54 protein-coding genes and 1 pseudogene (2 of these 55 only partly in view) are annotated in these 57671 nt (G+C 46.2%); 40 read left to right on the top strand and 15 right to left on the bottom strand.

Annotation, left to right across the window (positions count from 1 at the left end):
* A protein-coding gene (locus AC4G46_RS18465; RefSeq protein ID WP_491124009.1) for a putative amidoligase domain-containing protein crosses the window boundary here: on the top strand, positions 1 to 273 show its end. 1305 nt of this gene lie to the left of the window's left edge; 273 of the gene's 1578 nt are visible here — the last part of the coding sequence; its start codon lies off the left edge, out of view; its stop codon occupies positions 271 to 273.
* Positions 274 to 441: 168 nt separating this feature from the next.
* Here the strand turns inward: AC4G46_RS18465 and AC4G46_RS18460 are convergent, their stop codons facing one another.
* Positions 442 to 1251: a GNAT family N-acetyltransferase gene (locus AC4G46_RS18460; protein ID WP_491124008.1), complete on the bottom strand. Its 810-nt coding sequence runs from the start codon at positions 1249 to 1251 to the stop codon at positions 442 to 444.
* A 204-nt stretch (positions 1252 to 1455) separates the two neighbouring features.
* Between AC4G46_RS18460 and mutS the strand changes: the two genes are divergently transcribed.
* The 11 genes from mutS to AC4G46_RS18405 all read left to right on the top strand — a co-directional run bounded on the left by mutS (position 1456) and on the right by AC4G46_RS18405 (position 17235).
* The gene (gene mutS / locus AC4G46_RS18455; RefSeq protein WP_491124007.1) at positions 1456 to 4293 is read left to right on the top strand and encodes a DNA mismatch repair protein MutS; all 2838 of its coding nucleotides are present in this window, start codon (positions 1456 to 1458) and stop codon (positions 4291 to 4293) included.
* A 312-nt stretch (positions 4294 to 4605) separates the two neighbouring features.
* Positions 4606 to 6705, top strand: coding sequence for a DNA mismatch repair endonuclease MutL (gene mutL, locus AC4G46_RS18450; RefSeq protein WP_491124006.1), 2100 nt, complete (start codon positions 4606 to 4608; stop codon positions 6703 to 6705).
* A 37-nt stretch (positions 6706 to 6742) separates the two neighbouring features.
* Positions 6743 to 7522 (top strand): class I SAM-dependent methyltransferase, encoded by a 780-nt coding sequence (locus AC4G46_RS18445; RefSeq protein WP_491124005.1) that lies wholly within the window; start codon positions 6743 to 6745, stop codon positions 7520 to 7522.
* Positions 7512 to 8462, top strand: a complete 951-nt coding sequence (gene miaA / locus AC4G46_RS18440; RefSeq protein WP_491124004.1) for a tRNA (adenosine(37)-N6)-dimethylallyltransferase MiaA — start codon at positions 7512 to 7514, stop codon at positions 8460 to 8462. The genes AC4G46_RS18445 and miaA overlap by 11 nt, the downstream gene beginning before the upstream one ends.
* Before the next feature lie 396 nt (positions 8463 to 8858).
* Positions 8859 to 9098 carry an RNA chaperone Hfq gene (gene hfq / locus AC4G46_RS18435; protein ID WP_068724967.1) on the top strand — a complete coding sequence of 80 codons (240 nt, stop codon included), beginning with the start codon at positions 8859 to 8861 and terminating at the stop codon, positions 9096 to 9098.
* Positions 9099 to 9235: 137 nt separating this feature from the next.
* Positions 9236 to 11884 (top strand): transglycosylase domain-containing protein, encoded by a 2649-nt coding sequence (locus AC4G46_RS18430; RefSeq protein WP_491124003.1) that lies wholly within the window; start codon positions 9236 to 9238, stop codon positions 11882 to 11884.
* A 298-nt stretch (positions 11885 to 12182) separates the two neighbouring features.
* Positions 12183 to 12737 (top strand): ribonuclease FAU-1 family protein, encoded by a 555-nt coding sequence (locus AC4G46_RS18425; RefSeq protein WP_068724970.1) that lies wholly within the window; start codon positions 12183 to 12185, stop codon positions 12735 to 12737.
* A gap of 2 nt (positions 12738 to 12739) precedes the next feature.
* The gene (locus AC4G46_RS18420) at positions 12740 to 13396 is read left to right on the top strand and encodes a YdcF family protein (RefSeq protein ID WP_491124002.1); all 657 of its coding nucleotides are present in this window, start codon (positions 12740 to 12742) and stop codon (positions 13394 to 13396) included.
* A gap of 103 nt (positions 13397 to 13499) precedes the next feature.
* The gene (locus tag AC4G46_RS18415; RefSeq protein ID WP_491124001.1) at positions 13500 to 14459 is read left to right on the top strand and encodes an AAA family ATPase; all 960 of its coding nucleotides are present in this window, start codon (positions 13500 to 13502) and stop codon (positions 14457 to 14459) included.
* An 80-nt stretch (positions 14460 to 14539) separates the two neighbouring features.
* Positions 14540 to 15829, top strand: coding sequence for a GTPase HflX (gene hflX / locus AC4G46_RS18410; protein ID WP_491124000.1), 1290 nt, complete (start codon positions 14540 to 14542; stop codon positions 15827 to 15829).
* 152 nt (positions 15830 to 15981) lie between these two features.
* A complete protein-coding gene (locus AC4G46_RS18405) occupies positions 15982 to 17235 on the top strand; it encodes a methionine gamma-lyase family protein (protein ID WP_491123999.1) in 1254 nt (417 codons plus the stop codon).
* 170 nt (positions 17236 to 17405) lie between these two features.
* Here AC4G46_RS18405 and AC4G46_RS18400 read toward each other — a convergent pair whose 3' ends face one another.
* Positions 17406 to 17882 (bottom strand): NUDIX domain-containing protein, encoded by a 477-nt coding sequence (locus tag AC4G46_RS18400; protein WP_491123998.1) that lies wholly within the window; start codon positions 17880 to 17882, stop codon positions 17406 to 17408.
* 436 nt (positions 17883 to 18318) lie between these two features.
* Between AC4G46_RS18400 and AC4G46_RS18395 the strand changes: the two genes are divergently transcribed.
* Both AC4G46_RS18395 and glnA read left to right on the top strand, forming a co-directional pair.
* Positions 18319 to 18729: a MerR family transcriptional regulator gene (locus AC4G46_RS18395; RefSeq protein ID WP_019910684.1), complete on the top strand. Its 411-nt coding sequence runs from the start codon at positions 18319 to 18321 to the stop codon at positions 18727 to 18729.
* A 32-nt stretch (positions 18730 to 18761) separates the two neighbouring features.
* Positions 18762 to 20090 carry a type I glutamate--ammonia ligase gene (glnA, locus tag AC4G46_RS18390; RefSeq protein WP_068724978.1) on the top strand — a complete coding sequence of 443 codons (1329 nt, stop codon included), beginning with the start codon at positions 18762 to 18764 and terminating at the stop codon, positions 20088 to 20090.
* A gap of 875 nt (positions 20091 to 20965) precedes the next feature.
* On the opposite strand, the gene AC4G46_RS18385 is transcribed toward glnA, so the two are convergent.
* On the bottom strand, positions 20966 to 21211 hold the full coding sequence (locus AC4G46_RS18385) for a DNA-directed RNA polymerase subunit alpha C-terminal domain-containing protein (RefSeq protein WP_491128924.1): 246 nt from the start codon (positions 21209 to 21211) through the stop codon (positions 20966 to 20968).
* A 278-nt stretch (positions 21212 to 21489) separates the two neighbouring features.
* On the opposite strand from AC4G46_RS18385, the gene AC4G46_RS18380 reads away from it, so the two are divergent.
* The 8 genes and pseudogenes from AC4G46_RS18380 to AC4G46_RS18345 all read left to right on the top strand — a co-directional run bounded on the left by AC4G46_RS18380 (position 21490) and on the right by AC4G46_RS18345 (position 29526).
* On the top strand, positions 21490 to 21843 hold the full coding sequence (locus tag AC4G46_RS18380; protein ID WP_491123997.1) for a hypothetical protein: 354 nt from the start codon (positions 21490 to 21492) through the stop codon (positions 21841 to 21843).
* Positions 21844 to 22319: 476 nt separating this feature from the next.
* Positions 22320 to 23012 carry a DUF8580 domain-containing lipoprotein gene (locus AC4G46_RS18375; protein ID WP_491123996.1) on the top strand — a complete coding sequence of 231 codons (693 nt, stop codon included), beginning with the start codon at positions 22320 to 22322 and terminating at the stop codon, positions 23010 to 23012.
* A 238-nt stretch (positions 23013 to 23250) separates the two neighbouring features.
* On the top strand, positions 23251 to 23448 hold the full coding sequence (locus AC4G46_RS18370) for a hypothetical protein (RefSeq protein WP_491123995.1): 198 nt from the start codon (positions 23251 to 23253) through the stop codon (positions 23446 to 23448).
* Positions 23441 to 23557, top strand: a pseudogene (locus tag AC4G46_RS18365) (Y-family DNA polymerase); the annotation flags it as partial. The gene AC4G46_RS18370 and the pseudogene AC4G46_RS18365, both read left to right, overlap by 8 nt.
* 138 nt (positions 23558 to 23695) lie before the next feature.
* On the top strand, positions 23696 to 24862 hold the full coding sequence (locus AC4G46_RS18360; protein WP_491123994.1) for a tyrosine-type recombinase/integrase: 1167 nt from the start codon (positions 23696 to 23698) through the stop codon (positions 24860 to 24862).
* A complete protein-coding gene (locus AC4G46_RS18355) occupies positions 24849 to 26927 on the top strand; it encodes a tyrosine-type recombinase/integrase (protein WP_491123993.1) in 2079 nt (692 codons plus the stop codon). Before AC4G46_RS18360 ends, AC4G46_RS18355 begins: the two co-directional genes overlap by 14 nt.
* Positions 26928 to 27126: 199 nt before the next feature.
* The gene (locus tag AC4G46_RS18350; protein ID WP_491123992.1) at positions 27127 to 29133 is read left to right on the top strand and encodes a tyrosine-type recombinase/integrase; all 2007 of its coding nucleotides are present in this window, start codon (positions 27127 to 27129) and stop codon (positions 29131 to 29133) included.
* A gap of 9 nt (positions 29134 to 29142) precedes the next feature.
* Positions 29143 to 29526, top strand: a complete 384-nt coding sequence (locus AC4G46_RS18345; RefSeq protein ID WP_491123991.1) for a DUF6262 family protein — start codon at positions 29143 to 29145, stop codon at positions 29524 to 29526.
* An 89-nt stretch (positions 29527 to 29615) separates the two neighbouring features.
* Here AC4G46_RS18345 and AC4G46_RS18340 read toward each other — a convergent pair whose 3' ends face one another.
* Entirely contained in the window at positions 29616 to 29966 is a 351-nt protein-coding gene (locus AC4G46_RS18340; RefSeq protein WP_491123990.1) for a helix-turn-helix domain-containing protein, read from the bottom strand.
* A gap of 142 nt (positions 29967 to 30108) precedes the next feature.
* On the opposite strand from AC4G46_RS18340, the gene AC4G46_RS18335 reads away from it, so the two are divergent.
* From AC4G46_RS18335 to AC4G46_RS18325, 3 genes are all read left to right on the top strand, one after another.
* On the top strand, positions 30109 to 31101 hold the full coding sequence (locus AC4G46_RS18335) for a DGQHR domain-containing protein (RefSeq protein ID WP_491123989.1): 993 nt from the start codon (positions 30109 to 30111) through the stop codon (positions 31099 to 31101).
* Between the two features lie 130 nt (positions 31102 to 31231).
* Positions 31232 to 31498, top strand: a complete 267-nt coding sequence (locus AC4G46_RS18330) for a helix-turn-helix domain-containing protein (RefSeq protein WP_491128923.1) — start codon at positions 31232 to 31234, stop codon at positions 31496 to 31498.
* 904 nt (positions 31499 to 32402) lie between these two features.
* Positions 32403 to 33074 (top strand): hypothetical protein, encoded by a 672-nt coding sequence (locus AC4G46_RS18325; protein WP_491123988.1) that lies wholly within the window; start codon positions 32403 to 32405, stop codon positions 33072 to 33074.
* A 75-nt stretch (positions 33075 to 33149) separates the two neighbouring features.
* Here the strand turns inward: AC4G46_RS18325 and AC4G46_RS18320 are convergent, their stop codons facing one another.
* Positions 33150 to 36695, bottom strand: coding sequence for a tetratricopeptide repeat protein (locus AC4G46_RS18320; protein ID WP_491123987.1), 3546 nt, complete (start codon positions 36693 to 36695; stop codon positions 33150 to 33152).
* Between the two features lie 683 nt (positions 36696 to 37378).
* Between AC4G46_RS18320 and AC4G46_RS18315 the strand changes: the two genes are divergently transcribed.
* A complete protein-coding gene (locus tag AC4G46_RS18315) occupies positions 37379 to 38392 on the top strand; it encodes a restriction endonuclease (protein WP_491123986.1) in 1014 nt (337 codons plus the stop codon).
* A 180-nt stretch (positions 38393 to 38572) separates the two neighbouring features.
* Here the strand turns inward: AC4G46_RS18315 and AC4G46_RS18310 are convergent, their stop codons facing one another.
* From AC4G46_RS18310 to AC4G46_RS18290, 5 genes are all read right to left on the bottom strand, one after another.
* Positions 38573 to 39721, bottom strand: coding sequence for an SAVED domain-containing protein (locus AC4G46_RS18310; RefSeq protein WP_491123985.1), 1149 nt, complete (start codon positions 39719 to 39721; stop codon positions 38573 to 38575).
* The gene (locus AC4G46_RS18305; protein WP_491123984.1) at positions 39714 to 40391 is read right to left on the bottom strand and encodes an SEC-C domain-containing protein; all 678 of its coding nucleotides are present in this window, start codon (positions 40389 to 40391) and stop codon (positions 39714 to 39716) included. Before AC4G46_RS18305 ends, AC4G46_RS18310 begins: the two co-directional genes overlap by 8 nt.
* Complete coding sequence (locus AC4G46_RS18300) at positions 40391 to 41626, bottom strand: nucleotidyltransferase domain-containing protein (protein WP_491123983.1); 1236 nt, start codon at positions 41624 to 41626, stop codon at positions 40391 to 40393. The genes AC4G46_RS18305 and AC4G46_RS18300 overlap by 1 nt, the downstream gene beginning before the upstream one ends.
* 490 nt (positions 41627 to 42116) lie before the next feature.
* On the bottom strand, positions 42117 to 42584 hold the full coding sequence (locus AC4G46_RS18295; RefSeq protein WP_491123982.1) for a YhjD family protein: 468 nt from the start codon (positions 42582 to 42584) through the stop codon (positions 42117 to 42119).
* Entirely contained in the window at positions 42581 to 43834 is a 1254-nt protein-coding gene (locus AC4G46_RS18290; RefSeq protein ID WP_491123981.1) for a DNA polymerase IV, read from the bottom strand. The genes AC4G46_RS18295 and AC4G46_RS18290 overlap by 4 nt, the downstream gene beginning before the upstream one ends.
* A 316-nt stretch (positions 43835 to 44150) precedes the next feature.
* Between AC4G46_RS18290 and AC4G46_RS18285 the strand changes: the two genes are divergently transcribed.
* The gene (locus AC4G46_RS18285; RefSeq protein ID WP_491123980.1) at positions 44151 to 45269 is read left to right on the top strand and encodes a hypothetical protein; all 1119 of its coding nucleotides are present in this window, start codon (positions 44151 to 44153) and stop codon (positions 45267 to 45269) included.
* 210 nt (positions 45270 to 45479) lie between these two features.
* Here AC4G46_RS18285 and AC4G46_RS18280 read toward each other — a convergent pair whose 3' ends face one another.
* Positions 45480 to 45767: a hypothetical protein gene (locus tag AC4G46_RS18280; RefSeq protein ID WP_491123979.1), complete on the bottom strand. Its 288-nt coding sequence runs from the start codon at positions 45765 to 45767 to the stop codon at positions 45480 to 45482.
* A 5-nt stretch (positions 45768 to 45772) separates the two neighbouring features.
* Positions 45773 to 46354, bottom strand: coding sequence for a hypothetical protein (locus AC4G46_RS18275; RefSeq protein ID WP_491123978.1), 582 nt, complete (start codon positions 46352 to 46354; stop codon positions 45773 to 45775).
* Positions 46355 to 46545: 191 nt separating this feature from the next.
* On the opposite strand from AC4G46_RS18275, the gene AC4G46_RS18270 reads away from it, so the two are divergent.
* The 6 genes from AC4G46_RS18270 (at position 46546) to AC4G46_RS18245 (ending at position 50048) form a co-directional block, all read left to right on the top strand.
* Positions 46546 to 47688: a DNA polymerase IV gene (locus tag AC4G46_RS18270; protein WP_491123977.1), complete on the top strand. Its 1143-nt coding sequence runs from the start codon at positions 46546 to 46548 to the stop codon at positions 47686 to 47688.
* Positions 47685 to 48164 (top strand): YhjD family protein, encoded by a 480-nt coding sequence (locus AC4G46_RS18265; RefSeq protein WP_068724990.1) that lies wholly within the window; start codon positions 47685 to 47687, stop codon positions 48162 to 48164. The genes AC4G46_RS18270 and AC4G46_RS18265 overlap by 4 nt, the downstream gene beginning before the upstream one ends.
* A gap of 284 nt (positions 48165 to 48448) precedes the next feature.
* Complete coding sequence (locus tag AC4G46_RS18260; RefSeq protein WP_491123976.1) at positions 48449 to 48835, top strand: hypothetical protein; 387 nt, start codon at positions 48449 to 48451, stop codon at positions 48833 to 48835.
* Between the two features lie 232 nt (positions 48836 to 49067).
* Entirely contained in the window at positions 49068 to 49259 is a 192-nt protein-coding gene (locus AC4G46_RS18255) for a sporulation protein Cse60 (RefSeq protein ID WP_068724993.1), read from the top strand.
* A gap of 273 nt (positions 49260 to 49532) precedes the next feature.
* Complete coding sequence (locus AC4G46_RS18250) at positions 49533 to 49754, top strand: hypothetical protein (protein ID WP_491123975.1); 222 nt, start codon at positions 49533 to 49535, stop codon at positions 49752 to 49754.
* 75 nt (positions 49755 to 49829) lie between these two features.
* Positions 49830 to 50048: a hypothetical protein gene (locus tag AC4G46_RS18245; RefSeq protein ID WP_090712150.1), complete on the top strand. Its 219-nt coding sequence runs from the start codon at positions 49830 to 49832 to the stop codon at positions 50046 to 50048.
* A 92-nt stretch (positions 50049 to 50140) separates the two neighbouring features.
* Here AC4G46_RS18245 and AC4G46_RS18240 read toward each other — a convergent pair whose 3' ends face one another.
* Together AC4G46_RS18240 and lexA are read right to left on the bottom strand one after the other, a co-directional pair.
* Positions 50141 to 50479 (bottom strand): L,D-transpeptidase, encoded by a 339-nt coding sequence (locus AC4G46_RS18240; RefSeq protein WP_491128922.1) that lies wholly within the window; start codon positions 50477 to 50479, stop codon positions 50141 to 50143.
* Positions 50480 to 50599: 120 nt separating this feature from the next.
* On the bottom strand, positions 50600 to 51226 hold the full coding sequence (gene lexA, locus AC4G46_RS18235; RefSeq protein WP_039873792.1) for a transcriptional repressor LexA: 627 nt from the start codon (positions 51224 to 51226) through the stop codon (positions 50600 to 50602).
* 230 nt (positions 51227 to 51456) lie between these two features.
* On the opposite strand from lexA, the gene AC4G46_RS18230 reads away from it, so the two are divergent.
* The 5 genes from AC4G46_RS18230 to AC4G46_RS18210 all read left to right on the top strand — a co-directional run bounded on the left by AC4G46_RS18230 (position 51457) and on the right by AC4G46_RS18210 (position 53948).
* Positions 51457 to 51870, top strand: a complete 414-nt coding sequence (locus AC4G46_RS18230; RefSeq protein ID WP_491123974.1) for a LysM peptidoglycan-binding domain-containing protein — start codon at positions 51457 to 51459, stop codon at positions 51868 to 51870.
* A gap of 119 nt (positions 51871 to 51989) precedes the next feature.
* On the top strand, positions 51990 to 52193 hold the full coding sequence (locus AC4G46_RS18225) for a DUF896 domain-containing protein (RefSeq protein ID WP_491123973.1): 204 nt from the start codon (positions 51990 to 51992) through the stop codon (positions 52191 to 52193).
* A gap of 48 nt (positions 52194 to 52241) precedes the next feature.
* On the top strand, positions 52242 to 52769 hold the full coding sequence (locus AC4G46_RS18220) for a hypothetical protein (RefSeq protein WP_491123972.1): 528 nt from the start codon (positions 52242 to 52244) through the stop codon (positions 52767 to 52769).
* 40 nt (positions 52770 to 52809) lie between these two features.
* Positions 52810 to 53595 carry an HAD family hydrolase gene (locus AC4G46_RS18215; protein WP_491123971.1) on the top strand — a complete coding sequence of 262 codons (786 nt, stop codon included), beginning with the start codon at positions 52810 to 52812 and terminating at the stop codon, positions 53593 to 53595.
* A 149-nt stretch (positions 53596 to 53744) separates the two neighbouring features.
* On the top strand, positions 53745 to 53948 hold the full coding sequence (locus tag AC4G46_RS18210) for a hypothetical protein (protein WP_491123970.1): 204 nt from the start codon (positions 53745 to 53747) through the stop codon (positions 53946 to 53948).
* Positions 53949 to 54181: 233 nt separating this feature from the next.
* Here the strand turns inward: AC4G46_RS18210 and AC4G46_RS18205 are convergent, their stop codons facing one another.
* Positions 54182 to 54403 (bottom strand): hypothetical protein, encoded by a 222-nt coding sequence (locus AC4G46_RS18205; RefSeq protein WP_491123969.1) that lies wholly within the window; start codon positions 54401 to 54403, stop codon positions 54182 to 54184.
* A gap of 216 nt (positions 54404 to 54619) precedes the next feature.
* On the opposite strand from AC4G46_RS18205, the gene AC4G46_RS18200 reads away from it, so the two are divergent.
* Entirely contained in the window at positions 54620 to 55042 is a 423-nt protein-coding gene (locus AC4G46_RS18200) for a FixH family protein (protein ID WP_491123968.1), read from the top strand.
* Positions 55043 to 55219: 177 nt separating this feature from the next.
* Positions 55220 to 57671, top strand: partial view of a methionine synthase gene (gene metH, locus AC4G46_RS18195; RefSeq protein ID WP_491128921.1) — the 5' portion only. The gene runs 926 nt beyond the window's last position; only the first 2452 of its 3378 coding nucleotides appear in the window; it begins with the start codon at positions 55220 to 55222; the stop codon falls past the right edge of the window.

Raw genomic sequence — 57671 nt, 5'->3', positions numbered from 1 at the left:
ATCGTGAGCCGCTACGAAGACCTTACGCTGCGCCCGCTCGACCGGGAGGACCTGCATGCCGCCTATTACAGCGGCCACAAAACCCCGCTGCGCGCAGCCTTCATCCCGCTGCAGGCGCAGCTGCGGGGACTGTCCGGCTATGCGCAGGCAGCCGCTTACATCGAGCCGCTCCTGGGCTATATAGCCCGGGAGCGGGCCTGGGACGAGTCGCGCGACATCCGCGGACTGTGGCTGAGCAAAGAAGAAGGCAGGATAAAGTCAGGCTCAACCTGAAAAAGGTTCAGGTTGAGCCTGGTAGTGGCATTGTATTAAATTCACTGGTTACACTGATCCTTGCCCTGATCGCGAGCGGCTCTCTGAGAGCTGATTCAGGATTGCCCCGGCGCTGCAACAGCCGGCAAACGTTCAGCTGCTGCCGGTCCTGGGCACAGGGAACCGCAACTAACGCTGCTTTTCCAGATACATCATCGCCCAGGTACCGATGTCCGTGAAGCCCAGCTTTTTGTAAATCTGGCCGGCTTGCGGATTGTTATAGAACAGGCACAGGGATTTCCCCTCGGCCAGCAGATCGGCGCACAGCTCAGCGGTAATACGGGTAGCCAGCCCCTGGCCTCTATGCTGGGGATGGGTGGCGACGCCGACAATCATGGCCGACAGCGAATTTTCGGCAGTGGTTGAGGCTGAGGCGATGACTTTGCCGTCCTGCTCGGCGAAAAACGTGCGTCCGGTCTTGCTTTCCAGCGCTTTGCGCAGGCTTTTGCGCGAATCTGCGGTGCTGGCGGCGAATTCTTCGATCTGATCGGTGAGCGTACAGATGGCCTCAACATCATGGGCCGTTGCTTTGCGGATGGCAAGCGGGACAGCCGCTGCGGAGCGGAGCTGCCCGTTCATTTCCTTCAGCTCAGCGAACAGCATCTGCTTGTCCTCACGGGCAGCAATCTTCCCTCTGAAAGCCTCCACAACCCCGGCATCCCCGGATATCATCTCGGCACCGGCATCTTTACGAATCAGCTCCGCAAAACCCTCGGTATCAAACGCTCCTTCCGCATAAGTTAGATAACTGCTGTAAAAACGCAGCATGACTGCCTTCAGAGGCCCGTCCGGCGTATCCGCTTCCCCCCACAGCTCCATGAATTCCTGCTCGAATCCGAAGTTCTCCACATCCCCGATTATAAACAGATTGATAGACGGCTTACGGCCTGTCAGCTCCATCAGCCGTTCCCGGTCAGTCTCGTACAGTCTGCGTATCATAATAGTCCCCCTAGAGTGTATAATTTACGTTTGTTCCCAATCTTACATCATACCAGGGTGATATTGCAGCTGTATTTTATATCAGAAGGAGCTGTACGCATTTGGTGAGAACGCCTGTTTCTTCCTGCACGCAAGGGGAATAACTTTGCTCTTCGAGTTTCTGCTATAATAGAGAGTACTAGAGAAATGGCATGGAGGTTAACAATGGCTAAATATACGCCGATGATGGAGCAGTACCTGAAGGTAAAGGAAGGGGCGAAGGATGCTTTCCTTTTTTTCAGGCTGGGTGATTTCTATGAAATGTTCTTTGACGATGCGATCCTCGCCTCGAAGGAGCTTGAGATAACGTTAACCGGCCGGCAGGGCGGGGGCGATGAGAAAATTCCGATGTGCGGAGTGCCCTATCATGCGGCCGAAGGTTACATACAGCGTCTGATTGAAAAAGGCTACAAGGTCGCAATCTGCGAGCAGCTCGATGATCCGGCTGTGACCAAAGGCATGGTGCGGCGCGATATCGTCCGTGTGGTTACACCGGGTACCGTCATGGACGGCAAGATTATTTCGGACAAAAGCAATAACTATCTCGTCTGCGTTACGGAAGACGACGGGATGACCGCGCTCTCAGCCTGTGACCTTACGACAGGTGAGCTATATGTCACCTCTGTGCTGTCCAGTGCGGAGTGGCTGCGCGATGAAATCGGCATTTATGAGCCGGCGGAAATTATCGGGGATGCAAAGCTATTGGAACAGCTGCGCAGCGAGGCTTCGCTGCTGGCCAAGCCGGTTGTGTATACCCCTTGGGATAAAAGAGATGAGGAATCGGCCCGCCGCCAGTTCGGCGAAGCAGCCTGGGTACGGCTGGAGAAGGAACGGGGCAGCTGTCTTGCGCTCCTGATCTCTTATTTAAGTGAAACGCAGCGCCGTTCACTTGGACAGCTGAGCCAGATTTCACCTTATGAGCCGGGTAACTACATGATTCTCGACCCGTTCACCCGCCGCAATCTGGAGCTGACGGAGACCGTGCGCGAACGCTCGAAGAAAGGCTCGCTGCTCTGGCTGCTCGACCGTACCGAAACCTCGATGGGCGGCCGGCTGCTGCGCCGCAGAATCGACAAGCCGCTGCTGCAGCGCGCTCCGATTGAGCGGCGGCTTGAGGCGGTTGACTACTTGTACAACCAGTTCATTGTCCGCGAGGATCTGCGCGGTGCGCTCAAAGAAATTTATGATCTGGAGCGGCTGGTCGGACGGATTGCCTTCGGCAGCGCCAACGGCCGTGACATGAACGCCCTGAAGCTGTCCCTGCAGCAGATTCCGGCGCTGAAGGAGATGTGTCTTACGTCCGGCTCCACAACACTGCGGGAAATTGCCGGTTCTATGGATGTATGCGCTGAGCTGTGCGACGATATTGATCAGGCCATTGTGGATGATCCGCCGGTATCCGTGCGCGACGGCAACATTATCCGCATCGGCTACCATGAACGGCTGGATGAGCTGCGCGTGGCGAGTACCAACGGCAAGCAGTGGCTGGCGGAGCTTGAAGCGAAGGAACGTGCTGCCACAGGCGTCAAGTCGCTGAAGATCGGCTTCAACAAAGTATTCGGCTATTATATAGAAGTTACCCGTTCCAATTTGTCTGCTCTGCCGGAAGGCCGGTATGAACGCAAGCAGACGCTGGCGAATGCCGAGCGTTTTGTTACGCCGGAGCTGAAGGAGAAGGAAGCCCTGATTCTGGAAGCCGAGGACAAAATGACGGATATCGAGTACACCCTCTTTATCGAGCTGCGCGACCGGATTGCCGCCCAGATTCCCCGCCTGCAGGCGCTTGCCGAGAAGGTGGCGGAAATCGATGTATACCAGTGCCTTGCTGCAGTCAGCGCCGAGCACCGGTTCGTCAAGCCTAAGCTGTCGGACGGCTATGATCTGCGGCTAGAAGGGGGACGCCATCCTGTCGTAGAGGCGGTGCTGAAGGATGCTGCCTTCATGGCTAACGGCAGTACGCTTACCAGGGATGACGGAAATATTTTGCTTATTACAGGACCGAACATGGCGGGTAAAAGCACCTATATGCGTCAGGTGGCCCTGATCTGTATCCTGGCGCAGATCGGCTGCTTTGTCCCTGCATCGAGCGCAGAAGTTCCGCTGATTGACCGGATCTTCACGCGGATCGGTGCGGCGGATGACCTGATTGGAGGCCAGAGCACCTTTATGGTGGAAATGGCCGATATTCAGGTCATGACCGAAAAAGCCACTGCCCGCAGCCTGATTATCATCGACGAGCTGGGCCGGGGAACCTCGACCAGCGAAGGGATGGCCATCGCCCAGGCGGTTATTGAGTATGTACATGATACGATCGCCTGCAAGGCGCTGGTCTCGACGCATTTTCATGAGCTGGCCCACCTGGAGCAGAGCCTGAAGGGGCTTCGCAATTATTCTATGGCTGTCCAGGAGAGCGGCGACAAAGTCAATTTCTTGCGCAAGCTGGTGCCGGGAGCGGCAGACAGCAGCTACGGTATTTATTGCGCCCGGCTTGCCGGCCTGCCGGAAGGGATCATCGACCGTGCCTACGGTTTGCTTCAGAGCATAGAGCAGGCCGCGCCTCCGGGAACTGCAGCGCTGAATTACGGCACCGGCGGTGAAGGCAGCGGCTCCGGCAGTGAGCTCAGAGAGAACACGCAGCCAGCCGGCCAGCCGGACAGCGGACAAGCTGTGCGTGCGCAGCAGCCTCAGTCTCCAGGCTTTTCGCATCCGGCGGCGGTTTCCGTCCTGTCCGGCGGGACTGCCTATGCCGAGTCTGCGGTCTCGCTGGCTTCTTCTGAAGAACATGCTGACCAGGAAGTGGTCCAGCTGTCGATCTTCGGCGAAGAAGAGCCGCGCAAAGGCCGCAAGGGTGCTGCAGAAACGGCAGCCGCACCGGCAGTGAAGGAGAATCCAGTCCTGAAGGAGCTGGTTGCCGCCGTACAGGGCGCGGACCTGATGAATATGACGCCGCTGCAGGCGATGAGCCTGCTGAACGAGCTGAAACAGAAGGCAAAGGGACTATAATATTAGTTTATATAGACTACCAACGGGAACGTTTCGCCCCGACTATGCTGATTCTCTATACCAGAAAATAGTCCTGCAGCGCAGGGCAAACCAAAGTAAGTGGAATTTCGTCACTTATTTCCGGCTCAACCACCGATTAAGCGAAGCTTAGTGGAAAAACGTCACCTGATTCTGCGGTTTTAACGTCTGAACGGGGTTAATGGCTAAATTAGCTGTTGATTTTCCACCTAATGCAGATAATTGTTGGGAAGTAATAGAATTAGATAGCATAAATCCAATTAAATTAATATATTACCGCGAGGTGAATGAATCATGGCCAAAATTCATGTGCTGGACGAGCATATTGCCAACCAGATTGCTGCCGGGGAAGTAGTGGAGCGGCCGGCTTCCGTCGTAAAGGAGCTGGTGGAGAATGCCATTGATGCCGGCAGCACCCGCATTGAGGTTACCGTGGAAGAGGGCGGCCTGCAGAGCATCCGCGTCAAGGACAACGGCTCGGGCATTGAAGCGGAGGATTGCGAGACGGCGTTCTACCGCCATGCAACCAGCAAGATTGCCAGCGGCCGCGACCTGTTCCAGATTACAAGCCTCGGCTTCCGGGGCGAGGCACTGCCCAGTATCGCGGCGGTGTCGAAGGTTACACTGCTTACAGCCAGCGGAGATGACGGCAAGGGCCGGCAGATCGCGATCGAAGGCGGGCGGCTGATTGCCAATGAAGATCAGCCTGCCGGCAAAGGCAGTGATATGGCTGTGCGTGAATTGTTTTACAATACTCCGGCAAGGCTGAAGTATATGAAGAGCATTCAGACCGAGCTCGGGCATATATCGGATGCGATGTACCGGATGGCGCTTGCGCACCCTGATATTTCTTTTACGCTGCACCATAACGGCAACCAGCTGCTGCATACACTCGGCAGCGGTGATCTGCTTCAGGTCATCGCAGCCGTCTACGGCACATCAGCAGCCAAGGCGATGCTGCCGGTCAGCGCGGAAGATCCCGATTATAAGATCACCGGCTACATCAGCCGTCCGGAATGGACCCGCTCCAACCGGAACGCGGTAACAACCATCGTCGGCGGACGTTATATCCGCAGCAACGGGCTGAATGCGGCAATCCTGCGCGCGTACCACACGCTGCTGCCGATTAACCGCTATCCGCTGCTGGTGCTCAAGCTGGAGATGCATCCTTCGCTCGTCGATGTCAACGTACATCCGGCGAAGCTGGAGGTGCGCTTCAGCAAGGAGACGGAGCTGTACGCCTTTGTAGAGCAGGAGCTGCGCAAGGTGCTGCTCGGCCAGAACCTGATTCCCCGCCCCGGCAGAGAAACGGTCGGCGGGAAGGGCAGCAGCTCCTTCATTCAGGAGCAGTTCGCCTTTTCCAAGGGCACTGCACCGGCGGCGCAGGCAGAAACTACTGCTGCAGCTAACCTGCCTGCGGCAGGCGGTGCAGCAGCCGTTCAGCCTTCCGGCTTGTCCGGCGGGAACTACACACCTCCAGCCGCCCCGGGCAGCGAGGGCAGCGCGCCGCTGTTCAGCGGAAGCCCCGCCAATCCCGTCCGGCAATCCGGCGGCACTGAAGGCCGCCCGCCTGTTTCCGGCGGCAGCGCTGATCTGCTGGCCGCGCAGCCCGGCCAGTCTCCGGCCTTCCAGCCGCAGGCCAGGGAGAGTGCCGCTGTCTACAGCGGCAGCTTCCCGCAGGCGCCGGCGCGGCCCCGGAGTGACGGAGGCGGGAGCTTCCGCCAGCCGCCGGCAGCGGTGCCGGCACGCGGCAGCCTGCCTAGTGCCGGGGAGCTGTACGCCCCGAGCGGGAATGCCGATCCGGGTCTCCCGCAGTTTCCCGAGCTGAATTACATCGGTCAGCATCACGGCACTTATATTATTGCCCAGAACGACAGCGGGCTCTATCTGATTGACCAGCACGCTGCACATGAGCGGATTAACTACGAATATTATTATGAGAAGTTCGGGCGTCCGGAGGATGCCTCGCAGGAGCTGCTTCTGCCGATTACACTGGAATTCACGCCGTCAGAGAGCCGCCAGCTCAGCGAGCGGCTGCACTGGTTTGAGAAGGCCGGGGTATACCTGGAGCATTTCGGGGGCCAGACATTTCTGGTCCGCTCCCTGCCTTACTGGTTCCCGGAAGGGGAGGAGAAGGCGCTGGTGGAGGAAATGGCCGAGTGGGTGCTCAGCGAGCGGTCCATTGACCTGGCCAAGCTGCGCGAGAAATCCTCGATCCTCTGCTCCTGCAAGGCCTCGATTAAGGCCAACCAGAAGCTGACGGAGCCGGAGGTGGATGCGCTGCTGTCACGGCTGGCGGCCTGCAAGCAGCCTTATACCTGCCCGCACGGCCGGCCGATTGTCGTGTCCTTCTCTGCTTATGATCTGGAGAAGCTGTTCAAGCGGGTAATGTAACCTAACGATAGAAGCGAGTACCGGAAATGGAGGCAACATGATTATAACGACGGGCTTTGACCCGATACCGGAAATTGTTCAGCGGGCCAGGGCGCTGGCGGAGCATACCGGAACGAAATTTATACCCCGCGGGAAGTTGTCTGTGAGGCGGCTGGTTGAGCGCTACGGGGACGAAGATATTCTGGTTATCCTCCAGGAGGCGGTCCGGCTGATTACGCCGGGCACGCCGCCGATGGAATTCCATCCGAGCATGGGCTTTGTCCGGGCCAAGCGGATTCTCAAGGGCGAACCGGATGCTATGCTGGAAGCGGCCCGGATGGAACCGGGTGACAGCGTGCTGGACTGTACGGCCGGCCTCGGCAGCGATTCCCTTCTGTTTGCCGTGCTGGGCGGAGAGGGCTCTACTGTTACAGCGCTGGAGAGCTCGCTGCCGCTGTATGCTCTGCTCTCTGAAGGCATGAAGCACTATACTTCAGGGCAGGCGAAGGTCAATGAAGCACTGCGCCGCATCCGGGTGGTTCACAGCGAGCATCTGGAATATTTGCGCGGGCTGCCGGACAAGAGCGTGGACATCGTTTATTTTGACCCGATGTTCCGGGTGCCGCTGATGGATTCGTCAGCCATCTCGCCGCTGCGCCAGTTCGCCAACACCGCAGCGCTTTCAGAGGAGACGGTCGCTGAAGCGCGCCGCGTTGCCCGTAAAACCGTCCTCCTCAAGGAAAAGGCGCTGAGCGGCGAATTTAACCGGCTCGGCTTCACGGAGCTGCTGCGCGGGAGCGCCAAAATATCGTACGGGGTGATTCACATTGACAACTGAGACGAAACATAAAGTGCTCGTGCTGCTGGGCCCGACAGCCGTCGGCAAAACCCGGCTGAGCCTGGAACTGGCTGAGGCCTACAATGCTGAGATCATCTCCGGCGACTCCATGCAGGTGTACCGCGGCATGGATATCGGCACAGCCAAGATCAGCACGGCCGAAATGAACGGAATCCCCCATCATCTGATTGATATTCATGATCCGGAGGAGGCATATTCGGTTGCCGAATTCCAGGAGCAGGGCAAGCGGCTGATTGCAGAGATCAGCGGCCGGGGCAGGCTGCCGTTTATTGTCGGCGGCACAGGGCTATACATTGAGTCGTTGTGCTACGGCTTCCGCTTCTCCGAGGCGGTGGCCGATGAAGCGTTCCGCGCCGAACAGGATGCTTACGCGGAAACGCACGGGGCCGAGGCGCTGCATGCCCGGCTTGCCGCCGTGGACCCGGCCAGTGCGGAGCGGCTTCATCCGAATGACCGCCGCCGGATTATCCGGGCGCTGGAAATTCATCATCAGATGGGTACCACCCTGTCCGCCAACAAAGCGGAGCAGACCCGGGAATCCCCCTATGAGCTGTGTCTGATCGGCCTGACCATGGACCGGAAGATCCTCTACAAGCGGATTGAGGACCGGATCGACCAGATGCTGGAGCAGGGGCTGATTGCCGAGGTGCAGGGGCTGCTGGATAAGGGCTATCACCGCAGCATGGTAGCCATGCAGGGGCTTGGCTACAAGGAGATTGCCGCTTATCTGGGGGGGGAACTGACCTATGAAGAAGCAGTGACCCTGCTGAAGCGCGACACCCGGCGGTTTGCCAAGCGCCAGCTGTCCTGGTTCCGCCACATGAAGGAAATCGAATGGATTGAAGATTTTAACGAACAGAACTATCCCGGTAATCTTGCAAAGATACGTGAGATTATCTCCCGTAAGCTTGATAGATAAGATGAACACGGCACTTGCTTCGATTCTTTTATGCATCGTGAATAGTCCCGAGAGTATGTTTCATACATGCTCCGGGGCTTTTATTTATTTTGGCAGGACTGATTCAACCCCAGCTGATTTGCGGTAGAAAAATGAGGGGGCCTTCAGCACTAACCGGAGTGTAAGGAATTGACGGGAAGGGGGCGGAAGATTTAACATGTATTCTAGAGAGAACGGACGATGCGTGCTACCGGAAGCCGCCCCGGCTGCGTAAACGTTCATGTTATATACCTTAACTTCACTCCAATGCAGCGAATTGCTGTAACTGCAGATTGCGTGGTATAATAGCAGGAAAGTTTCTCTCAGGTGTTGAATATACTTACGAACAATCTAATTGAACCATTGGGGGTACGTCATATGAACAAGTCCATTAACATCCAAGATACGTTCTTGAACCAGCTGCGTAAAGAGAATATCCCTGCCACAGTATATTTGACCAACGGCTTTCAGATCCGGGGAATCATCAAGGCATTTGATAATTTCACGATTGTGATCGACAGTGACGGTCGCCAGCAGATGGTGTACAAGCATGCGATCTCGACCTTCACGCCGCAGCGCAGTGTCTCACTGATGCAGGACAGCGGAAGCGACGAGTAACATTTTACTGCCTTAAAGCGAAACTTTTTTGTTTATAAACCGTTTGAATAGAGTGCGCGAGAGCAACCTGCGAAGGTTGTTCTTTTCATTCGTGCCACAAATTTGAGGATATTTCCGAAAGGGAGTCAGGAGGCAGCATGTCCAGAGACGAAATATCAAGGACAAACAACAGACACAGACAGTCGGGCTCTGCGAAATCCACAGGCAAGCCCAAGCCGAAGAAAAAGAAAAAGTTTTTAACCAAAAAACGCGTATTATGGAGTTTATTTTTTGCAATGGCCCTGGCGATTTTTTGTGCGCTCGGCGGTTACCTGTTCATTATGCTTAACGGGCAGAAGCTGCTTAATGAGAACCAGGATAAGCTGACGGTCAATCCGCCGACACAGATTTTTGACCGGAATGCGAACCTGATCGGCGAGCTGTCACTGGAAAAAAGCGATCCGGTGGAGCATGACGATATCCCGGAGCAGCTGATCAACGCTTTTGTGGCAACCGAGGATAAACGTTTCTTTGAACACAAAGGGGTAGACTTCTGGTCGATCGGCCGCGCAGCGGTGAAGGATATTGCGGCACGCAGCATGGTGGAAGGCGGCAGTACCATCACCCAGCAGCTGGCCAAAAATATCTTTTTGACCCGTGACAAGACGTTCTTCCGCAAGGCGACAGAGGTATCCATCGCTGTTGCGCTGGAGAACTCCAAGACCAAAGATGATATTATCACGATGTATCTTAACCGGATCCCGTTCGGGGGCACGATCTATGGAATCAAGGCGGCGTCGATCCGTTATTTCGGCAAGAGCAACCTGCAGGATCTGGATCTGTGGGAAATGGCCACACTGGCCGCAATGCCGAAAGGGCCTTCCCGCTACAATCCGCTCCGCAACCCCGAGCTCTCCAAAGAGCGGCGCGGCGTAGTGCTTCAGCTCATGTATGAGCAGGGCTACATCACCAAGGAAGAGATGGATCAGGCCAAAGTGGTGGAATACAGCTACAAGCCGCCGGAGAGCAAGCAGCGTTATCAGGCCTTTATTGATTTCGCGATTGATGAAGCAGAAGAGAGATTCGGGCTGACCGAAGACGATCTGAACATCGGGGGCTACAAAATCTACACCACGATGGATAAGCACGCCCAGGAGACGGTGGAGAAGGCTTTTGCCGACAGCGATAATTTCGAAAAAAGCGTCGACGATGAGCTGGTTCAAGGCTCGATGACAATCATCAATCAGGAGAACGGCAGTATTGTTGCCCTGATGGGCGGACGCAATTATGAGAAAAAAGGCTTCAGCCGCGTGAACGGCAGCCGCCGTTCTCCGGGCTCGTCGATTAAGCCGATTGTTGCTTATGCACCGGCTCTGGAATCGGGCAAGTTCACAAGCTCTTCCATGCTGAGTAACGAAAAGCAGTGCTTCGGCACCTATTGTCCGAACAATCTACACGGTTACTCGTCTACCATCAGCATGAGCACAGCCATTACGAAATCGGAAAATATCCCGGCAGTCTGGCTGCTGAATGAAATCGGTGTGAATACCGGCTTCCAGTTTGCGAAGAAGCTCGGCATTAACCTCAGCGATGACGATAAAAACCTGGCGCTGGCGCTCGGCGGTGTGTCGCAAGGCACGAATACGCTGGAGATGGCCCAGGCCTACAGTGCCTTTGCAAACGGCGGGGAGCTGCGGGAGGCCTACTCGATTAAGTCGATTGAGAACAGCGACGGGGATACGGTCTACAGAGCCAATACCACGCCTGAGCGGGTAATGAGCGAGCAGACGGCGTATCAGATGACCGAGATGATGCAGGAGGTTGTAACGGACGGGACCGGTAAAAAAGCGAAGATCAACCGTCCGGTTGCCGGTAAGACTGGCACCACTCAGAGCGGGTACTCCGGAATCAGCTCCAACCGTGACGTCTGGTTCGTCGGCTATACGCCGGAATGGACAGCGGCGGTCTGGATGGGCTATGACAAGCCGAGCAAGACCCATCTGCTGAAGAACAGCAGTCCGCTGGCAGCGGCCTTCTGGGGCAAGGTAATGGAGGAGGCGCTGGAAGGTGTTCCGTCCAAATCCTTCCCGTCACCGTCAGGCTCCAATGAAGCAGAGCCAACCGCTACGCCGGAGGCTGTACAGCCGGTAAGCGGGCTGTCAGCTGCTTATGATCCGTCCACGATGACCGTCAATCTGAGCTGGGCGCCAGCGCAGGCTGAAGGCGTGGAATACCGGATTTACCGGCGCGAGACATCTGAGAGCGAGTTTACGGCGCTTCTGAACACGGTGTCGCCGACTGTAGGCGATATCAGCGCCATGCCGGGCCTTACCTACGAATACTATGTGACGGCCTATTATCCTGAACTGGATCAGGAAAGCGAACCTTCCGACACGGTTACTGTAGCCGTGCAGGATGAGATGCCGACCATGGAGCCTGAACCCACACTGGATCCGAACCTGCCGACTGACGATTCCGGAAACGGCAATAACGGCAACGGGAACGGGAATGGGAATGGGAACGGCGAAGGGAACGGCAACAACAGCGGTAATAACGGCAACGGGAATGGTAACGGCAACGGCAATGGTAACGGCCAGGGTAACAACGGAAACGGCAATGGCGGAGGCAACGGCGGATTGCCGGTGAATACGCCTGAAGCCCTGCCGACACCGCCTCCGGCCACACCGGCGCCAACCTCTCCGCCTGAAACGGTGCCGGGCAGCGGCAATGCCGGCCCGGATACCGGAGCCGGGGCTGTAACCGATCCGGCGGCAGGCATGGCAGAAGGAGACGGCAGTACACAATAAGATTGTTCTAGCAGATTATAGAGTTCAAGAGACTATACAGGGCAGGCAGGCTTCCTCTAATGAGTGGATGTCTGCCTGTCTTTTTTTTGAATGCGGTTGAGACCTGACAGGGCGTTGTCGTTTTTTGAAAGAACAAGTAGGTATAGGTTTCACATGATCCATTATCCTTATCTTTCCCGCAGAAACGGGTACCGTCCTGATTAGACGGCGTAGCCGTTTCTACTTGGTAAGACTTGTTTTGAGTGTATCTGCCAAATGTGTTAAGCTGGATACACCATTATTCGAGAGGGTTATTCATATGAAACGTAAATTCGGAGACCGGGCCAACTGGCGCCGGATTACGCGCCGCCATTTTGCCTGCCGCTATGTGGAGACCCGGGAATTCAGCGGTTATATTACACTTTATACGATTTACGGGCTGAAGGAACCGCTCTGGAAAAGCTATGGCAGGCATACATACCGCATCGCGGACAAGGGTTATTCCTGGCTGCAGTATTTTCCCAAGGACAGCCATTATATTGTAACGGCCATGTTTGACGAACGGCAGAATATCATACAATGGTACATAGACACCTGCAAGGTCCAGGGTGTTACGGATCAGGGAGTTCCCTGGTTCGATGATTTGTATCTGGATGTGGTGGTGCTGTGGAACGGGGAAGTGTTTTTGCTTGATGAGGATGAGCTTGAGGAAGCGCGTGAACGTAATGATATTACAGACAGCGACTACAAGCTGGCCTGGACAACAGCCAAGGGTATTCTGCGCAGTATTGATGCACACTCCTTTCCTTACTTTGCCCTTTCCCTGAAGCATCGTGCCGAATTGTTCCATCACGGAGAATTCAGGAGGAAATAGAAATGGAATGGTATGTTTACCAAAAAGGCTCGTCTCCCATCCGTAAGGTATCGCGGAAACGGCGCTCACGCTTCAGACGCAGGCTGCTGCTTGTTTGTACCGCCGCAGTGGCAGCAGGTTTGCTGTGGTGTGCGGTTGCGTTCAACAGGATCAATAGTGCCGCTACTGCATCACCGATGATCAATGCTGATGCCGGTATTATTCTGGGAATGTCCATGTGGGGGGACGAGCCCAGCCCCGGCCTCAGGGAACGTCTGGATTACGGGCTGCAGCTTTATGAGGAAGGCAAGTTCAGCCGCTTTATCGTCTCGGGCGGGCTCGATCATCCCGACTACCGGTACACAGAGGGCCAGGGGATGCGCAACTATCTGGTAGAGCATGGCGTGCCGGACCAGGCCATCCTGATGGAGAATGAATCTACCAGCACCTACGAGAATCTGAAGTTCAGCCAGGAGATTATGCAGCGTGAAGGCATGACAACCGCTGTTATTATTACCCATACCTTTCACGGGCAGCGGGCACTTGAGATTGCGGAGGAATTCGGCTATATTTCCCCGCAGCTTGGTGTAACGGAGTCCGAAACGATGTCCATGCTCAAATATAAATCGCGGGAGATTCTTGCATACAGCAAGTGGAAATTACAGCAGCTGTTTATGTAATCAACAAGGAAGCTATAAAGTTCCCGAATCTGCTAATAACACCCCGCCAGCCGGAATAGACTTGAGTTAGAGCAAGTCAGCCCTGGATAATGAGGTGAACAAGGTGAACGGACGCGTAGCAGCGGCAAGTGGCCGGGATGATGGCCGGCCGTCACGGCAGATCAATATTGTGCTGCGGAATCAGGAACCGCCTGCGGCGGGTATGGCCGCAGGCGAACCTGTGCCTGCCAAAAATCAAGGCCGCAGCGGGTTATTCCAGGAATTAAGCCGGGAGCTTGATGCCCTTGTGGGCCTGGACAATATCAAGGAGCTTGTATTCGAAATTTATGCCCTGCTGCAGGTTGCCCAGATGCGCAGCGAGGCGGGGCTGGCCAGCGGCGGCCAGGCCTACCATATGGTGTTCAAGGGAAATCCCGGAACCGGGAAAACCACCGTTGCCAGAATCGTCGCTAAGCTGTTTCAGCGGATGGGGGTGCTCAGCAAAGGGCATCTGATTGAGGTGGAACGTGCAGACCTGGTCGGCGAATATATTGGACATACCGCCCAGAAGACGCGTGATCTGGTCAAAAAAGCGCTGGGCGGCATCCTTTTTATTGATGAAGCCTACAGCCTCGCCCGCGGCGGGGACAAAGATTTCGGCAAGGAAGCGATAGATACGCTTGTAAAAAGCATGGAGGACCAGCGCAGCCAGTTTGTGCTCATCCTGGCCGGATACTCGGAAGAGATAGATTATTTTCTGATGAGCAATCCGGGCCTGCCTTCAAGATTTCCGATTCAGGTCGAATTTCCCGACTATACGATCGACCAGCTGCTGCAGATTGCCGAGCTGATGGCCAAGGAGCGCGATTATATTTTGATGCCCCAGGCCATACTCAAGCTAAAGCAGCATCTGCTGATCGAAAAGACCGAGAGTCTTCACGCCTTCAGCAACGCCCGCTATGTCCGTAATTCTATTGAAAAGGCAGTGCGGGCACAGGCAGTTCGGCTGCTGAACCAGTATGATAGCACCAGCCCCGGCAAGCAGGAGCTGATGACGCTGCGGACGGAAGATTTCAAGCTTTAGCCCTGCGCCTGCTGCAAAGCGCTACCGGACAAACACAGACAGACATTTCAACAGGTATAAGAAGAAGGAGCATTCAATTAATGTCACTGACCCATGATACACAGACAGATATGCAAGACCGGGCGATTCTCGTCAGTCTCGTCACAGACAAAATCAAGCGCACGGGCATCGACCCCGAGCTGTCTTTGCAGGAGCTGGTTCAGCTCGCCGAGACAGCCGGAGTTGAGGTGGTGGACGTTCTCCGCCAGAACAAGGAAACCCCTGATTCCAAGTGGTTCATCGGCAAAGGCAAGGTGGAGGAGCTGCGGATGGCGGCAGACGGGCTAGGCGCCAATACGGCGATCTTTGACCAGGAGCTGTCCGGAGCCCAGGTGCGAAATCTGGAGGAAACACTCGACCTGAAGATTATTGACCGCACCCAGCTGATCCTGGATATATTCGCCGGCCGGGCCAAGACGAGAGAAGGCATCATACAGGTTGAGCTGGCACAGCTCTCCTATCTGCTGCCCCGCCTGTCGGGACACGGCAAAAATTTGTCCAGGCTCGGCGGCGGTATCGGTACCAGAGGTCCCGGGGAGAGCAAGCTGGAGACCGATCGCCGGCATATCCGCGGCCGGATCACGGAGCTCAAGCGCCAGCTTGATGATGTCGTCAAGACCCGCGAGCTGCACCGCGAACGCCGCCGCAAGAGTGGGGCAGTACAGGTAGCGCTGGTCGGTTATACTAATGCCGGCAAATCGACGCTCTTGAAGCAGCTGACTGATGCAGATGTTTATATCGAGAACCAGCTGTTCGCTACACTCGATCCCACTTCACGTGTGCTGCAGCTGCCGGCGGGCAAAGAGGTTGTGCTGACCGATACGGTCGGGTTCATCCAGAACCTTCCGCATGATCTGGTGGCTTCCTTCCGGGCGACTCTGGAGGAGGTCAATGAGGCCAATCTGGTGCTGCATGTTGTGGATGCCTCCTCTCCGATGCGGGAGGAGCAGATGGAGGTTGTCGATTCCATTCTCCAGGAGCTTGGTGCTGCCGGCAAGCCGCGGGTAGTCCTGTTCAACAAAAGCGATCTCTGCCAGCCGGAGCAGCTGGAGATGCTGCCTTCAGGCCGGGGATATCTGAAGATCAGCGCCTTTAATCCTGACGATCTGGCACGTGTCACCGGGCTGATTGCCGATGAGCTGGCCGGAGATACGCTGGTATTCCGCATTCCCGGCGACCGGGGGGATCTGTCCTCGCTGCTGTACCGGGTGGGGGAAGTGCAGGATACCCAGTATGAAGAAAACGATGTGCTCTACAGCGTCCGCCTGAACAAAGAGGATTATGAAAAGTGGGGCTATAAGCTGACGGAGTTTGTGGTGCCGCAGGACTAAGCCATAGTTAAACAGCTGTCCTGTTAAGTATAATAGGAATAGGTCTTTCTCGCCCGGCGGCCCTGTCTTCAACGTTAGCGGAGACAGGGCTATGCTGTGCAGGGTGACTGCTTATGTTAAGTAAATGTAATGTTAGGAGCGAATAAGGGGAAATGGCTGTTTTTGCAGAGGATATTTTACAGGCGGCAGAGGCCGCAGAGCTTGAAATTGAAAGTGCGGTAAAAGAGCTTGACCGGATTGTGGATCACAATCAGTGGAAGGTCATTGAAGCGTTCCAGCGCCAGCAGGTCAGTGATTTTCATTTTGCCGGGTCTACCGGATATGCCTACAATGATCGGGGCCGTGAGGTGCTGGATCTGGTGTATGCCGAGGTGTTCGGTGCGGAGAGCGCTCTGGTGCGCCCTCATTTTGCTTCGGGAACGCATACCATCTCTACTGCGCTCTTTGGTGTGCTGCGGCCCGGAGATGAACTGCTGTATATCACCGGCGGTCCATATGACACCCTACATAAGGTAGTAGGCAAGCCGGGAGACGGGACGGGCTCCCTGGCTGACTTTGGGATTGGCTATAAGGAGACTGCGCTCACGGCAGACGGGAAGATCGACTGGCACGAGGTGGAGCTGTCTATTAATGAGCGGACGAAAGTAATCGGTATTCAAAGATCCCGAGGCTATGACTGGCGTTCCTCCTTTACCGTTGCTGAAATCGGCGAGATGGTGGCCAGAGTCAAGGCGCTGAAGCCGGAGCTGATCGTATTTGTAGATAACTGCTACGGCGAGTTTACCGAAAAGCTGGAGCCGCCGCAGGTTGGCGCAGACCTTGTGGCCGGCTCGCTGATCAAAAACCCCGGCGGCGGCATTGCCGAGACGGGCGGCTACATCTGCGGCCGCAGCGACCTCGTGGAGCTGGCTGCTTACCGTCTCACCGCACCCGGCATCGGCGGTGAAGTGGGCGCGATGCTCGGGACGACCCGCGGCCTCTATCAGGGGCTGTTTATGGCGCCGCATACGGTCGGACAAGCCGTGAAGGGCAGCATCTTTGCCGCTGCAGTGTTCCAGCGCTGCGGCTTCACCACCAAGCCGGCCTGGAATGAGCCGCGTACGGATCTGATCCAGGCGGTCTCTTTTGACAGTGCCGAGCACCTTATCGCCTTTGTTCAAGGGATCCAGCGTGCAGCTGCTGTTGACAGCCACGTCGTTCCTGAGCCTTGGGATATGCCCGGCTACGAGCATCCGGTCATTATGGCGGCCGGCACATTCATTCAGGGCGGAAGCCTGGAGCTGTCAGCAGATGCCCCGATCCGCGCGCCTTATATCGGCTATATGCAGGGCGGACTGACCTACTCCCATGTGAAATTCGGCGTCCTGATGGCGCTGCAGAGCATGCGGGAGCGGAAGCTTTTGTAGAGTGAAGATTAATTGTATAGCATTTAGTAGCCCTGCTGATGAGCAGGGCTTTTTTTAGTTTAAAGTTGCTTTTGAAGGAAACGGACTGGCCGTTGTCTAATACAAAGGGAGGTGTACTAGCGGAATGAAGGGGAATTATGCTGATATGTATGGACAAAAATCATAGACGGTCAGCTATCCAAGCTGCTGCCTTTTATGGTGAATAGCTGACTGACAGCGCTTTTTACTGCCCATGAATGATGCTCGTGAAAAAATAAATGGTCAGTTTCGCTCATGTGCACCCACTGTAACTCATGATCATCTTCAACGGGGCTGTTTACCTGCGCAGTCAATCTCGCTGTAAAGAAATAGCCAAGGTTTAAAATAGGAATGTTTTGCGGGCTGATGAAATATCTCTGTGCTCTCCCTAAGTAGTGATCAATCTCTGCTGTATATCCCGTTTCTTCTAATAACTCACGGAATAAGCTTTGTTCCGGTGTTTCGCCGTTTTCGATCCCACCGCCGGGTAAAAAGCTTCCCTTGGCAGTAAGGATTGTCGCGATGCACTCATAATCATTAATAATTACTGCGTAGCTGCTTTCTCTGCACTGATATTCCAGCCTGCTGTCCTTAACGCCAAAAGTCAGTATGTTGTCCGTGATCTTCACCCCGAGCTTTTAGTATATTAGGGCTAACATTTCTACATTAATGCAGGGTATCCCTTTAAGTGAGGCTAACTTACTAGGATATTAGCCGGAAAAAGGGGAAACATATCGCTGAAGGTGCACAATAGACTCTGGACCTGCTTTGGGATGCTTTAGCTGAATTAGGCATGAATGTGTGCAAAAGCTGTTCCGGGGATTCCTGTTTATGCGGTTCAATCCAAGTTTCATTAGCATTGCCGTATGATAGCGCTTTTTGCTTCCGGATTGCCTGATGTGATATACTGCGGTTGACTTCATCCTTTTGTAGCTTACATCCAGGTAACCTACTGTTTCGCAGTAGTCTACTAATGTTGTAAAGAAAACTTACATACCATTGACACGCCAAATTAAGAAATGTACAATGAGATGAGAAAAAGATCATTGGAAGGTTGGATGAGTCATGGGTGATGAAATCCGCAGAAATATGGCATTATTTCCTATAGGAATCGTAATGAAGCTAACCGATTTATCTGCTAGACAAATTCGTTATTATGAGCAGCACAGCCTGATCGTACCAGCGCGTACCTCCGGCAACCAGCGTTTGTTCTCATTCAATGATGTTGAGCGCTTATTGGAGATCAAAGCACTGATTGAGAAGGGAGTTAACATTGCCGGCATTAAGCAGGTGATGAATCCGGTCTCGAAGGAATCCGAAGAAGCTACGGTTATTACCCCTGACACAGAGGTTAGACGTAGAGAGTTGTCTGATTCACAGCTTCACCGTTTGCTTAAGCAGGAACTGGTTTCCGGTAAAAGACCGGGACAGGTATCTCTTATTCAAGGCGAGCTATCCCGGTTTTTTAATAAATAAACTAATTAGAGTGTTGAAAGGGAGAGGGTATCGTGAGCTTTTCTAAAGAGGATATTATGCGCATTGCCAAAGAAGAAAACGTCCGTTTTATTCGTCTGCAGTTTACCGACCTGCTGGGAACGATCAAAAACGTTGAAATTCCCGTGAGTCAGCTTGAAAAAGCGCTTGACAATAAAATGATGTTTGACGGATCTTCCATCGAAGGTTATGTGCGTATTGAGGAATCCGATATGTACCTGTATCCGGACCTTAGCACCTGGGTTATCTTCCCGTGGGTGACTGACAGCCGGGTGGCACGTCTGATTTGTGATGTGTACATGCCTGACGGAACACCGTTTGCCGGCGATCCGCGCGGTATTCTGAAGCGTTGTCTCGAGGAAGCCGAAGAGATGGGCTTTACAGCCATGAACGTTGGACCGGAGCCGGAATTCTTCTTGTTCAGAACTGACGAGAAGGGCAACCCGACACAGGAACTGAATGACCAGGGCGGGTATTTCGATTTGGCGCCGATGGATCTTGGGGAGAACTGCCGCCGCGAAATCGTATTGACCCTTGAGGAAATGGGCTTTGAAATCGAAGCCTCCCACCATGAGGTAGCTTCCGGCCAGCATGAAATTGACTTCAAATATGCGGACGCCATCAAAGCCGCTGACCAGATTCAGACCTTCAAGCTCGTCGTTAAGACGGTAGCCCGTCAGCACGGCCTGCATGCAACTTTTATGCCTAAGCCTCTTTTTGGCATGAACGGATCCGGTATGCACGCACACCAATCCTTGTTCAAAGGCAATGAGAATGTGTTCTACGATGAGAGCGATACACTGGGCCTGAGCAAAACGGCACGTTATTACATGGCGGGTATCCTGAAGCATGCGCGTGCTTTTGCCGCTATTACTAACCCAACCGTTAACTCTTACAAACGTCTGGTTCCAGGCTACGAAGCTCCTTGTTATGTAGCATGGTCTGCAAGCAACCGCAGCCCGATGATTCGTATCCCGGCTTCCAGAGGCCTCAGCACACGCATCGAGGTCCGCAATCCGGACCCTGCTGCTAACCCGTACCTTGCACTGGCTGTAATGCTTAAGGCAGGTCTGGACGGAATCAAACGCCAGCTGGATCTCCCTGCACCAATCGACCGCAACATCTATGTGATGTCTGAGGAAGAGCGGATTGAAGAAGGCATCCCGAGCCTGCCGGCTGACCTGAAGGAAGCACTGAACGAAATGATCCGCAGCCATGTCATCACCGAAGCCCTCGGCGAACATGCGCTGGCTCACTTCTACGAGCTGAAGGAAATCGAGTGGGATATCTACCGGACCCAGGTTCACGAGTGGGAAAGAGATCAGTACATGACGCTTTACTAGGATGAAGCAGCCCTTGACGCCGTTGGCGTTGAGGGTTTTTTTGTGCGGGCGCGGGTAGTGGTAAGGGGCGCTGAAATTAACGTTGCCCACAAAATGCCCGCAAAATAGTGGGGATTCGAGGATAGATTTCATATGTGCTTCGTATATTTTTCATACGGAATTCACTGTATATCATGATAAAGTATGGGTGTAACACATTTCATTTATTTAGCAATTTCTATCCCCCATGTGGGCCGATAGCAGATCCGTAAGGGAGTAGGAGTATCACTCAAAGGTTCGATAAATTACTTCTTCTTTTTAAAGAAGCCAAACACAAACAAGAGAATTAAAACTACGATTATAAATTTCATCGGTATCACCTCTTTTTTTCGGATTATAGCATGATCATTTGATATAGGGAATAGATAGTTTCGGTGGATCAAGCAGATGCAGCAGAGGGCCGGAACAGAGACTGAGCCTGAGAGGGGACAGATATGCGGCGATTTATTGAGTGGCAATAATGTTTGGACCTCAGACGGAAAGTATATCAAGCTGCCCGTTATGGATAATGCTTGGCCTGACGGGTTACCTGCAATCAAAAACATATGAAATAATTTTTATTGACTCCTTCGCGATAGTAAGTGTACCAAAGCCGGTATCTAAATTTATATAATTGTAGTTAAAACCTTATACCAGCCACCCTGCGAATATATCGCCATTCACTAACTGGATTTTTACCGGTTCTTGTTTCATAATGGCTTCTTCAATGAGCTTCATGTCCATATGATTTCACCACCCGTTGGAATATTGTATATGTATTATTAAACTTATTATGGAATAAATTTCAATTCTAATAAAAAAAGAACCTTTAAACATAAAAGGTTCTCCAGTGCATCTCAAACCATACTTTTTGCATGTGCCTCTAACAACTCAATAACAATCGTTTGCCCCGTGACGCCGAAATTCCTCAAGCAAAGCAATTCAGTCAATGAAGCCTTCATTAAATCACCAATTGTGACGTAGCTGCTGTCATGTAACGAATTAAGAATACGGGAAATGCTTTTAGGGTTTCTGGACGTTCTCAGTCTTAAGGTGTGAATGGATTGTGGGTATAAGCTGCGGTCAATGTCAATGTAAGACATGAGGGGAAGCGTATCTCTAGTGGACAAGCTCACATGATGTCTCCCTTCATTCATCTGGTAAATATTATAAATATTTGAGATGAATTTGCAATATATTTCACGTTTTGTTTACAAAAAAAATTTGAACATAATTATCAAAGCGAATGTGTCTTTCGTCCGTGTTAAAACCTGCTGGATCTCCCTCCGAAGATTGAGATTTACACATTGTTCCAGAGCCGATAAAATAGTTTGGAGAACACCTTTATTTGGTGAGCGTAAGGATCCGGAGGAGAGATATTTTGGAGAAGGGTTTAACGGAAAAGAACGGGCTGTACGTCTTGCCGCTGCAGCAAAAGCCTGAACTAAAGCTGTCATTACATATTCTGTACGGGTTTGTTATAACTATATTTTTGGGCTTCGCTATAATGGCTGGCGTATTGCCCAACATCGGGAATGAAAAATTCTTTCTGATCGCTATTTTGGCAGGAATATCCGGATTTATAGGGTATATCTGGGTGGGTGCGGATTATTCTGTTGGAATTCCCGTTCCAATGTTCCGGAATATCGACTTTGAAAAATTGAGGCTGACGATACTTTCGCGGGCTATGCCTGCCACTGATTTAACAGAAAGCGCTGAAGGGCGGGAATCCTGATATGAAAAAAGACAATCTGCACAAAACATTCCGTGCACTGCTCCCCCTTATTTTTATTCTAACACTGACATTTGCATTTCAGCTGACGGCCTTTCTGATAGGCGTTATGGAGGATTTAGTTAAGGAATCATATAGGATCGGCTATATGTTCGGAAGTTTCCTGGAATGGATGATTTGAACCCGTTGTCTTGCTTAAAGTTTCCGGCCCTTCTCCGGAGCGCGTCCTTCGCTGCATGATGCTGTCGGCTGGATTATATTTTTATGAATTGTATTTTTATGAATTGTATTTTTATGCCATTAAAATACTGAGTACAACACAAAACATCGTCAGGCGTAACATTCTGGCGATGTTTTGCGTTTAGTTAGAGTGTGGTATTTATGCCGCCGCAATATGGTGCACCGGCACCTTTAATCCCGTATAGATAAAAATGTCAGCTATTCGGGTAATGAGTGTTATCCAGACGAGGAGGTATAACATGAAAAAATCCATGCTAGCCACAACAGCAAGTGTTCTTCTCTTGTCCGCCTTAATTCTGGGCGCATGCAGCAATAATGAGACAGGAAGTGAGGCTGAGCCGACAGCATCCAGTGCAGCGGCAACGCCTGTCAGCGAAGCTACAGCCAGTCCTGAGCCTTCTGCATCCCCTGAAGCTACTGCGGAGGCGCAGGCGTCCGCCAGTCCGGAGGCAAGTGCCCAGCCGTCATCCGGGCGGCCGCAGACGCAAAGCTTCGGTGAGCAGGAGGGGGGTGTCCCGGGGCAGGAGGGCACACTTGAGGAAGGGGACGGATACTCCCTGTATATTTTTGACGGCTATACCTTTGATGCGCAGACCGGCCGTTTAGCGTTAACTGCAGATCCTGATTATTATGCAGAGATTGAACCCTTGCCGTCCGGTTATGACCTTGCCGCCTTGAAGCAGCAGGGCCAGACTGAGCTGGCTGCTGCCGGCAAGCCTAATGATTACAGCGGGGAATTAATTGAACATCCGCTGCGTTATGCAGAGCTGTATTTACAGGTGAGCGGCGAGAAGGCTACAGAAGATTATATGGTATGGAAGAACGAGGCCGGGGAGGCTTATCTGCTCCGGATGCACAACCCGAATGGAGAGCTGGCAGGTCAGTTTGCTCCCTGGATGACAGTATCACTGTCCACCATAGAAGGTAATTAAAAATTAAGCCGGCTATACTGATCCGTCCGCAAGTAGGCTCCTGTGACAAACAGGCGGCCGCTTGCGGATTTTTTTATGCAAATTTTCCGGATAAATGGTGCAAAATATAGAATCTGCAGTCCCCGTTCAATCAATATACATAATAATGACAGTTGAGGAATATACTCATGATTGATTAGAGAACACATGTTTGGTTATAATACAAACAAATGTTCTTATTTGTTGGAGGCGATCGGTCATGAGAATGGCTATTGGTCAAACCATTGAAATTGTGTATCTGGACAGATCCGGCAAGATATCCCAGCGGAAGATCGAAGTACTTGCCATTCGTAACGGGCGCATCCGGGCGACCTGTTTAACGGCGGGGGCGCCGCGGGTATTTCTGCTCTCGAATATTCTGGCCTGGCACCCGGCACGGGGGAAGAGGTATGCCTAAGGAGCGAGTTATTCTGCTCTCCGACTGCCAGTCCTTTTACGCAAGTGTTGAAAAGGCCGCTCATCCGGAATACAAGGATATGCCTGTTGCAGTGGGAGACCCGGTGCGGATGTTATATGGACTATACTATGAAGTAGTTATTAACGTATTTTACGTTAATGATTGATTCTTTTTTCATTCGTTGTTAAATTATTATGTAGTTTAATTCATTTACGATTCTATAGTATTTATTGATAGGAACAATCTGATGATGGGCATAGCCCAAGCGAAGGCGCGGGAGGTTGGTTTTGATTTGTTTAAAGTACAAGAAGTACTTATACCTATGAATAACGAGGAATTCAAAGTCAGGTATATGCTCCTAGATTCTGACGGTTCTCCTGTGATTCCTGTGACTAAATATCTCAAATATTTAGATAACTGTGAAAAATCAGCTAATACAATAAAATCTTATTGTTATCACCTGAAGCTTTATTTCCAGTTTCTAAAGCTAAGGAATAAGGATTACCAAGATGTGGATTTAGACTTATTAAGCGAATTTATTCAGTGGCTAAGAACCCCGTATGATTCGTTAAATGTAGTCCCTTTACAACAAACGCCAGCTAAACGCGCTGAAAGGACTATAAATGTGATAATCACATGCGTAGTTTCCTTCTATGACTATTTAATGCGGTCTGATATTTTCTCAAACGAAATTGTTGAGAAGGTTACTCGCAAAGTATCTGGAAATCGCCGTTCTTTTAAGTCTTTTCTACACCACATCAATAAAAATAATCCAGTTGATATTAATATATTGAAAATAAAGGTTCCCCGCAGAAGAGTTAAGACTCTAACAAATGTTCAAATAGATTGCATTAAACAAGCGTGCTCTAACGCTAGGGATCGCTTACTTCTCCTGGTACTTTATGAGGGTGGTCTACGCATTTCAGAAGCCTTATCACTATGGATTGAAGATTTTGATATCGGAACAACCTCGATTATTGTTAGAAAATCAAAAACTCCTGCCGGCGAAAAACGAAGAGTATATGTTACCGAAAACACCATGAACTTATTTCAAGATTTCCTAATTGAATATCACGCTGAGGATATTGATACTAACTATGTCTTTTTTAAACTTCGTGGTGAAAATAAAGGACAGCCATTAGATTATTCATCAACAAGTTCTTGGGTGAAACGTATGAAGAAAAAAACAGGAATAGACTTTACCCCTCACCTATTTCGTCATAGTTATGCAACCGAACTCAAAAGAAACGGTGCTAGTATTAAAACAATTCAGGAATTATTAGGTCATCGTAATGTTCAAACTACCATGAACTTATACCTTCATCCCTCTGATGAGGACATTAGATCAGAATACGAGAAGGCAAAAAAGGTAAGTCAACAAGTTGAGAGGGCTGAGCATTTTGATACAAAGTAAACGAATTATTATTGCTCCCCGAGAACAACATTATGAGGCGATGGAAAAAACTCTCACTGAATTTTGGGCTAGAGATCGCTGGAATGTGAAAGAATGCCCACTCTTTACCGATAAATGGAAGCGCGATGGTAGGAATCTGTACTGGGATAAGTATCAAAACAAATTTATCAGGACGGAAATGAAGTACTATGTAGCACAGAAATTAATACTTGGACAACTGTCGTTATATACCGTGTTTCAAAATGCTGGAAATACAATTCACAAGTTTAGCGATTTTATCAATAGTTACTTTCCTCGTATAAAGACAATTTTAGATGTTCCAAAACCGAAATTGGAAATGATGTGGCGAACTTATCTTCAAAGTCTAAATCTACAGACATCTAGAACCCCAAAGACATGGACCAGAGTAAGGCAAAATGAGAATCGTGACGGATATTATACTGTACCTAGTGGAACTATGAATTTTATAAGTAAGTTTTACGATTTTTACTTGGATTTTTATGACGATAGGGATGAATTTGAGAAAGATATATGGGATGGGAGGAAATTAGGAATACCATTTAATTCATCGCAGGCTGAGGCGAAAATAAATTTCACAAGAGTACCTTATCAGTTCAGAGATTTAATGAAAAAGTATGTGAGACTACGATTGAATCAACAACTTACTGCATTCGCTACAATACTCGGCAACCTATCAAATTTGGTTAGATTCTTGAATTTTATTGATCAATCGTATCCCACATGGAATGATCTCAAAGATCTATCTCGTAAAGATATTGAAAACTATCTACAATATTTACGGGAGACACCCATGGGAGGAGTAAGTAGAAATAGTAATTACCAAACTCCTACATCAAATTTACATATTACAAAGTGTATAGGCAGTTTAAATACTTTTATTGATATAATTCAGCGGTATAACTGGCAAGAGTCACCCACTATTCCTGCTCACAAACTAATTTTCTCCGAAGATAAACCAAAGCTTGGTTACAGAGACAAAGATAATATTAACCATATTCCTGATCGTGTATGGGAAAAGGTTGTTCGCCATATCGATCAATTTCCAAATCAGTATGTGCCGATTGTTCTTGTTATGGAAGCTTCCGGATTCAGATCACGCGATGTATTGTCTTTAAGACTTAATTGTTTATTAGAAACGGACAATGGCTGGTGGTTAGTTGGAGACCAACAAAAGGTGTCGTACAAAGATCATAAAGTTCCGATTTCAGAAGAGATTGCTCAAATCATCAAGGCGCAAAAAGAACTAGTAGAAGAAAGCTTTATTAATATAGAAAACCCCTACTCATTACTGTTTCCAGTTATAAAAGGGCCAAGAAAAGGTCATCCGGTAACTCCCCGGACCATTTCACAAAACCTAAACGTGCTTGCTCAAAAATGCAATATTGTGGATGACAATGGCAATCTTTATTGGTTTAAAAATCATGCATTTCGACATCGATATGGTGTGACATTGATTAATAATGGCATGGATATCACCATCGTTCAACAATTAATGGCACATAGCAGTCCAGAAATGACGGCTGTGTATGCAAAAGTGTTAAGTGATACAAAACGTAGAGAATGGGAAAAAGTTAGGGCAAACGGAGCCTTCCCAGCAATAAGACTTTCACAAGAAGGCAATGTCGTTCCGGCGTATTTAGAGGAGCAAGTTGTTGAGAATGGTATTGAATTGGAGTGGATCCGCCATAATTTTGATTCCATTCGATTGGACCATGGATTTTGTATCAAAAGTCCCCAAGCACCTTGTGAATTTTTAAAACAGACATTAGAGGCACCTTGCATAAAAAATAACTGCAAGAGTTTTCATGTCGATCATACATTCATCTCCTATTATGAGGATCAAATTAATAAAATTGAAGGTGACATTGAGATTTTCAAAAAATCAAACCAAATCCGATCAATCGAGCTTATTCAAGTCAAATTACAACGTTACACAGATATTCTGCATGGATTACGCAATAATATCGGTATATTTGGTTTGGGAAAATCAAGACGAGAATTCATAGGAGACGAACGAGAAGAAAATGAATGTGAAGATATTTAAATCAATATCGCACGATATCGACTTCTTAACTAAAGGCACGCTACCTACAATCCAGGCGCTCTTAACCTGTTCGGCCAACTCTTTCGTTAAGAGTGATACATACAGTCTTACGTTTGTTTGATACATATAAATTGAAAGGATGGGCTTTTGAATAATGCATAGCTCAGTGATTACGTCTCAAGATCAACATTTTCGGGAGATGGATAAAAAACTTCATGGATTTTGGGCAGCAGATCTTTGGAAACTAAAGGAATGCCCACTCTTCCTTCCAGGGAAACTTAAACGGGTTGGGAGCAATCTGTACTGGGAGAAGTATCAGAACGAGTCGATTAAAAAAGAGTTGAAATATTTTATACAGCAAAAATTAATTACAGAAGAGTTGTCTTTAGGCACGGCGTTCCATAATTACGGCCCAAGCATACATCGGTTTGCTGAATTTACAAATAAATATATGCCTCACGTCAAATCAATTTTAGACATGCCTAAATCAAATTTGGAGGCAATGTGGCGGAGGCATCTTCAAGCCTTGAATCTACAGATTTCTTTTACAAAAAAGAGTTGGACGAGAGTAAAGCAAAACGAAAATCGAGATGGGTATTATAATGAGCATAGTAAATATATGACCTTAGTAAGCAATGTTTATGATTTCTATTTGGATTTTTATGACGAGCGAGATGAATTTGAAAAGGATATATGGGATCCTAGAAAAATAGGAATTCCCCTCTATTCAGCGAGAACTCCGGAAAAACTCAATTTCACCAGAGTGCCACCTCAGTTTAAAGAATTAATAAAAAAGTATGTAAAATTACGTTTGAATCAACAATCAACTTCATATAGTACTACGCTTGGTAATCTAACGAGAATGGTCAAATTTTTTGAGTTTATGAATATTTCCCATTCTGAGTGGAATGACATAAGAGATCTTTCTCGTAACGATATTGAAAACTATCTTCAATATCTACGGGAAACACCGATGGGGGGGACAGTAAAGAAACATGTCCTCCAAGGCCCAACCTCAAATTATCACCTAGTACAGTGTATTAATACTTTGAATACTTTTGTTAAGACAATTCAAAAATATAATTGGATAGACGCTCCAATTATTCCTGTGCATAAGCTGATCTTTTCTGAAGATAGGCCAAAGCTAGATTTTAAAATTAAAGATAAAATTGATCATATCCCTGATCATATATGGGAGCAAATTATTCAAAATAGCAATCAAATTCCAAAACCGTATGTACCCATTATTCTTGTTATGGAAGCTTCTGGATTCAGGTCTTGTGATGTAGTATCTTTAAAGCTTGATTGTTTATTGGAAACGGACAATGGTTGGTGGTTAGTGGGGGATCAGCAAAAAGTATTGTATAAAGACCATAAGGTTCCGATTTCGGAAGAAATCGCCCAAGTCATTGCGGCGCAAAAGAAGCTCGTAAAGGAAAGCTTAAACGAGAAAGAAAACCTTCAATCTTTACTGTTTCCAGTTTTTAAAGGGGCAAGAAAAGGTCGTCCGGTATCTCCCCGAACCATTTCAAAAAACTTAAACGTTCTTGTTCAGAAATGCAACATTTTGGATGAGAATGGTGAGCTCTATTGGTTTAAGAATCATGCATTTAGACATCGATATGGTGTGACACTGATTAATAATGGCATGGACATCACCATTGTTCAGCAATTAATGGCGCACACCAGCCCTGAAATGACGGCTGTGTATGCCAAATTGTTAAGTGAAACGAAACGCAGAGATTGGGAAAAAGCCAGGGCAAACGGCGCCTTTCCTGCAATAAGATTTTCACAAGAAGGTAATATCGTTCAAACTAATTTGGATGAGCAAGCTATTGAAAATGGTATTGAATTGGAGTGGATTCGTCATAATTTTGATTCTATTCGACTGAATCATGGATTTTGTATTAAAAGCCCCAAAGCACCTTGTGAATTTTTAAAACAAACTTTAGAGGCACCTTGTATAAAGAATAACTGCAAGAGTTTTCATGTGGATCACACTTTCATTACTTTTTACGAAGACCAAATTAGCAAGATGGAGACTGATATAGAGATTTATAAAAAAACCAATCGCTTGAGATCAATCGAGTTAACTCAGGTTAAATTAGAACGTTACCAAGAAATTTTACAAGAACTACGCAGTAGTACAGGAATTTTTGGCTTGAAGAAATCAGTACGTGAATTAACAAAGACTGAACGGAAATGAGGTATTGAATTGGCTAATCACAGTCCGAACATCACCGGATTAAATAAATACTCGAGAGATAAAACGGAGTCTTCCGTACGCAAAGTTAATGATGCATTAAAGGGAATGATAAAAAGACAAGTGAAAATTAACTTTAACTCAGTTTCTGAGCACTCAGGCGTTTCTAAAGGCTTTTTATATAAGCATTCGGATATTCGTTTGCGGATAGAAATGCTAAGAAAACAACAAGATGGTCTCCCTTCAGCAAAAAAAGTAAAGCGAATCATGAATGATAATTCAAAAGATATTATTATAGCTACCTTAAAACAAAAAGTTAAACTATTGGAGAAAGAAAATGTTCAACTTAAAGAGCAGCTTAAAGTGCATTTCGGGGATCTATATAAACTAATATAAGCAAATACAGCAAGTCCAAACGGTATTAGAACCATTTGTAAATTGGTTAATAATTTAAAATAAAAAAGCAGCCGCGATAGGCTGCTTCTTTATTTTAAATCCGAATCCAGTAGCTTAATTAAATCTCCAATCACTTTATGCAAAGCTTTAACCTCATTGGTCGATCGTTTTTGAAGGGAACCACTAATCAATTCAATTAATTTATCTTTTTCATTTTGCTCCATTCGAATTGGCGTATCCAACAATTCACTTGGTTTGACACATAAAGCGTAAGAAATTTTTTCAAGTGTATCTAAAGAAATGTTTTTTTCTCCATGTTCAATCCCACCAATGTAGGACTGAGGTTGTTGCACTCTTTCCCCAAGTTGCTCCTGAGATAGACCTCGTTTTTTTCTAAATGCTTTTACATTGGAGCCTACATAATCGGCTAGTTTAGGCAAGTGTTTATCACCTCTTTAAAAGATTAGTGAAATAAACACTAGAATTGAATACACCTAAAACATATAAATTACCATTTGAAAATATATCTTATAGGATATATATTTATATGCATGACTATTTCGTTGAGGAGATTTATACATCATGAATACGCTACCGAATCAAGTTGTAATTGAAAATGTGCTTCAATGCAAAATGCGAGGCAGAGTCGCTTACCAGAGCTACTTTCCTGCTTCAATTGGAGTGCAATTAACGTATGTGAAGCCCTTCGATTTACCATCCGGAAAAGGTTATCAGCGTCCGGTGGATACGAAAAGATGCGACGACTTTGCCACGTACTTATCCAAAGGGCAAGATGCTCTCTTTACCCCAATTTTACTGAATGCAGCTTCACAATGGGAGTTTTCTCCATACGACTCGCAACGTCCAACCTACGGGAGGCTTCTATGTAAAGGGAAGGCTTCATTGATGGATGGTCAGCATCGGATGGGCGGAATCCAGAAGTACATCGGGGAAACCCAATCAGACCTAAATATACCATTTTTGGCGTTCCACTCCTTGGATGAAGATGAAGAAATAAAGTTGTTTGATACGATTAATACCAAGGCAAAAGGAATCGGCCCTTCTCTCAGTAAATTTCTGCGTCGAGATTCCGACGATATCAGCTGGATTTCAACAGAACTCATGGTTCGTAAAGAGAGCCCTTTTTATAGCATTGGGACGATTATCGGGAAACGGAGCAAGGGCCGGCACGTGACGTTACAGAACTTGTACAGGACCCTCCATTTGCTAACTGCGGATTACCGAATCTCCAGTTTGTCCAAAGAAGAAAAGCTCATTATTGCGTTAACGTACTACGAGGCAATTCAGAAGAAATTTGCCGAGGAGTGGTCTGACTATAAGGAATATCGCTTGACGCATATCGTTTGTCTCGATGCACTTTCAATGGCCGGTCATGATGTGTTGCTTAAATGTATGAAGGAAGGAAAAAAACATGTTGACCTTGCGGCCATTCCTAAGCACATTCAAAAGCTTTCTGTGGACTGGTCTGCGCAAGGAGCGTTAAGATACCTGAAAGGGATGAGTGGCTCCAGAACGCTTGCTGTTGACCTTAAAGAACAAATGCTTCCCCGATAAAGGAAGCATTTGTTCTTATGAGGGTTAAATAGTAGATAGCTGAGGTATCCACTAAATTGTTCTCATTTGCAAGGCGTTCAATTCTCCCAAGTAAGACGATGGTGATGTCAAAAGAAAATAAAGTTCTAGACTGAAGAAACGCCGGGAACAGCTATTAGAGCGTATCAAGTACCACTTTCATGACAATGATGCGATCTACGACAGTCCCAAAATCACTAGAAAACTGCATGAAGAAGGGTTTACCGCTGGTGAAAAAACCGTAGGCCGGCTCATGCGGCACGCCATCTCCGCTCACAGGCGATGGGGATATTTAAATTCCAGACGACCGATTCGAATCACGACTTCCCCATTAAGGTGCGGTTTATTTAGCGAGTGTTCTCGATTTATTCACGCGTAAAATTGTCGGCTAGCAGCTCGGGAACCGAATAAAAGTAGAGTTGGTTTCTGCCGCTCTAGACAAGGCTTACGAGGCATAGAAGCCGGATAGAGGGCTCATCCACCATTCTGACCGTGGGAGTTAGTAAGCTTTCGCAGATTACCAGAAGAAGTACCATATGATCCGCAGCATGAGCCGCCGGGGAAACTGGTAAGACAATGCATGTATTGAATCGTTCCACAGCATCCCCAAATGAGAACTGATCTACCGTAGGACGACCTTCCAGACCCAAAAAGAAGCCGAAAACCATTTGTTCCGGTATATTGAGTTCTTCTACAACCGGAAACTTATACACAATAAACTTGGCTATTTCTACCGGATCGCTTTGAGTCGTTGTATTCCAGTAATCAAAAACACGTGAACTGACCTTTTTACCATGTCCACTCTATTGACTTAAGACAAGATTGAATTGGAAAAAATACACACGAATTACAGCCTGAGATTAAGCTTGCAAACGAGATTTTGGGCGCCTATTCAAGTAGTTATTTGTGACTTCTTCCCTAAATATTTTATTTACACTTCTGGCGTATGCTCTAGTCCAACAAAAGAGTTTCAGGAATTGCCAACCAAACACACCCGACTTCCTCTGATGACGTGAATACAAAAAATAATTAAGACAATTAGGAAATGCGAAAACGTTATCCATATGGGCTTTTTTGAAATATCATTCCGCTAAAGGATACCCATGACAGAAATAAAGGCATGAATCTTCGAGTAACTGCTATTGCATCTGCAACACCTCCACTTAACGGTATTGCCAGGAAATTATCATTAAAAAATAAACTCCCGCTCATGATTTTGCTTATTGAAAACATGCTACCTAATTAGGTACATTGAAAAGAGTTATGAAAGCGGAGGCGAACATGTGAATATACCAGATATTAATATGGAAGTGGTAAGTCGGGTCCTTGAACGGAATACAAGTAAAATTGAAAAGATGGAAACCAAAATTAAAATAAATCGAATGTTAAGCGAAGTGACAATCTTTACAGTGATAATTATAGTGCTTTCTGCATTATCCTATTATCTTTTTTATACTTTTGATTTCAAGCTTGGTTCATGGTTAATCAGTTTTATCCCAGTTAGTTTGTTTTATATTAAGAAAATTCCTAAAGTAGCAAGCGTATGTATATTATTTTTAACCATATTTATTATTTCAGGTGCTAATGCTATTACAAACGTGGTGTTGTTATTTCCTTTTAGTATCAAAACCATTAACCCACTTATACCAGGTTATATAATTCTATGTTTAGGATTGTGTGTGATTTCCTCGATTTTATTATGGTATTTTGTTCAACTTATGGTTGAGACAATAAGAATTAAACATTTTAAAACAGTAATATTAGAAATTAAACTCATTGGGGAACCATCGCAATTATATAGATTAATTAATATCACTCGCCGAGGAGATTATATTGTCAACACAATGAGTTCGAAAAATAATTCGGAAAGAGAAGTACTACTTAATCGAAGAAATATATTAATGATTACTCACATAGCTGAGAAGGCATATGAAAACAATAAGTCATATAATTGATGAACTTGTTATGGAGAGACGAATCTAAATCAAAAAAGAGCTCTTTAATAATTAAGAGCTCTTATAGATATTGGGCTAGGTAATCTGCTGTCCCTGCAACCAAGATTGGATTGTTACTTTCATTCCTTCGAACTGATCATGATTTAATGTTGAGAAGAGGGATTCCGTAATGGCCAATAGCTGTTGAATTACTTCCTGTTTGTTTTTATTGTAGGTAGCAACAGTACACAGGGCATCCGTAATCGTTTGTTGCTGAAGTGAGGTCACATCATCTAACCAAATCCATTGTAGAATCTTCCCGCAAACCCCCAGTACATACTCATGATCTAAGGAATCTTTCTTTAAATAATTGAATAACTGATGGATTTTATCGTCCAATTCATACTGACTTTTTTGTAAATGATGAAGAATTATAAATTCATTAATAGGAAGTAATGTATACCCCATGCAAAGTAAATCGCCAATATCCTCAAAATACTGTCCCACACTAATTTTTTTGCTGAAAACCAAATTGATTATCCATTCCACGGTGCTAAACGATTCAATTTCAAAGAGTTCCTTTGCAGCTCCGCGAACATGGTAGCTGTCCGCCATCAAGTTCAAATGCTCATCTCTACATGCTTCTAAGGGCTGAAGAAGAAAACTTATTGGATCATCTGATTCACTATTCGTAATTCGATTCCCTATTTTAGTACAATTATTATTAATCCAAAGTATGAATTCTTCGTGCTTTTTAAGGTATTCTTGCATCTCTTCAGCGCTATTCTTCCAAGGAATGACTTGTCCATCGATGTAGGTGAGAGTAGATAGACCGCGTGTACTTATGGTTTTTTTATGTGAGTATTCGTTGAAAAGTTCATTGTAATTATTTTGATGAATATAGAGATTATACATTCCAGCTAATTCATCAAGATGGCCAAGCTGCTTTATAGTCAATAAGGTATACGTGTCGCATAAAACACCCTTGGAGTTTTTTGATACACTTACTCCATACTCTATATCTTGAAGATCAGGACCTTGATACACCCAGAATTCCATATCTGACGAAAAATAATACATCCAAGTTTCGTAGGGACCTTTTTCAAGGAAGGAAGCCAAGAAACTTGGTGGAAATTGATTTTCTTTCACAATTTGCACGTATTGAAGATGGGACTCCTGATGGTTTTTCAGCATTTCAATAAGTTGCTCAGAAAGAGTTTTATCATCATTAAGAGCTGTAATGGCTTGATAAGGAGGTTCTTCTGTTGGGAAAGTCACACTGAAATTATCAAAGATGAAATGATATGCTTTAATCCATTCTGGTAAGGGATCATTTATTTGTTGTGTGATGCTAAGGAAAAAGGAAAAATAAGAACGCCAAACTTGGGGATCTTGCTTCCCAAGTTCAAACATCTTATATGCATATTCTAATGACTTGTGGTAAGCCTCAGCTTCCAAATAACTCAAGCTTAGTAATTGAAAACGTTCTGTTGTAGGTTGTTCATTTATTCTTTGCTCCATGGAATCAAGAACGTTGAAACACTCCGTGATTGAGCCTAAGCGGAGCAAACAACTCGCATATCTAGATAAAAAGGTGATGTTGTGTGTTTTTTGATATAAGGCTTTATAATTATCTTTCGCTGTTTCGTACCATTCGAAATTGAAATATATAGTACTAATAATTTCCTGTAGGACAACACTAGGAGATGGGAATTCCTTTCCAAATTGTATGACCTTATCGTATTCGCCTAGTTCATACAGGCCTCTAGCATACCGATTAACCATCGACTCATGTTGACGCCAAAGAGGGATTTTCTCGATTAATTCTATCAATTTTTCATAATCATTTTTTTCTCCTCTGTTGATATATGCTTCTGACAAACTCATTGCAGCCTCTACAAACAGTTCTTCGGGCAAGCTGTCCTTACATGACTCCCAGTGCAGTATGGCATTTCCCCAATCGTGAAGAATTGTGGCTTTATAAGCTTTTAGGGCATCAATCCCAACTGGAGTATATTGTTTGGCCTCCAGAGTATCGATTGAATTTTGAATCTCGGAGTAGTTTAATAAATTTGCCAAGCTTTCGAAATAAACGAAATAGAATTTTATCGAAAATAGATCGTCCATTTCTACAAGCTCGATATGTTCTTCAAGTAATTCTATCGCTCGTTGTGGGTCACCAGACTCTGTGTAAACAGTAGCCAACATAACGATATCCTCAATATTGATTTTCCCCGCATTAATTCGGTCCAGAAGCAACTGAGTACATTTATTCCAATCACTATCGCATAAGCAACAATAGAGGAAGTTCTTAAAATAAAAATCCTTGTTCTCATACTCGTGATTGTATAACCACTCAAACGTAAGCTTCGCTTCTGTATAACGTTTACTCCACAATGAAATAGCGGCCTTCATTTCACTCAGTCGCTTATTAATTCGCTCGCTTTGTTTCTTCTGGCTTTCTAACTTTTTTATGATCGGCATAATGAATTGATATTTTTCTTCTACATCTATAACGATTCCTGTGGACCCCTGATCTTGGAGGTCTAAAACCGTAGCCTCAAGTTCAATAAGCTGCCATGTGAAGCTTTCTGGCTCTGTTTTTAACATCTTTTGAGCTAATGCTAGCGTTGCATCAAATTGATGGTTCCCCATCAGTGTGTATGCACGAAGCTCATTTAATTCAAATACATCATATTCAGTTAAAAGTTCTATTGCTAAATGATGCTGACCTTGTCTTCTATAGATATCGACTAATTTTTCTATATTACTTGGAGTGTAGCCTTCTTTTTTAATAGCTTGATTTACGTATGTTAAGGCGTCTTCAAAACGTTCTTGAAAAAGATTGATTAATGAAAGCATACGGTACTTCCTTGGTTCATCTGTACAATAGTTTACTGCGGTTTGCAAGTAGAAGATGGATTCTTTTTCTTGTCCATTCATAATAAAGCTGGAACCAATGACAGCATTCAATTCCATCAATTCATCATTAGTGTGTGACTTCTTACTGCGAAGTCGTTCAAACGCTCTTTCTCGCGCAGTTATTACATCACCTGCGATTATGAGTTCATTTAAATCGGTAAAAGAAACGGGCTCAAATAAATTATTCAGTAGAGTAGTTTGTTCATTCAGTGTCTGAGTGAACTGCCCTTGAGCAGTCTCCATCCTGTCAAAACCTTGTTTTATTTCTTTTTTTAGTTCAAGGTTCATGGAACGAATATGTGATAAGATTTGCAGGAATTCAGGATTCCAGTGATTTTCTTGAAAGTCATGTATTTTATCCAGGATTGTTACAAAAAATGCTTCAAGGTAGTCCTGGTATTGAGGGTATCTCTCTACATACGGAAGTAGGTTTAACTTTGATGATTCAAAGTCTTTCATGGATACACCTTCGATAATCCAGCGAAAGATCTCATCACGGTTTGTTTTGTCTTCTAACAATTCATTTATTAAATCATCAGAAATGTCGAATACCGCTTTAGAGTCGGCAATTGCAGCTTTAAACATATTTTTAACTTGTACAGAATAATTGTCTTTGGACATTTTTCGTTGAATGTCACGTATGATTTTGTTGTTTTTAATTCTGGGAAAGGCGTAAGCCCAAAACATTTTTCCAATACTTTTTAGGATGAATGGCTCCATGTCGATCCTCCTATTAACATGATGAAATCAGTGTATCATTTCCAGTATAAGGTTGCTAGACGAGAGAACGTGACTTAAGAGGTTAGAAAAATATTAATATAATACTTCCAAATTCAACGGCAATTACACCTGCCATTAGGGGAGTTAATGGTATATAATCGATTTCTACAAATATATTTTCAGTTGCCTTCCGTTTTTTTTAGACTCCAGTCGTTAGAGAATAGCCAAACGTGGGATCACACCAATGAAGAAGGTAACACTGAGGGACCCAATGTTGTACCTTATGTTGAGACTTGTTTTCCAAAAAGTTCCTCTGTTATTATTATCGTATCATTGTTTTCTGCTTCGCTCACCTGATGGCATAATATGATAATAATCGATTGATTCTTAATATATTGCTATAGTTGTCCGAAGAAAATAAAGTGTTAGACTAGCGCCGCTTGATTAAGCTAACGGGCAGTTTAGCGTGGTAAATGTTTTAGTACTCTTATAGATTCTGGGAATAAATAATAATATATAAATTTCATAATTAAAGCCTATGAGGATGCCGGTCCGTGGTAGCGTTGACCTCGTTTAAAGTAATAGCAGCTAGTATTGATTAATGGTTGATGCAAAATTATTACTGAGTGATAATAATGGGAATCATTAATAACCTATGAATAATATTTTTAGTTGTTCGGAGGATGGCTATGTTAGATTTTTCTGAATTACCGAAAGATGGAATTTTATTTGAACAATTGATAAGAGAAATTTTAGTTAGGGAAGGTTTTGAAGTACATTGGACAGGCGTTGGAAATGATGGGGGTAGAGATCTTATTTTTTTAGAACGTGCTAAAGGTCATCTAAGCACCTTTGAAAAAAAGTGGATTGTCTCATGTAAACATTCTCCTACTGGAAAAACTATTGGACAAGGCGCTAATGATTTTTCGTCTCTAAGGGATGCTTGTACATCTGTAGGTGCTACAGGCATACTACTTGCAGTTTCCACACAACTTAGTTCTTCAGCCTTGAAAAGAATTGAAGACTTCAATAAAAAACGTGATATTGATATTAGGTATTGGGATGGTATCGAAATTGAGAACAGACTAAATAAACCTCATTGTTACAGCTTGATACACACCTTCTTTCCAGAATCATCAAAAAAATTTGGATGGAAGATTATTGAGTCAAGCAAACCATTTATGTGGATAGGTTTTTATAAAACTTATTGTTTATATCTATGCGCACGAAGCTCATTTTCCTTTACATTGTTAGAAAATGTAGAATATATTATTGGAGAGATTGAGAAAATTGAGTTACCAAGAATGGGAGCAAAAAATGAGAAAATAGTGATCGGGGATTTAATCTTACCTGTGCCCAGACTTCAATTTCTCAGACCAAGAGCATTCTACTTCGATAGTAAAACTTCAAATTTACGCGTTTATATAGATTATTTAGTTGACTACGGTGCTGATGGCGAAAAAATATTAAAGCCAAAAGATTTTACGATGTATCTAAACAAAATTTCTGATATAAATAACATCTATATTAATTGGGATATTAAATTTGTTGAAGCCCGTTTTTCTTCAGATCATTTTAATATAGACCACAAGGATTATTATTATGACGATATTGAGAAATTTAGATCTAGAGGACAAAGAGTTTGCAATCTAGATAATATGAATTCATGGGATGAGCAATATTTATATGATTATTAAAGTGTAAGAATTAATTTCATATTTCGCGTATATTTTCAACGGGTCATCATGCAAAGCGATTTTCTTAATATTTAAATACTTGAGTTTCAAAACAACATAGACAATTTGAAGGATTCTCTGATCGGAACGTTCTATATCATAAGTTCCGATCGGAAGGATAAGCCTTAAAGAAGGATTTAACTAAGGTACCAATTCTACTTCTCTTTTTATTTCAAAGGCCCTAATAAACCTATTCGTTACTGGGCTTTGATCATACATGACAAGGGGAAGATCTGCTTTTGGCATCCATACTCGTCCCAATTCTATAGCTGTGGAGATGGCTGTCGCAGGGAAAACGTGGATGCAATTATCTTGACCATGAGTCAGTTTTATTTGATCAAATAATCCTCTTATTGTTTGTCGGAACCGCATGAGTTGTTCTCTAGTTTTCAAGAAGTCATTGTTAGGTGTAGCTATTGTTACAGTCCAAATTGATGTTTCTGCTCCCAAAATATCCGTTATTCGGGTAGGGGAAATTGAAGCGCTCAAGGACAAATTTAAAGCAACAGTAGGAAGGATTTTTTCAGGAGCATGAACAACGAATTCAGAGGAACTTTCATCAATACCCCAGCCCCATTTTTGTTCGGGTTCTCTTTGGAGTTGATAAACCTCCATAGCAGGCAAATCAGACAACTGCGTTCCTAAAAAGGTCAGTAGTGGCTGAGGAGCAATTGCAAAAAGAGAGGAATGTTTATATTTATCAGAAGTAAGAAGCGGTTTGAGGTGATTTTTCACTTGTCTTTTTAGATGTTCATGTTCCATTTCCCAAAACACTTCCTCGTGATCATAGAATGAACTGTTTTTCCAACTTAATTCGAAGGCTCTTGGCTCAGCTGGGTAGCGCTCAGGAAAAAGTGCAGGAACTACTTGCTCATAGGAGATTGGGCAATTCTGCTCTCCGATGTTAGAACCGTATAGTACCACAAGACTGTGTCTTTCTTTTTGTACGCTTGTGGCAAGTTCAATACGGTCTTCATGTTCTCTTTTCATTTCTTGAAGCATTGAAGTTGCATGACTAGCGACGTCCGTTACGTCAATTAAACGATGATGCCCGTCACAAAGTAACATTAAATTACTAATCTCTTTTGCTAATTTATGCGAAAGTTCTTCATGCCCTCTCGGTCCATTTGGACTATCAGCAATGATATGAGCAACGTAAGAACGATTCATGAGTTTTTTCGTCGTGAGATCGATATGCAAGGGGGTATTACATCCTCTGTATTGGCACCGGCCTGCAGCTTTTCCCCAAAGCATATGAATGATATGTGGAGGGACTTTGGTTTTAGACATTTGATTTTCGCTCCTTAAGATAGGTTTTGTAAAATTCATCACAAGAAATGAGATCATAATAAAATTCTTCTGGTGTTTGGTACTTTTGGAGTTCTAAGAGGAAAGGGCCGTGACATTTACGTAATTTATTACCGCTTCCGCAAGGGCATTGAGTATGTCCCCGATATTTATAAGCTAAGATGGCTAAGAATCTTAAGATGGCTGACGGTCGTCGGGTTTCGAATAAGCCCATGTAATAATTCATAAGACCACTTCCACCATGTGAGAGTTCGCCGTACGGCAACTTCCCGTGATGGGTCGTTTTAAAGGAAAATGTATATAAATAAGGGATTAAAAGCGAGTTGACAAATCCCAATAAAGTGGGATTGTCTGCAAATGTCATCTTCACTGCAAGTGGTGCTCCGAGACAAAAACTTCCGTCTACAAACGAGTGAAACGAACGGGGAATCCGTTCCCCTAGATCTCTTGCAAAGGGAGGTACGGAAGGGTAGGTACTGGGTATCTCGATTTCGATATGAAATACATCTTCAATGGATTCGTGAGTCGAGTATTGGGCGCGAAAGTGTATATTCCCTCGAATAAAGTACTTATTTTCTTCAGGGATAAGTATGAGATCCGGAAAAGCATCAGACAGCTCATAAAAATGTTCCCATACAAGAGTACTGTCCATTATAAAGAACCCCATGGCCGGTTCGGGGCGGACAATTGAATCGTTGGAACAACAATAGATGCGGGTGCCGTGGCAAATCCCAAGGATTTTGCAGCTGTCTTGGAAATTTGTCCAAGCGTGGATTCGAAGGACTTAACAACTTTTCCAATATCGTTTGTTCCTGTAATTTGAATGAGATCTTTCTTGACCCATTGCGTCCACTCGAAGAAGATTTTTGCTTTACGGTGATCATTTTCATGCCAACGATCTGCAAAGTTTTCTTCTGGATTCACAGGGTTTAAAATCGACCAGGTTCCATCACCGTTTCGTCGGATGAGGTCTTGTTGAAAAAGAGAAGTGTTTTGCTTATAGCCAGGCTGCAGGAAGCCGCCAAGCGCATCTAATCGCTCTACGATATTTGAAAGCGCAGCATAGACGTTGCTTTCTCCGTTATAAAGTTGAGCGGCAAGAGTGGTAATAATCATGGAGATGGGCTTATCGTAAGGAAACTTGTGGTTAATAAAACGAACATCGCGATGCCGTTTCAGGATTTGAATAGCTCGTTGCAAGGGGGTCTTAATGAGGGCATCAGGAACGTCTTCAATACGTGCATAAATGTCCTGATTGTTTTCGAAGATACTACGTTGTTGGGCTGATTTTACTTGCTCGAACGCAGTTTTATTTTTTTCACTAAACCATTCTGCATATCCCTTAGGATTACTCGAACACCATTTATATGTCTGATCTTCATTTTTGTGGGTGATCGCAATTGCAGTTTGGTGATAATCTGGATAGACGGTAGGAGTAGTTGCTGAGAACTCTTCCGCTACAGCAGGGAGAACATCTAAATGGAATCCGACATCGTCATCCTCTGCGTAAAGTAGAGTCCAGCATCGTCTTCCCTCTTCATCGAGCATTTTACGATACTTTTGATTTTCTTTTATTTTTTGTCCTATAGCTTGTTTTATTTCTTGAGGTGTAGTGTCTGATTTTTGTATCAGAGCTTCACACACTAAATCAATATCATATTCTGAATCCTTTCCACCACGAATCGGTCGAATTACCGTCCCATATCTGAAGGATCCTTGGGGATAAAAGTGGAGTTCTTCGATGCTATCAACCTGGCCGTCAGCAATCCAACTGCAAACAGCCGTATACCGTTCAACAGCTTGTTTGTATTTGGAAGGTGAAAGGTCCAACCTGGACGCAATTTCATCCAAGAGCAATGATACATTTAAATGCAATTGAGAGTTCATAGAATCATCCTTCTTATATTTTTTTTGAAATAGAAGGGTATACATCGATAGCAACGTATCTTATATAATATAGTTTTGGAGCTATATATATTTTGAGTTGTGATCCCAAATCACAACTCAAACCTTCCTTTTCAGATTTGGTTGCAGACTTGGCGACATTCGATATGGTAGATCCAGTAGAATTAACTCCCCATAAGTTTCCTCCCTTTTCCATCTTTGTTAGCACTTTTGTTCCTTGAGTGCTAACTATATCCATTATAAGCATTTTCCTGTCCATATTTCAATATCTTTTAGGAGCGTTTGTTCTGATTTTTTATAGAATTGGGATACGCTTAACAATATTGGTTTTGAAATAGGAAACAAAAAAGGCAACGGTTTCGTGGCAGAATAATGTCTTCCATTTTTCGGAGTTGCTTTTCTCTGGGATAATCCATATAGGCTAACGAATGAAATCGTCTACGAGGATCGATGCAATGGTCAGTTAGGTAGACTACTCGCTTTTTAACTGCGAAAAAATACGCGATGCGTATTTTGTAAATCGGACGCTGATCTCTGATCGCAGTACTTCTCTGACAATTCCAAACTGGTCTTCGTAACCACGACAAACATAACGATGATAAATAATTCCGTCATGGGTCTCATCGCTGAAAATCTTTATATTTCGTTGTCTTAATTCTCGATTGACCTTAGATAAATCTTTCGTGATGTAATTCATTATGATTTGAATGATTTGTCCGAAAAGTTGCTTAAACAAATGTGTTGAGTTTTTAAGGTCCTGTAAACTTTTGTCGCACATGGTCAGCATGTAAGGGAACATAATAGCATCCCGAATCATGGTGAGTTCTTCTGTCGTTATCCGGCTGGTCTGTGAAATTATATTTCGTTTATCATATTGTTCCTGATGTTCCGTTAAAAGCATTTTTGATTTCCATCTCTCGTTCCCGTCGAGTTTGCTCATTTGAAATGCCCCCCAATTTGATCTGCTCGCTCCCGCGCTACGCCGGCTTCCAGCAAAGAAGAGGCCCGCATGATGGCATCGCTGCCGTATCGTTCTTTAATATGGTCCGTGGCCCGCTCAATCGCATAGGCAGCGTTTCTGTCTTCAAACAGGGTCAACTGATACACACTGTCGTCCGAGAGTTGCGTTAACGAAATATGTAGGTGACTTACCGGAAACCCTTTCCAGTGCTCAATAAAAAGTCTTCGCGCCACCTGAGCAACTTCATGGGTCAAGGACGTAGGCTGCTGCAACGTTATCTGACGGCCAAACGACGAGGCTTTTACTCCATCCGTTTCTACAGCGCCCACTGACACTACCTGGCCTTGATAACCATGTCTGCGTGCTCGTCGGCAAACCTCTACAACCAATTCAAGTAAGACAACCTCAATATCTTCCAAACGTCCATACAAACTACTCCTCAAGGTCTTTCCATGGCTTATTGATTTAAGTGCACCTCGAATGGAGGAGACTACGGGACTGGCATCCTTTCCGTTCGCGATTTGCCAGTAGTATTCCGACTGAATATCGGATTGCTTTCGAAATTCTCTGCGCATTCGTTGCTTAAATTCGCCTAACCCCAAGCGGGCGATATCACCTATGGTCGGCAGACCCATCCGGAGAAAATGCATCGTCATTCGAGAACCCACCATAAACATCTGGTGAACGGGTAGAGGCCATAAATCCCTTTCCATGTTCTCAAATCCCAGCTTAAATACACCGTCATCTCTTTTTTTTGCAAAATTATCGGTTGCCATTTTGGCTAGGATTTTTGTGGGTCCAATCCCGACCCTGGACCATACGCCAGTAGATAATTTCACTCGTGACTGTATTAAATGTGCAATTTCATCTTCGGATCCAAAGAGCGCAGTAGAGCCCGTTACATCCAGAAATTGTTCATCGATGCTGTAAGGCTCAACTTGATCAGTTATTGATTCAAAAATCTTGGTAATTAATAGGGATATCGTGATATACCGCCCCATTCTGGGGCGAATGACCACGAGATCAGGGCAGAGAGTCAAGGCCTCTCCTACACGAGACGCGGTTGTCACACCTTTGGCTTTGGCAAGTGGACAGGCGGCCAAAATTATCCCCGATCTGCGGACGGGATCGCCAACGGCCACAGGTTTGTTTTGATATTCTGGATGTGCTGCTTTTTCAACGGAGGCATAAAAAGACTGCCCATCCACCAAAAAAATAACTTTAGACATGCGTATCACCGGCTTTTAGTATTTATGATCATTGCTATCGCAGATAAAACACGAACATATATTCTGTTTATATTATATACCAAACATACATTCCCTATTCAAGGGTAATTTATGGAATTGACCGTGTGTGTAGAGGATTTTTTAGTACAAAGGAAAAAGAACAAAAGAAAAAAATTAATAATAACTAACATTAGAGGGAGCTAGTCAAATTAATCAAAAATTATTGGAAAGAGCATATTGTTTTAATTGAGTTGAGATAAGAACTAATTTTGAGTTAATATAAGGAAAAGAAACCCATATATAGAAGAGGTGCAGAATGAAGAACATTGAATTGAACGAATTTGTTTTACCAATTGTTATTCAAAATGATTATCAGTATGTTGAAATACTTCAACAGGTGTTAAATGATTTTTTAAATGCAATCCACGGTTGCAGGCACATAACTAATGAGATATATCAACAAACTATTAGAAATAATGAGAAAATTGTAGAAGCCGTTAGTCATTATCTAAATGCAAACATTTCAAGTGCGAAAAGCTGTATTTACGAAATATTAAATCATTATGTTAACGATCCTTTTATAGTAGCGCAGTTAGACGATTCCACTGCTTTTCGAGGCTTAAGCCGTTCGACCAATCTGACACCAGGGGCAATACCGCATCCAATGTCATATCAACCAATACGAATGTTTAAAGCGCGACTAGGTGTTGGGAATTTTGAGAAAAGTGATTTTTTGCACATTCCCTTCGATAAAAGAGGAATTGTCTCAACTCAACGTTTTAGTATTGCTGGGGTACCTTGCATGTATTTTGGTTTAACATCTTACGTTTGTTGGCTGGAACTAGGGAAGCCTTCAGATAGTGAATTTAATGTATCTGCATATGATTTACCTAAAGGTATGAGAGTATTAAATCTAGCTATTCCTCAGATGTTACTCAACGGTATGTCCAGTAACGATGACTATATAGATCCGGTTTTAAGTATGATTCAATTATTCCCATTAGTCATTGCTACTTCATTTAAGGTGAATGAATCAAATCGAAGTTTCCGGAGTGAGTACATTATTTCCCAATTAGTTATGCAATGTTTAGCGGATTTTAATATTGAAGGTGTGGCCTACATCTCAAAGCAAGTAAAAAATGATTCAAGTAATTATCCCTATTGTATTAATTTGGCTGTACCAATGAAAGATAACCGTGGCAGATTATTTAGTAATTTTGCTGAAGCACTTCCATTAACAAGCCCAATTAATTTTGCCGAATACAACCATCTTGTTGACCCGAATGCATTAGCTAGAGGACATGATATGTCATTTTGTACAATATTTGATACTCCTCTTCTATCTTATCTGGGAAAAATGATTCGATATGATAATTTAAAGTTTAGTAAAATAGATGATTATTTATATAATGAAACGTTTAATATCATTAACTAAAATCGATCTCCTTAATTTCCAACTCCGAAACTCCATAAATCTAACGATTGGAATTGTCTGACACTATCGACCAAAGAGTATGAAATTTCAAAGAAGTACAATATGATAGCTCCCACTTAAAGAAATGTAAAAGCAAAAAGCAAGCCTATTGGAAATAAAGGCTTGCTTTTTGCTTTTACAACTTATGAATATGTTATTGTAAAATCAAAATCAATATTTATCCCGTTCATATTTATTATTTATATAAGTAAAAATGACTTTGAGCTCTAATAAGGCCGTTTTTATGTTCTGAATAATCTCCTCGTAAATTTCACGTTTGAATTTAATTTGTTCATGCTCATACAGTTGTTCTTCAAAGCTATAGTACTCAGCAATGAATTCACCTTCACTAATACTTCTATTCTCATAGAGTTCAGGCAACTCAATTATGAGGGGTTCATTATATCCCCGTAAGATACTATCGTACATTTCAATAGTATCAAAATCACTTGCAACCATCTTATCTATATTTTCCGGGTTAAGCACATGTCTAAGAATTTTATATGGATTAGGAAATCATAGTCCGGTATACCATCAGGTGTTTCATAGGTTACAAACCCCTTTTCACCATAGCAATCTTTTAGTGCTTTTTCGAAATTTTTGAGGATAATATTCTCTGCTATAGTGTAATGATTTATACTTTTTAATTCATCCATCAATTCCTTCACTTCAAGAAGACTCTTTTTTAATTTTTTGGGCAGAAATACATATGAACGTTCTAATAAATGATCTATTTTAGGAAAATCAAATGTAGTATTTAAACTACTCCAGTAAGTCACTTTTTCATTTTGTTTCAACACTGCCTTAAGTTCTTCTTCAATTGGAATGTAAATATCTTTTTTCTTCTCTAAAGCTGATTTTTGTTGTGTATTGTAAGTATTGACCTTAAAGGTAACAAATACAGATACCAGTCCTCCCAAAATAGTGCTAATCAATGTTTTTAGGATATCGATGGGTTGCTCATTGGATGGATACAAATATAAATACAAAAAAACACTTAAAACAACAATTAGCAATACAATAAAGTTTCGCAGCGAGGTCAACACATTTCACTCTCCTAATAACATATTTCTTTGAATTGCAGGAATTTAATCAATAGTAGTATTAATCACGATAGAATACATTCAACATAAGTAAGATAAATCCTACAAAAACAATCATATATCTACATCGATATATCAACAATGATAAAGTCCAACGTTTTCAATCATTTTTTTCAAAATAGTATTGATAACGGATGAACGGGATTGTACTGGCTGCCTGTCCCCTTGCCAAAGCCCAGGGTGTCACCACGGCCTCCCGTGTAGGCGAAGCGCTGACCAAATGCCCGGAACTCGTGGTGATCCGGCCGCGGATGCGGACGTATATTACGGTTTCCCTGCTGATTTCGCAGATTTACCAGGGGTACACGGATATGGTCGAGCCGTTCAGTATCGATGAGCAGTTCTTAGATGTGACGGGCTCGCTGAGATTTTTCGGAGGGGAATTACAGAGGGTTATTTCTGCGATACAGCAGCATGTAAAGCTGTCTACCGGGGTCTGGACCCGGGTGGGGGTCGGACCAACCAAGATTCTGGCCAAAATGGCCAACAATCTGGCGAAGAAGCAGACGGACGGTATTTTCCGGCTCGGCTACGACAATCTGGATGAGGTGCTCTGGCCGCTGCCGGTCCATGATATGTTTATGGTAGGCGGACGGATGACCAAAAACTTTTTCCGGATGGGCATAACTACCATTGGCGATATTGCCCGGATGGAGCTGGGTGAGTTCAAGCGGAGAATGCGGATGACAATGGGCAAGCAGAGTGATATCCAGGCGGAGTATTACTGGCAGACGGCCCGCGGTATTGACCCCAGTCCGGTCGTCACGGGAATCCGGCACCAGATCAAATCCGTGGGCCACGGCAAGGCGCTGCGCTGGAATCTGTATACGAGGCTGGCTGACATCGAGGTGGTGCTGCTGGAGCTTGTAATTGAGGTCTGCCAGCGGGCGCGGCGGTACCGGTATATGGGCTCAGTGGTATCCATCGCGGTGTCGGAGACGGACGGCAATACCTCACATTCGTACAGCCGGCAGATGACGCTCCCTGAGCCGTCGTTCCTGACTCATGAAGTGGCAGCGGCAGCCTACCGCCTGTTTGTGGACCACTGGACCGGGATGCCCCTAAGCCGTCTGGCCATATCCATCTCCCGGCTGACCGATGACAGTGTCATGCAGCTCACCCTGTTTGATGACCGTATCCGTACCTACAACAAAGAGCGGGCTATTGACCAGATCAAAACCAGATACGGCAGCCGGGCACTCATTCGGGCATCCTCCCTGCTTGAGTCCGGGGTTGCTCTGGAACGGGCCGAACAGATTGGGGGTCATTATAAATGAGCAAGTTAGACGGAAATGAGCGATGGAAGACCAAAATGCTGATGAGTGAGCATGTCGACCAGTACGAAGAGCAGGGTAAGGGTGAAAATGACAGCAGAACCATGCTCACGAATGCGGAACGCACGATGGTCCGTGACCTTATTCTGCTGCCCTACATAGATACTATGGTGAGCAAGAGCATTGAGGAGATCGAGCGGTCGGGCAACATGCTTACCCGGATGTACTTAATGGCTGGTCGTTATATCCAAAACCGGGTAATGCAGGACACCTACCGGCTGCAAAAAGAGCTCAAGCAGCGCAATATCAAGGTGCTGGCTGATGAACAGGAGGATTTCCTGATGTATTATAAAATTTTTTTCCGCGGCTACCAGGAACGATTCGGACTTACGCGTGACATTATGCGGACGGAGATTAGTCTGCGGCTTACCCGGTATACGTCTGAACTGGGAACTGTACTGAAGGAGCACCTGAAATAAACCGTTTCCGACAACAGCTGGCATTCAGGCAGGCTGTGGATAACGTGCTAAGCAGCCCTTCAGGTTCTCCTGTAAGGTATTCTCCTGTAAATGGAGGTAGGGGCCTTATGCCTGGCAAGTAATTTCATTTTTTATGTAAAAATTAGTAAATAAGGTATACATTAAACCTAAAATGGGTTATGGTTATGTTAACTTATTTGTGTAATTCTCATCCTGAGGGTCTTTCACTGCGTAAGCGACAGAAAGGCCTTTCTTGCATATTTTAGGTTAGAAGGGAGTGTTAAATGTACTATGACCCGGAAATGATTTTACGTTATGAGGCGATTGAAGAGAGGGTTGTCGGGTTTATTACCAATCATTCAGGCGTTGAGTATATGAAGGGTTCGGAGCAGGTTGTCGAGGGCGGAGCCTTTGCCTGGGCAAAATTAAAATCCGTGGATACGAGCATTCAGACACAGCTGAGGCTTGATTATGTGGAGATTGTTGAACTGGCCAGACAGAGCATAGAGCATGCCGAGAGCAAGCATCTGATTGATTTTGACCGCAGCAGTGAAGCGGTGCTTAATTATATAAGGCAGGATTCGATTCTGTGGATCCCGTCCCTGGAGGCAGCCGCTAAGGCGGTCACGACCGAGCTTGCGCTTCAAAAGTTCCTTATTACTCAAACTTAACCATATAATAGTTGTATAATTGTGTAAAAAGTATTTGACCATTCGCATGCCCGGTGTTAAGCTAGGCAAATAGTAAGGCATTTCGCAGACCGCTGCGGAATGCCTTACTATTCATTTAGGGATATTTTACATTAAATGTTAGTCAAGGGGTGATGCGCCATGTGCATTTCGCTGCTATCTAATACATGTGTTCCAATATAACCGAGAATGCGAAGCATAAAAGGAGAATACTATGATACAGGTAAAAGAGTTTGTAGACGGGGATAATTTCTACGCCGAGAATAAGGCGAATGAATTCCTCAAGGGGCTTACGGAGGAACAGGTCGTAAATATCTGTTACGGATCGGTAGTGAAGTCCTCGCGTGACGGCGCGGAGCATCAGCGGAGCACGATTTTGGTGGTATACAAGACAGATGAAAAATAAATTCTGGGAGCGGCTGTTCACCTGGCTGTCTTTTGCTTCAACGTTAACCATTGTAATTTTAGTACTTTTTTATACTCTGGGCTGAAAAGGAGAGAGAGGGAAAGGCATTATCTGCGGCTTTCGATAAAAGGAGAGCTTAAGGGTAATGCCTTTTCCTTTTGCCGGTCTAAGGGAATTATCACATACATAGATTACCAATTGTGTTATATTTAAAAAAGGAAATGTTTATGATATCCGTACCAAGTATGAATTAGACTACAAGGGGGAAGCGGATTGAACACGACTTACAAGGTGCTGTTATGTGATGCTGATTTATTTGCAGCAGCGCTTGCAGAGGCAGATATATATGTATTGCAGCTGCGGGAGGGTAAACCGCCGGTCTTTGCTGACTGTGCAGGTCCGCTGCAAAAATGGACACCGGAATACATAGAGCTGGGCGGGATGACTTACAGACGCAAAGATTTTGAATTCCGTGTGCGTATACCCGAAAAATAACAACTGCCTGATCACACAGGCCGGAAGAGCCATCTCGGCATCTCTTATACTATAAAACGTAAAAGAGGTGTTAATATGGCAGAAAGAGATCGGTTAAGAATCCGCAGAGCAATTCGTGCTCTGCTGGCACAGCGGGCCATTCTTCTGGAGCGGCTTGAAGAAATTAATGAAAATCTGCGCAGATTGCCGAATCCGAGCCGGGCCAGACGTGAATTGCTGGCAGCGCGGGCGTCTATCCGGGAAGCCCTCCGCTTGAACCGTATCGCAATCAGATTGTTGCGCAGTGTACTGTAGAGAATGGCAGGTACAGAAGGATAAAGCATGCAGAAAGGACACCCCGCTCCGCGGAGGTGTCTTTTCTGCATTATAGGCGGAATCTGCGTCTCCTACTCCCTGATGGTGACCCGTGTGCCGATAGGAACGATGCGTGACAAAGCAAGAACATCTTCGTTATACATCCGGATGCAGCCGTGTGAGACCATATGGCCGATCGAGGCAGGGTTATTGGTTCCGTGGATGCCGTAATGGGGTTTGGACAGGCCCATCCAAAAGACGCCGAACGGCCCGCCGGGATTGGGCTGCTTGTTAATAATGGTATATTCGCCTTCGGGTGAAGCTGTCAGCATCGTACCGATTCCTACAGGGAAGCCGCGGGTCACAATGTTATTATCCAGCAGATACAGCATACGCTGCGACAGGTCAACAATAATCCGGTAATTGGGCATTGTCATCAGCACTCCTTCTGCAATCAGAATATGTGCGGAATACCGGACCCGTGAACTTGAATTTCAGGACAGAAAAAAGGCTGCTGCACAATGGATGCGCAACAGCCTCGGGAGGATTAATTAATGGATATCACGGAAAAGTCCAATGACTCTGCCAAGGATGGTAACCCGGTTCAAGCGGAGAGGTTCGTAAGCCGGGTTCTCCGGCTGCAGGCGGATATGATCACGTTCTTTATAGAAGGTCTTGACAGTAGCTTCGTCTTCTTCAGTCATTGCTACAACGATATCACCGTTATCTGCTGTCTGCTGCTGGCGGACAATAACATAGTCGCCATCCATAATTCCGGCCTCAACCATGCTGTCTCCGAGCACGGAGAGCATGAAGACCTTGTTGTCACCGACATAATGGGTAGGCAGCGGGAAGTAATCCTCAATATTCTCGGTAGCGGTAATCGGCACCCCGGCGGTGACTTTACCAACAACAGGAATACGGGTAACCGTCTGTACGAACTGATGTACATTCTCTGAATCTTCCTGGCCAAGCAGTTCTATAGCGCGAGGCTTCGTAGGGTCACGGCGGATCAGACCCTTCTTCTCTAGACGGTCCAGATGACCATGCACGGTGGAACTGGAGGCAAGACCGACAGCTTCCCCGATTTCCCGGACAGACGGAGGATAACCCTTGCTGCGGACTTCGTTACGTATGAATTCCAGGATCGCCAGCTGACGACTCGAAATCTTTGACATTGGAATCAACCCCATATAGTATGTTTGGGAAAATTATAACATAGAACTTCCGTTCGTACAAACATAAGTTCTAACTATTTCATAATAACATTTGGATGATGCTGTCAGAAGAGGTAGAATAGAGCCGGAAAACAAGGGGAACAATTGTTCGAAAAAATCTATTGATCAAAACACATGTTCGTGTTATATTAATCTCAAATTTAAGAACACGTGTTTGGAGGTCGATGATTTTGTTAAAGTACAGTACTTACCGCAGCATCTACGATGAGACCCGTGAGGTTCAATCTGCCGGAGATGATTCTGTTTTAGAATATGTAATCCGTATGAAGAAGTCAGCAGCAACCCTGTTCGGTACATTAATGAGCCTGTTCCGCAGAGGCCAGCTGGTGAAGCTTGCCATGATCCTGATGCTGGCGGTCTCCGGCTTCACAGTGGTAGGTAATGTATTTGCAGGATCAGTATCCTCAGTGATGCCGGCTGAACGTGTGGTAGTGGAACGCGGCGACTCCCTCTGGAGCATTGCGCTTGCACATAAACCGTCTGACATGAGGACGGTTGTATATATAGAAGGAATCGAGAAAGCGAGCGGGCTCAAGGGCAGTGACATACAGGCCGGGGATGTCCTGACACTGCCGGCATATTAATTGGGATTGCTTAAATATCAACTATAGTTCACGCCATAAAGAGCTTGCAGGGAGGAGACCTTGACAAGCTCTTTTTCTCATGGCAAAGTTAGAATGAATTTATAGGGGAGGGGAAAGCATTGAATATAGACGAATTGGTCGCACGCATCAATGAATTGGCACGCAAGCAGAAGAGCAGCGGCCTGACAGAAGAGGAACTGGCGGAACGCGCCCGGCTCCGCGAAATCTACCTGGGCAACATCCGCAGAAATTTCCGGGCACAGCTGGATACCATTGAGATTGTGGATAACGATGATCAGGGCAACAAGGGGCTTACGCATTAGTCCCGTGGCTTTGTCATAGATATTTTAGGACGACTAGGGGGAACTCACATGGCCCGTTCTTGGGAAAGAATGGTTCAACGCAATACCAAGCAAGTCAATAAGCAACGAAAGAAGCAAGGCAAGGAAACGATTTATGCTTCCAAATCATCTTCGGCTGCCGGAAGCAGTGATGTTTTTAAAGGCCGCAACATTGTATTTCCGATTGTGCTGCTCTTGCTCGGAATTATGTTCTGGGTAGTGGGCTCCATTGATGAAGCCCGGGGGCAGGGTATACTGGCCAACTGGCTGGGCGTTGTACTATACTTCTTACTGGCAGCCCTGATCTTCTTCCGCCGTCCTTTCCTGAAGGTTGAGCGGGCCAGAGTTTCTACCATTAAATATAACCGTGAGCGCTGGCTGCAGGCATCCGAGATTGAGAAGATTATCCTGTCCCGCAGCATGGTTGCCCTGAAATATAAAGGTAAACGCAAGCAGTGGGTGTTCTCCAGATTGCTGAACCGTTATGATACCGCAGCAATGGGAGCGCGCCTCGAGCAGTTCGCCAAAGCTAATAACATTGAAGTAGTGCACGAGTAGAAAGATAAGATAGACCAGCATAGGGAGAGGGAGCGTTATTATGCCGATTACCGCCGTACTATTTGATCTTGACGATACACTGCTCTGGGATGAACGGAGCGTCGAGGAAGCCTTCCGTGCCGCCTGCGAAGCAGCAGGTGACACTGTTGACCCTCATGAGCTGGAGGCTGCAGTCCGCAGGGAGGCCAGAAGCCTCTATGAATCTTACGAGACCTTTCCGTTTACGAAAATGATCGGGATTAATCCGTTCGAGGCACTTTGGGCGAACTTTACTGCCGGAGAGCAGCCGGAATTCCGCCAGCTGGAGCAGCTTGCTCCGGCATACCGCAAGGAATCCTGGCGCCGCGGCCTGGAAGCGCTGGGTATTAAGGATGAAGCGCTGGCTGAGCGGCTGGCTGCGAAGTTCGGTGAAGAACGGCGGAGCCGTCCGTATATGTATGAAGAGACACTGCAGGTTCTGGATGAGCTGCGGGGCAAGGTGAAGCTGCTGCTGCTGACCAATGGCTGCCCGGCCCTGCAGCAGGAGAAGCTAAATGGTGTTCCGGAGCTTATTCCTTACTTTGATCATGTAGTGATCTCCGGAAGCTTCGGCAGAGGCAAGCCGGATAAGGCAATTTTCCAGCATGCGCTTGAACTGCTTGATATCGCACCCGAGCAGGGGATCATGGTGGGCGATAAGCTCACAACAGATATTATCGGCGGCTTGTCGGCAGGCCTGACGACGGTCTGGATTAACCGGACAGAGAAAGAACCTGATCCTGACATTCAGCCGGATTACAGAATCGGTCATCTCTCCGAGCTGCTTCCGCTGGTCCAATCGCTATAAGTCTTTTCGAGCCGGTTCTCCTCTAGAGGAGACCGGTTTTTTCATGCACATAAGTGTATTCGACACAAGAATTTCCTGTTCCTCACATACATATTGTTCCAAATGAGGTATACTCGGTAAATACTTTCTATAAGGAGCTGAGTTATCTGATGGTGAGTCAACCCGGATTTTTTGTTGGCGGTGCATTTAGTATCTTTTTCTTTTTAATGTGGCTGGCATGTATAGGGGCAGGGATTGTTGTGTTTGTTCTTTTTGTAAAGCTTGCGCTTAGAGCTATTACAGCTCTGGATTTATATAACCATTCGAAAAACCTGGAAATCCGCGAGCGTTACGAAACGGTCCGGAAGGACTGAAATGAGGAGAACGGATGGATGATCGGATAGCGATTGTAGCCGAGAATAAAAAGGAAGTTGCGCCGTCAGCAGCCCCGTTAGTCCTAACTGTGCGGAGCGTGTGCATTCACATACCTGAATCTGCATTAGACAACGCTAAAAAGCTGCTTCCGGCATCCAGCCGGAGGCAGCTTTTTAGCCGTGGATGCAGTTAAGCGGCAGAACGGCGTTATTAACCTTGTTAACTGATCAGTTTAACTGCCCTTTACTCTTCGTTCATAACCGGTGATGTAGTCAAGCCCGGCCTGACTGAGTCCGTTTCCGGTTCTGTCCGTATAACCGGCCTCCTGAATGTGCTGCAGCGCCACAATAAAGTCTCTTTCATCTATGCCGATTTGTCTGAAGTGAGGCTCTCCCTGTTCTTGCAGCAGCTTTAAAATGTGATACACAGGATCTTTGTTAATCAATGTACTCAACAACCCTTCTGAAGTCATTATGGCGACAGCTTATGCTGAGAACGGCCTCATGGTTACTGGGAGAGCGTTGGGACAGGCAAGGAATATGCCGCTTTTAATCCTGTTAACGATTAATACCGGGGCAATATTTAAAATTATATGTATAATAGAAACAGAATGGATTACTCGCGCTGTAAGCTTCGAATGGAAATCACTATCCAATCGGGAGGATGCCGGATGATCAAACCTAAGCAGCTGTCGGCTGCACTATTTATTGTTGCTGCGATTTCACTGGGAGGCTGTTCAGCAGGCAGTACAGAGCATGAACACATGCACGCTGCGGCAAATGTCTCTATGGAACCTATCAAGGTGGAGCTGAGCTGGAGTCCGGAGCAGGGCAGGGTAAATGAGCCGGTCCTATTTCAGGCGGTGGTTACCCAGGCCGGTGAACCGGTGGATGACGCCCGGGAAGTGCTGTTTGAAATTGTCAGCAAAAATGATGAGACGGAAAAGCTTGAGCTGAAGGGAACCGCTGCCGGTAATGGCGTATATGAGGCGGAGACGGTGTTTGAACAGGAGGGCGGGTACAGCGTAACTTCGCATGTAACGGCCCGTACGCAGCACTCCATGCCCAGCAGGGAGCTTACGGTTGTACCTTAACAGCGCTGCCCCCGGAACCGCCAAATAATAACAATTATGCAGAGTGGAAAGCAATGCTTTCCGATTTCGCTTTATTCTGCTAAACTAACTCTAATGTTTTTCGGGGGGGATTATGAAGTGGCTAAATATACACTTGCTGAGAGCTTGCAGCAGCGCATACTGATTCTGGACGGAGCAATGGGTACAATGATTCAACAGGTTCCCCTTACCGGAGAGGATTTTGGCGGTGAAGAGCTTGACGGCTGTAATGAAATGCTGGTGCTTACGCGTCCTGAAGTCATCCAGAGTATACATGAGAAGTATCTGGAGGCCGGCGCAGATCTGATTGAGACGAATACCTTTGGCGCGACCTCGGTCGTGCTTGCGGAATATGATATCCCGCAGAAGGCGCGGGAGATTAATCTGGAAGCGGCCAGGCTGGCCCGGAATGCCGCAGACAAATACGATACGCCGGAGCATCCGCGTTATGTAGTTGGAGCGATGGGACCGACGACCAAGACGCTGTCCGTTACTGGCGGCGTGACCTTCCAGGAGCTGGTGAGCAGCTATCAGGAGCAGGCAGTAGCGTTGATCGACGGCAAGGTAGATGTCCTGCTGCTGGAAACCTCGCAGGATACGCTGAATGTAAAAGCGGGCAGCATCGGAATCCGCAATGCTTTTGAAGAAACCGGCATTGAGCTGCCTGTTATGATCTCCGGTACAATTGAGCCGATGGGCACAACACTGGCCGGCCAGAATATTGAAGCTTTCTACATTTCGCTTGAGCATCTGAAGCCGATCTCGATCGGACTGAACTGTGCGACCGGGCCGGAGTTCATGCGGGACCACATCCGTTCGCTGTCAGAGATTTCTTCCGCGGCGGTGAGCTGTTATCCGAATGCGGGGCTGCCGGATGAAAACGGAAATTACCATGAATCGCCCGAGTCGCTGGCCCGCAAGCTGGCTGGCTTTGCCGAGAAGGGCTGGCTGAACATTGCCGGCGGATGCTGCGGAACGACACCGGATCATATCCGGGCTATGGCTGAAATGATCACGGCGTATCCGCCACGCCAGCTGAACGGGACTCACCCGCCGGCCTTATCGGGGATTGAGCCTGTATATGTGGAGGATGCCAACCGCCCGTACATGGTCGGAGAACGTACAAACGTGCTGGGCTCACGGAAATTCAAGCGTTTGATTGTCGAAGGCAAATACGAGGAGGCCTCGGAGATTGCCAGGGCACAGGTCAAGAGCGGGGCGCAGGTGATCGACGTCTGCGTACAGGACCCGGACCGCGACGAGAGCGAAGACATCAAGAAGTTCCTGGAGCTTGTCGTCAAAAAGGTTAAAGTGCCGCTGATGATTGATACGACTGATCCGAAGGTTATTGATCTGGCACTGCAGTATTGCCAGGGCAAGGCGATAATTAACTCCATTAACCTTGAGGACGGCGAGGAGAAATTCGAGCATGTTACCCCGCTGATTCACAAGTACGGGGGAGCAATTGTAGTCGGTACCATTGACGAAACCGGACAGGCCATCAAGGCGGATGACAAGCTTGCGGTTGCCAAGCGTTCCTACGATCTGCTGGTCAACAAATACGGCCTGCAGCCGGAAGACCTGATTTTCGATACGCTTGTGTTCCCTGTAGGTACCGGGGATGAGCAATATATCGGATCGGCCAAAGAAACGATAGACGGAATCCGTCTCATCAAGGAAGCTCTTCCGGGAGTGCACACCATTCTGGGCATCAGTAACGTCTCCTTCGGGCTGCCGGAAGCTGGCCGTGAAGTGTTGAATTCGGTGTTCCTGTACGAATGCACCAAGGCCGGACTGGACTATGCGATTGTAAACACCGAGAAGGTGGAGCGTTATGCCTCCATTCCGGATGAGGAGCGCAGGCTTGCTGAAGAGCTGATCTACAATACAAATGATGAGACCCTGGCTGCCTTTGTCGCTGCCTTCCGTGAGAAGAAGGTGGAGAAGAAAGAAAAGATCTCCAATCTGTCTCTGGAGGAGCGGCTGGCCTCTTATGTTGTCGAAGGAACCAAGGAAGGTCTGATCCCTGACCTGAATGAAGCTCTGACCAAGGACAGTCCGCTGGAAATTATCAACGGCCCGCTGATGGCGGGTATGTCAGAGGTGGGAAGGCTGTTCAACAACAATGAGCTAATCGTCGCTGAAGTGCTGCAAAGCGCTGAAGTAATGAAGGCCTCGGTTGCCCATCTGGAGCAGTTCATGCAGAAAGATGAGACCGCTGTGAAGGGCAAAATTATGCTCGCAACCGTCAAGGGTGATGTTCATGACATCGGTAAAAACCTGGTGGAGATCATCCTGTCCAACAACGGCTACCAGATCATCAATCTGGGGATTAAGGTGCCGCCTGAGAATATTATCGAAGCCTTCCGCCGGGAAAAAGCGGATGCGATCGGCCTGTCCGGTCTGCTGGTTAAATCGGCGCAGCAGATGGTCACCACGGCACAGGATCTGCGTTCAGCCGGCATTGACGTGCCTATTATGGTAGGTGGCGCGGCGCTGACCCGCAAATTCACCAAAACCCGGATCCGGCCGGAATATGACGGCCTGGTCCTGTACGCGAAGGACGCGATGGACGGCCTTGATATTGCCAATAAGCTGATGAATCCGCTGG

The sequence above is a fragment of the Paenibacillus sp. fava2 genome (assembly GCF_058313675.1).
This window is presented reverse-complemented; position numbering and strand designations above follow the sequence as displayed.

Excerpts from the sequence above, each read along its gene's own strand:
- mutL (WP_491124006.1), top strand. The coding sequence starts at position 4,606 with ATGGCCAAAATTCATGTGCTGGACGAGCATATTGCCAACCAGATTGCT.
- AC4G46_RS18215 (WP_491123971.1), top strand. The coding sequence starts at position 52,810 with ATGCCGATTACCGCCGTACTATTTGATCTTGACGATACACTGCTCTGG.
- AC4G46_RS18255 (WP_068724993.1), top strand. The coding sequence starts at position 49,068 with ATGATACAGGTAAAAGAGTTTGTAGACGGGGATAATTTCTACGCCGAG.
- AC4G46_RS18335 (WP_491123989.1), top strand. The coding sequence starts at position 30,109 with ATGAATACGCTACCGAATCAAGTTGTAATTGAAAATGTGCTTCAATGC.
- AC4G46_RS18200 (WP_491123968.1), top strand. The coding sequence starts at position 54,620 with ATGATCAAACCTAAGCAGCTGTCGGCTGCACTATTTATTGTTGCTGCG.
- AC4G46_RS18320 (WP_491123987.1), bottom strand. The coding sequence starts at position 36,695 with ATGGAGCCATTCATCCTAAAAAGTATTGGAAAAATGTTTTGGGCTTAC.
- AC4G46_RS18305 (WP_491123984.1), bottom strand. The coding sequence starts at position 40,391 with ATGGACAGTACTCTTGTATGGGAACATTTTTATGAGCTGTCTGATGCT.
- AC4G46_RS18370 (WP_491123995.1), top strand. The coding sequence starts at position 23,251 with ATGAGAATGGCTATTGGTCAAACCATTGAAATTGTGTATCTGGACAGA.
- AC4G46_RS18270 (WP_491123977.1), top strand. The coding sequence starts at position 46,546 with ATGAACGGGATTGTACTGGCTGCCTGTCCCCTTGCCAAAGCCCAGGGT.
- AC4G46_RS18220 (WP_491123972.1), top strand. The coding sequence starts at position 52,242 with ATGGCCCGTTCTTGGGAAAGAATGGTTCAACGCAATACCAAGCAAGTC.
- AC4G46_RS18360 (WP_491123994.1), top strand. The coding sequence starts at position 23,696 with ATGATGGGCATAGCCCAAGCGAAGGCGCGGGAGGTTGGTTTTGATTTG.
- AC4G46_RS18310 (WP_491123985.1), bottom strand. The coding sequence starts at position 39,721 with ATGTCTAAAACCAAAGTCCCTCCACATATCATTCATATGCTTTGGGGA.
- AC4G46_RS18210 (WP_491123970.1), top strand. The coding sequence starts at position 53,745 with ATGGTGAGTCAACCCGGATTTTTTGTTGGCGGTGCATTTAGTATCTTT.
- AC4G46_RS18460 (WP_491124008.1), bottom strand. The coding sequence starts at position 1,251 with ATGATACGCAGACTGTACGAGACTGACCGGGAACGGCTGATGGAGCTG.
- AC4G46_RS18445 (WP_491124005.1), top strand. The coding sequence starts at position 6,743 with ATGATTATAACGACGGGCTTTGACCCGATACCGGAAATTGTTCAGCGG.
- AC4G46_RS18260 (WP_491123976.1), top strand. The coding sequence starts at position 48,449 with ATGTACTATGACCCGGAAATGATTTTACGTTATGAGGCGATTGAAGAG.
- AC4G46_RS18280 (WP_491123979.1), bottom strand. The coding sequence starts at position 45,767 with ATGGTTGCAAGTGATTTTGATACTATTGAAATGTACGATAGTATCTTA.
- AC4G46_RS18285 (WP_491123980.1), top strand. The coding sequence starts at position 44,151 with ATGAAGAACATTGAATTGAACGAATTTGTTTTACCAATTGTTATTCAA.
- AC4G46_RS18245 (WP_090712150.1), top strand. The coding sequence starts at position 49,830 with ATGGCAGAAAGAGATCGGTTAAGAATCCGCAGAGCAATTCGTGCTCTG.
- AC4G46_RS18315 (WP_491123986.1), top strand. The coding sequence starts at position 37,379 with ATGGCTATGTTAGATTTTTCTGAATTACCGAAAGATGGAATTTTATTT.
- AC4G46_RS18300 (WP_491123983.1), bottom strand. The coding sequence starts at position 41,626 with ATGAACTCTCAATTGCATTTAAATGTATCATTGCTCTTGGATGAAATT.
- AC4G46_RS18240 (WP_491128922.1), bottom strand. The coding sequence starts at position 50,479 with ATGCCCAATTACCGGATTATTGTTGACCTGTCGCAGCGTATGCTGTAT.
- hfq (WP_068724967.1), top strand. The coding sequence starts at position 8,859 with ATGAACAAGTCCATTAACATCCAAGATACGTTCTTGAACCAGCTGCGT.
- AC4G46_RS18385 (WP_491128924.1), bottom strand. The coding sequence starts at position 21,211 with ATGTCTTACATTGACATTGACCGCAGCTTATACCCACAATCCATTCAC.
- AC4G46_RS18295 (WP_491123982.1), bottom strand. The coding sequence starts at position 42,584 with ATGAGCAAACTCGACGGGAACGAGAGATGGAAATCAAAAATGCTTTTA.
- hflX (WP_491124000.1), top strand. The coding sequence starts at position 14,540 with ATGTCACTGACCCATGATACACAGACAGATATGCAAGACCGGGCGATT.
- AC4G46_RS18420 (WP_491124002.1), top strand. The coding sequence starts at position 12,740 with ATGGAATGGTATGTTTACCAAAAAGGCTCGTCTCCCATCCGTAAGGTA.
- AC4G46_RS18265 (WP_068724990.1), top strand. The coding sequence starts at position 47,685 with ATGAGCAAGTTAGACGGAAATGAGCGATGGAAGACCAAAATGCTGATG.
- AC4G46_RS18425 (WP_068724970.1), top strand. The coding sequence starts at position 12,183 with ATGAAACGTAAATTCGGAGACCGGGCCAACTGGCGCCGGATTACGCGC.
- mutS (WP_491124007.1), top strand. The coding sequence starts at position 1,456 with ATGGCTAAATATACGCCGATGATGGAGCAGTACCTGAAGGTAAAGGAA.
- AC4G46_RS18290 (WP_491123981.1), bottom strand. The coding sequence starts at position 43,834 with ATGTCTAAAGTTATTTTTTTGGTGGATGGGCAGTCTTTTTATGCCTCC.
- AC4G46_RS18375 (WP_491123996.1), top strand. The coding sequence starts at position 22,320 with ATGAAAAAATCCATGCTAGCCACAACAGCAAGTGTTCTTCTCTTGTCC.
- lexA (WP_039873792.1), bottom strand. The coding sequence starts at position 51,226 with ATGTCAAAGATTTCGAGTCGTCAGCTGGCGATCCTGGAATTCATACGT.
- AC4G46_RS18430 (WP_491124003.1), top strand. The coding sequence starts at position 9,236 with ATGTCCAGAGACGAAATATCAAGGACAAACAACAGACACAGACAGTCG.
- AC4G46_RS18395 (WP_019910684.1), top strand. The coding sequence starts at position 18,319 with ATGGGTGATGAAATCCGCAGAAATATGGCATTATTTCCTATAGGAATC.
- AC4G46_RS18405 (WP_491123999.1), top strand. The coding sequence starts at position 15,982 with ATGGCTGTTTTTGCAGAGGATATTTTACAGGCGGCAGAGGCCGCAGAG.
- AC4G46_RS18350 (WP_491123992.1), top strand. The coding sequence starts at position 27,127 with ATGGATAAAAAACTTCATGGATTTTGGGCAGCAGATCTTTGGAAACTA.